The sequence below is a fragment of the Trichocoleus sp. DQ-A2 genome (assembly GCF_039961915.1).
Classification (GTDB): domain Bacteria; phylum Cyanobacteriota; class Cyanobacteriia; order Cyanobacteriales; family FACHB-T130; genus FACHB-T130.
Window position 1 is genome coordinate 57,672 of sequence record NZ_JAMPKD010000020.1, and the last position, 57,671, is coordinate 115,342.

Annotated in this window: 50 protein-coding genes and 1 pseudogene (2 of these 51 cut by a window edge); 20 read left to right on the forward strand and 31 right to left on the reverse strand. The window is 46.9% G+C overall.

Features of this window, described 5'->3' with window-relative positions; genetic code table 11:
- Window positions 1-741, forward strand: partial view of an efflux RND transporter permease subunit gene (locus NC997_RS19320; protein ID WP_190529169.1) — the end only. Its footprint begins 2,508 nt before the window's first position; the window shows 741 of its 3,249 coding nt (coding positions 2,509-3,249); its start codon lies beyond the left edge, outside the window; its stop codon occupies window positions 739-741.
- A 159-nt stretch (window positions 742-900) separates the two neighbouring features.
- On the opposite strand, the gene NC997_RS19325 is transcribed toward NC997_RS19320, so the two are convergent.
- The 4 genes from NC997_RS19325 to NC997_RS19340 form a co-directional block, all read right to left on the reverse strand.
- Entirely contained in the window at window positions 901-4,359 is a 3,459-nt protein-coding gene (locus NC997_RS19325; protein WP_190529172.1) for a GAF domain-containing protein, read from the reverse strand.
- Window positions 4,360-4,625: 266 nt separating this feature from the next.
- Window positions 4,626-5,084 carry an NADAR domain-containing protein gene (locus NC997_RS19330; protein WP_190529174.1) on the reverse strand — a complete coding sequence of 153 codons (459 nt, stop codon included), beginning with the start codon at window positions 5,082-5,084 and terminating at the stop codon, window positions 4,626-4,628.
- Window positions 5,085-5,517: 433 nt separating this feature from the next.
- Window positions 5,518-6,360: a tetratricopeptide repeat protein gene (locus tag NC997_RS19335; RefSeq protein WP_190411990.1), complete on the reverse strand. Its 843-nt coding sequence runs from the start codon at window positions 6,358-6,360 to the stop codon at window positions 5,518-5,520.
- Between the two features lie 229 nt (window positions 6,361-6,589).
- Window positions 6,590-7,723 carry a geranylgeranyl reductase family protein gene (locus NC997_RS19340; RefSeq protein ID WP_190411991.1) on the reverse strand — a complete coding sequence of 378 codons (1,134 nt, stop codon included), beginning with the start codon at window positions 7,721-7,723 and terminating at the stop codon, window positions 6,590-6,592.
- Window positions 7,724-8,151: 428 nt separating this feature from the next.
- Here NC997_RS19340 and NC997_RS19345 point away from each other — a divergent pair, with 428 nt between their 5' ends.
- On the forward strand, window positions 8,152-8,328 hold the full coding sequence (locus tag NC997_RS19345; RefSeq protein WP_190411992.1) for a family 2 glycosyl transferase: 177 nt from the start codon (window positions 8,152-8,154) through the stop codon (window positions 8,326-8,328).
- A gap of 85 nt (window positions 8,329-8,413) precedes the next feature.
- Here the strand turns inward: NC997_RS19345 and frr are convergent, their stop codons facing one another.
- The 4 genes from frr to speB all read right to left on the reverse strand — a co-directional run bounded on the left by frr (window position 8,414) and on the right by speB (window position 11,340).
- Window positions 8,414-8,962 (reverse strand): ribosome recycling factor, encoded by a 549-nt coding sequence (gene frr / locus NC997_RS19350; RefSeq protein ID WP_190411993.1) that lies wholly within the window; start codon window positions 8,960-8,962, stop codon window positions 8,414-8,416.
- Window positions 8,949-9,677 carry a UMP kinase gene (gene pyrH / locus NC997_RS19355; RefSeq protein WP_190411994.1) on the reverse strand — a complete coding sequence of 243 codons (729 nt, stop codon included), beginning with the start codon at window positions 9,675-9,677 and terminating at the stop codon, window positions 8,949-8,951. Before pyrH ends, frr begins: the two co-directional genes overlap by 14 nt.
- Before the next feature lie 118 nt (window positions 9,678-9,795).
- Window positions 9,796-10,353, reverse strand: coding sequence for a thioredoxin family protein (locus NC997_RS19360; protein WP_190411995.1), 558 nt, complete (start codon window positions 10,351-10,353; stop codon window positions 9,796-9,798).
- A gap of 72 nt (window positions 10,354-10,425) precedes the next feature.
- Complete coding sequence (speB, locus tag NC997_RS19365; protein ID WP_190529178.1) at window positions 10,426-11,340, reverse strand: agmatinase; 915 nt, start codon at window positions 11,338-11,340, stop codon at window positions 10,426-10,428.
- 346 nt (window positions 11,341-11,686) lie between these two features.
- On the opposite strand from speB, the gene NC997_RS19370 reads away from it, so the two are divergent.
- Window positions 11,687-12,631: an alpha/beta fold hydrolase gene (locus NC997_RS19370; protein ID WP_190529233.1), complete on the forward strand. Its 945-nt coding sequence runs from the start codon at window positions 11,687-11,689 to the stop codon at window positions 12,629-12,631.
- Window positions 12,632-12,814: 183 nt separating this feature from the next.
- Here the strand turns inward: NC997_RS19370 and NC997_RS19375 are convergent, their stop codons facing one another.
- The 4 genes from NC997_RS19375 to NC997_RS19390 form a co-directional block, all read right to left on the reverse strand.
- On the reverse strand, window positions 12,815-14,221 hold the full coding sequence (locus tag NC997_RS19375) for an LCP family protein (protein ID WP_190529180.1): 1,407 nt from the start codon (window positions 14,219-14,221) through the stop codon (window positions 12,815-12,817).
- Window positions 14,222-14,633: 412 nt separating this feature from the next.
- Window positions 14,634-15,032 carry a hypothetical protein gene (locus NC997_RS19380; protein ID WP_190414259.1) on the reverse strand — a complete coding sequence of 133 codons (399 nt, stop codon included), beginning with the start codon at window positions 15,030-15,032 and terminating at the stop codon, window positions 14,634-14,636.
- A complete protein-coding gene (locus NC997_RS19385; RefSeq protein WP_190529235.1) occupies window positions 15,029-16,309 on the reverse strand; it encodes a serpin family protein in 1,281 nt (426 codons plus the stop codon). The genes NC997_RS19380 and NC997_RS19385 overlap by 4 nt, the downstream gene beginning before the upstream one ends.
- 289 nt (window positions 16,310-16,598) lie before the next feature.
- Window positions 16,599-18,212 (reverse strand): S8 family serine peptidase, encoded by a 1,614-nt coding sequence (locus NC997_RS19390; RefSeq protein ID WP_190529237.1) that lies wholly within the window; start codon window positions 18,210-18,212, stop codon window positions 16,599-16,601.
- 202 nt (window positions 18,213-18,414) lie between these two features.
- On the opposite strand from NC997_RS19390, the gene rpe reads away from it, so the two are divergent.
- Window positions 18,415-19,122, forward strand: a complete 708-nt coding sequence (gene rpe / locus NC997_RS19395) for a ribulose-phosphate 3-epimerase (RefSeq protein WP_190529182.1) — start codon at window positions 18,415-18,417, stop codon at window positions 19,120-19,122.
- A 402-nt stretch (window positions 19,123-19,524) separates the two neighbouring features.
- Here rpe and NC997_RS19400 read toward each other — a convergent pair whose 3' ends face one another.
- The 3 genes from NC997_RS19400 to NC997_RS19410 all read right to left on the reverse strand — a co-directional run bounded on the left by NC997_RS19400 (window position 19,525) and on the right by NC997_RS19410 (window position 20,968).
- Complete coding sequence (locus tag NC997_RS19400; RefSeq protein ID WP_190414265.1) at window positions 19,525-20,049, reverse strand: hypothetical protein; 525 nt, start codon at window positions 20,047-20,049, stop codon at window positions 19,525-19,527.
- 147 nt (window positions 20,050-20,196) lie between these two features.
- Window positions 20,197-20,649 (reverse strand): hypothetical protein, encoded by a 453-nt coding sequence (locus tag NC997_RS19405; RefSeq protein ID WP_190414267.1) that lies wholly within the window; start codon window positions 20,647-20,649, stop codon window positions 20,197-20,199.
- Between the two features lie 130 nt (window positions 20,650-20,779).
- Complete coding sequence (locus tag NC997_RS19410; protein ID WP_190414269.1) at window positions 20,780-20,968, reverse strand: CsbD family protein; 189 nt, start codon at window positions 20,966-20,968, stop codon at window positions 20,780-20,782.
- 735 nt (window positions 20,969-21,703) lie between these two features.
- Between NC997_RS19410 and uvrB the strand changes: the two genes are divergently transcribed.
- The 9 genes and pseudogenes from uvrB to NC997_RS19455 all read left to right on the forward strand — a co-directional run bounded on the left by uvrB (window position 21,704) and on the right by NC997_RS19455 (window position 32,941).
- Entirely contained in the window at window positions 21,704-23,701 is a 1,998-nt protein-coding gene (gene uvrB / locus NC997_RS19415; RefSeq protein WP_190529183.1) for an excinuclease ABC subunit UvrB, read from the forward strand.
- Between the two features lie 226 nt (window positions 23,702-23,927).
- Window positions 23,928-24,089 (forward strand): annotated as a pseudogene (locus NC997_RS19420) (Uma2 family endonuclease); the annotation flags it as partial.
- Window positions 24,090-24,863: 774 nt separating this feature from the next.
- Complete coding sequence (hpsE, locus tag NC997_RS19425; protein ID WP_190414344.1) at window positions 24,864-25,832, forward strand: hormogonium polysaccharide biosynthesis glycosyltransferase HpsE; 969 nt, start codon at window positions 24,864-24,866, stop codon at window positions 25,830-25,832.
- Between the two features lie 252 nt (window positions 25,833-26,084).
- A complete protein-coding gene (locus NC997_RS19430) occupies window positions 26,085-27,230 on the forward strand; it encodes a DegT/DnrJ/EryC1/StrS family aminotransferase (RefSeq protein WP_190414273.1) in 1,146 nt (381 codons plus the stop codon).
- An 86-nt stretch (window positions 27,231-27,316) separates the two neighbouring features.
- Window positions 27,317-28,201 carry a cyanoexosortase B gene (crtB, locus tag NC997_RS19435; RefSeq protein WP_190414275.1) on the forward strand — a complete coding sequence of 295 codons (885 nt, stop codon included), beginning with the start codon at window positions 27,317-27,319 and terminating at the stop codon, window positions 28,199-28,201.
- The gene (locus NC997_RS19440; RefSeq protein WP_190529185.1) at window positions 28,198-28,932 is read left to right on the forward strand and encodes a cyanoexosortase B system-associated protein; all 735 of its coding nucleotides are present in this window, start codon (window positions 28,198-28,200) and stop codon (window positions 28,930-28,932) included. The genes crtB and NC997_RS19440 overlap by 4 nt, the downstream gene beginning before the upstream one ends.
- Before the next feature lie 25 nt (window positions 28,933-28,957).
- Complete coding sequence (locus tag NC997_RS19445; RefSeq protein ID WP_277877629.1) at window positions 28,958-29,089, forward strand: hypothetical protein; 132 nt, start codon at window positions 28,958-28,960, stop codon at window positions 29,087-29,089.
- Window positions 29,090-29,309: 220 nt separating this feature from the next.
- A complete protein-coding gene (locus NC997_RS19450; protein WP_199306262.1) occupies window positions 29,310-30,602 on the forward strand; it encodes a polysaccharide biosynthesis/export family protein in 1,293 nt (430 codons plus the stop codon).
- 167 nt (window positions 30,603-30,769) lie between these two features.
- Window positions 30,770-32,941, forward strand: a complete 2,172-nt coding sequence (locus NC997_RS19455) for a tyrosine-protein kinase domain-containing protein (RefSeq protein ID WP_190529187.1) — start codon at window positions 30,770-30,772, stop codon at window positions 32,939-32,941.
- Between the two features lie 222 nt (window positions 32,942-33,163).
- Here NC997_RS19455 and NC997_RS19460 read toward each other — a convergent pair whose 3' ends face one another.
- The 11 genes from NC997_RS19460 to leuB form a co-directional block, all read right to left on the reverse strand.
- The gene (locus NC997_RS19460) at window positions 33,164-33,889 is read right to left on the reverse strand and encodes a rhomboid family intramembrane serine protease (RefSeq protein WP_190414281.1); all 726 of its coding nucleotides are present in this window, start codon (window positions 33,887-33,889) and stop codon (window positions 33,164-33,166) included.
- A 189-nt stretch (window positions 33,890-34,078) separates the two neighbouring features.
- Window positions 34,079-34,411, reverse strand: coding sequence for a cytochrome c6 PetJ (gene petJ, locus NC997_RS19465; protein ID WP_190529189.1), 333 nt, complete (start codon window positions 34,409-34,411; stop codon window positions 34,079-34,081).
- 170 nt (window positions 34,412-34,581) lie between these two features.
- Window positions 34,582-35,001, reverse strand: a complete 420-nt coding sequence (gene petE, locus NC997_RS19470) for a plastocyanin (RefSeq protein WP_190529191.1) — start codon at window positions 34,999-35,001, stop codon at window positions 34,582-34,584.
- A 138-nt stretch (window positions 35,002-35,139) separates the two neighbouring features.
- Entirely contained in the window at window positions 35,140-35,631 is a 492-nt protein-coding gene (gene psbV2, locus NC997_RS19475; protein ID WP_190529193.1) for a photosystem II cytochrome PsbV2, read from the reverse strand.
- 84 nt (window positions 35,632-35,715) lie between these two features.
- Complete coding sequence (psbV, locus tag NC997_RS19480; RefSeq protein WP_190529195.1) at window positions 35,716-36,207, reverse strand: photosystem II cytochrome c-550; 492 nt, start codon at window positions 36,205-36,207, stop codon at window positions 35,716-35,718.
- Between the two features lie 179 nt (window positions 36,208-36,386).
- Window positions 36,387-36,581: a translation initiation factor IF-2 N-terminal domain-containing protein gene (locus NC997_RS19485; RefSeq protein ID WP_190414291.1), complete on the reverse strand. Its 195-nt coding sequence runs from the start codon at window positions 36,579-36,581 to the stop codon at window positions 36,387-36,389.
- Window positions 36,582-36,653: 72 nt separating this feature from the next.
- Window positions 36,654-37,592, reverse strand: coding sequence for an acetyl-CoA carboxylase, carboxyltransferase subunit beta (gene accD / locus NC997_RS19490; RefSeq protein WP_190414293.1), 939 nt, complete (start codon window positions 37,590-37,592; stop codon window positions 36,654-36,656).
- Between the two features lie 42 nt (window positions 37,593-37,634).
- Window positions 37,635-37,847 carry a hypothetical protein gene (locus NC997_RS19495; RefSeq protein ID WP_190414294.1) on the reverse strand — a complete coding sequence of 71 codons (213 nt, stop codon included), beginning with the start codon at window positions 37,845-37,847 and terminating at the stop codon, window positions 37,635-37,637.
- A gap of 54 nt (window positions 37,848-37,901) precedes the next feature.
- Window positions 37,902-38,723 carry an A24 family peptidase gene (locus tag NC997_RS19500; protein ID WP_190529197.1) on the reverse strand — a complete coding sequence of 274 codons (822 nt, stop codon included), beginning with the start codon at window positions 38,721-38,723 and terminating at the stop codon, window positions 37,902-37,904.
- A gap of 87 nt (window positions 38,724-38,810) precedes the next feature.
- Window positions 38,811-39,074: a hypothetical protein gene (locus NC997_RS19505; RefSeq protein WP_190414298.1), complete on the reverse strand. Its 264-nt coding sequence runs from the start codon at window positions 39,072-39,074 to the stop codon at window positions 38,811-38,813.
- A 126-nt stretch (window positions 39,075-39,200) separates the two neighbouring features.
- Window positions 39,201-40,295, reverse strand: a complete 1,095-nt coding sequence (gene leuB, locus NC997_RS19510) for a 3-isopropylmalate dehydrogenase (RefSeq protein ID WP_190529199.1) — start codon at window positions 40,293-40,295, stop codon at window positions 39,201-39,203.
- Between the two features lie 910 nt (window positions 40,296-41,205).
- Between leuB and NC997_RS19515 the strand changes: the two genes are divergently transcribed.
- The 3 genes from NC997_RS19515 to NC997_RS19525 all read left to right on the forward strand — a co-directional run bounded on the left by NC997_RS19515 (window position 41,206) and on the right by NC997_RS19525 (window position 45,723).
- The gene (locus NC997_RS19515; protein WP_190414301.1) at window positions 41,206-42,156 is read left to right on the forward strand and encodes an ABC transporter ATP-binding protein; all 951 of its coding nucleotides are present in this window, start codon (window positions 41,206-41,208) and stop codon (window positions 42,154-42,156) included.
- A gap of 106 nt (window positions 42,157-42,262) precedes the next feature.
- On the forward strand, window positions 42,263-43,993 hold the full coding sequence (locus NC997_RS19520; RefSeq protein ID WP_190529201.1) for an ABC transporter permease: 1,731 nt from the start codon (window positions 42,263-42,265) through the stop codon (window positions 43,991-43,993).
- Between the two features lie 110 nt (window positions 43,994-44,103).
- Complete coding sequence (locus NC997_RS19525) at window positions 44,104-45,723, forward strand: hypothetical protein (protein WP_190529203.1); 1,620 nt, start codon at window positions 44,104-44,106, stop codon at window positions 45,721-45,723.
- A 64-nt stretch (window positions 45,724-45,787) separates the two neighbouring features.
- On the opposite strand, the gene NC997_RS19530 is transcribed toward NC997_RS19525, so the two are convergent.
- The 3 genes from NC997_RS19530 to NC997_RS19540 form a co-directional block, all read right to left on the reverse strand.
- Entirely contained in the window at window positions 45,788-46,717 is a 930-nt protein-coding gene (locus NC997_RS19530) for a CoA-binding protein (protein ID WP_190427265.1), read from the reverse strand.
- 213 nt (window positions 46,718-46,930) lie between these two features.
- Window positions 46,931-48,229: an ATP-grasp domain-containing protein gene (locus NC997_RS19535; RefSeq protein WP_190529205.1), complete on the reverse strand. Its 1,299-nt coding sequence runs from the start codon at window positions 48,227-48,229 to the stop codon at window positions 46,931-46,933.
- A gap of 134 nt (window positions 48,230-48,363) precedes the next feature.
- Window positions 48,364-49,281: an SDR family oxidoreductase gene (locus NC997_RS19540; RefSeq protein ID WP_190427258.1), complete on the reverse strand. Its 918-nt coding sequence runs from the start codon at window positions 49,279-49,281 to the stop codon at window positions 48,364-48,366.
- Window positions 49,282-49,524: 243 nt separating this feature from the next.
- On the opposite strand from NC997_RS19540, the gene NC997_RS19545 reads away from it, so the two are divergent.
- Window positions 49,525-51,477 (forward strand): hypothetical protein, encoded by a 1,953-nt coding sequence (locus NC997_RS19545; protein WP_190529206.1) that lies wholly within the window; start codon window positions 49,525-49,527, stop codon window positions 51,475-51,477.
- Between the two features lie 295 nt (window positions 51,478-51,772).
- On the opposite strand, the gene fetB is transcribed toward NC997_RS19545, so the two are convergent.
- The gene (gene fetB, locus NC997_RS19550; RefSeq protein WP_190414315.1) at window positions 51,773-52,552 is read right to left on the reverse strand and encodes an iron export ABC transporter permease subunit FetB; all 780 of its coding nucleotides are present in this window, start codon (window positions 52,550-52,552) and stop codon (window positions 51,773-51,775) included.
- A gap of 339 nt (window positions 52,553-52,891) precedes the next feature.
- On the opposite strand from fetB, the gene NC997_RS19555 reads away from it, so the two are divergent.
- Window positions 52,892-54,016, forward strand: coding sequence for an aminotransferase class I/II-fold pyridoxal phosphate-dependent enzyme (locus NC997_RS19555; protein WP_190529208.1), 1,125 nt, complete (start codon window positions 52,892-52,894; stop codon window positions 54,014-54,016).
- 190 nt (window positions 54,017-54,206) lie between these two features.
- On the opposite strand, the gene NC997_RS19560 is transcribed toward NC997_RS19555, so the two are convergent.
- Window positions 54,207-54,956 (reverse strand): DUF561 domain-containing protein, encoded by a 750-nt coding sequence (locus tag NC997_RS19560; RefSeq protein ID WP_190529210.1) that lies wholly within the window; start codon window positions 54,954-54,956, stop codon window positions 54,207-54,209.
- Window positions 54,957-55,191: 235 nt separating this feature from the next.
- Between NC997_RS19560 and NC997_RS19565 the strand changes: the two genes are divergently transcribed.
- Both NC997_RS19565 and NC997_RS19570 read left to right on the forward strand, forming a co-directional pair.
- On the forward strand, window positions 55,192-56,307 hold the full coding sequence (locus NC997_RS19565) for a serine/threonine-protein kinase (RefSeq protein ID WP_190529213.1): 1,116 nt from the start codon (window positions 55,192-55,194) through the stop codon (window positions 56,305-56,307).
- A gap of 924 nt (window positions 56,308-57,231) precedes the next feature.
- On the forward strand, window positions 57,232-57,671 hold the 5' portion of the coding sequence (locus NC997_RS19570; protein WP_190529215.1) for an SH3 domain-containing protein. 421 nt of this gene lie beyond the right edge of the window; 440 of the gene's 861 nt are visible here — the first part of the coding sequence; its start codon is at window positions 57,232-57,234; its stop codon lies off the right edge, out of view.

The window sequence follows — 57,671 nt, forward strand, 5'->3', positions numbered from 1 at the left end:
CAGCGGATTAACCAACGACAGGTTTTTATCATTGCTGGGAGTCTCAGCGAAGGAGCTAACCTCAGCGATGCCTTTGCAGAGGTAGATCGGGTGTTAGAAAATTTGCAGTTACCTGAAGGCGTGACTGTACTTCCTAGTTCCGCAGCCGAAACCAATCAGCAGTTGCAAAATTCTCTGAAAACTTTGGGGGCGCTATCAGCCTTCTTAGTGTTCGTGGTCATGGCGGTGCAGTACAACTCGTTAATTGACCCCCTAGCCATTATTCTGACTTTGCCATTAGCTTTAGCTGGGGGAATTATCGGGCTTTACGTCACTAAAACCGCCATCGGTGCTACTGTTCTAGTCGGTGCCGTTCTGCTGGTGGGCATTGTGGTGAATATCGCTATCATCATGATCGAGCTAGCGAACCAGATTCGGGAACGAGAAGGATGCGATCGCCAAACTGCCATCATTAAAGCCGCTCCCCAACGTCTGCGACCGATTATGATGACTACCATCACGACGGTTTTGGGCTTACTGCCGCTAGCCCTGGGCATCGGGGAAGGCTCGGAATTCCTACAACCTTTGGGCATCGTCGTCTTTTTTGGGATGTCTATCGCCACCATCCTCGCCCTGTTTATTATTCCCTGTTTGTATGTGCTGCTGCACGAAGTACCCGGAAGCCAGCAGGTACTGAAATGGCAGCGATCGCTATCGAGAAAATTTGCCCGTAAAACTTTTTCGAGCGATCGGAAGTTCTAATTTGTGCTGTCTTTAGCACTCAGAGTTTAGCCCCACCCCTGTCCCTCCCGGTCAACGGGAAGGAGTTCAATATTCCCTCTCCGTCAACGGAGAGGGGTTAGCGGTGAGGTTCCGAGTGTGTAGAGAGTTCGTTTTTTGGCCCAGCATCAATTGCTTCTTTCAATTTTGTGGGCGAACGGGAATTTCAATCCAGAACTCAGTGCCCTTGTCTGGTTGAGAAAAACACTTAAAGACGCCGCCGTGTTTTTCTACCACAATTTGATAGCTGATCGACAGTCCCAAACCCGTGCCTTTACCAACCGGCTTTGTCGTGAAAAAAGGATCGAAGATTTGCGCCTGCACCGCCTCTGGCATACCAGAGCCATTATCAATAATTTGAATCACCACGTTAGCAGGATGAGGGATGAAAGGATGAATAGGTGAATCGGTTTCATGCTTTATCCTTCCTTCTTGCTCCTGTATTTTTTCACCTTTTATTCTTTCTGCTTCCTCCTTCAAAAAGGTGCGGATAGTAATCTGAGCGGGTGAAGTTTTAACGTCTGATGATGTTAGGGCAGTATCTGTGTCACTTGCGTGGTGCAAATAACCAGCAGCTTCTCCCCTTTCCATCGGGTGGTTCGATCGCTCCCAGTTGTTTTGCTGCTCCAGCGCGTCAATCGCATTGCTAAGGACATTCATAAACACTTGATTGAGCTGACCGGCATAACACTCAACTAAGGGCAGATCGCCATAAGCCTTTACAACTTCAATCGTAGGAGTATTACCCTTCCCTTTGAGTCGATGTTGCAAAATTAACAGCGTGCTGTCTAAACCCTCATGGATATCCACCCGTTTCATCTCGGCTTGGTCAAGGCGAGAGAAATTCCGGAGAGACAGCACCAGTTGACGGATTCTGTCGGCTCCCACCTTCATTGACGACAGCATTTTCGGCAGATCATCAGCAATGAATTCCAAATCGATTGCTTCTGCGTGTTTGGCAACCTCCCGATCGGGATGGGGGTAACGCTCCTGGTATAGATGCAACAGATCGATCAAATCTTTTACGTACTCGCCAACGTGAATGAGATTGCCGTAAATAAAATTAACCGGATTGTTGACTTCGTGAGCCACACCTGCAACTAGCTGTCCCAAACTCGACATTTTTTCTGTCTGAATCAGCTGGGTTTGGGTTTGTTGTAATTCTTGGAGGGCACAAGCGAGTTGTTCTGCTTGATGCTGGGTTTGAGCGAGTAATTCTGCTTGCTGTATTGCAACTCCCAGCTGAACAGCAGTCTGGGTGACGAACTCAATTTCTGAGACATCCCAATGTCGCGTTTGCGAGCATTGATGGATACATAACAATCCCCAAAGGATATCCCCTTTTAGCAGCGGCACCACGAGTTGAGCTTGGACTTGAAATTGCTCCAGCAGCTCGATATGGCAATCAGTTAAGCCTGCGTTGTAGATGTCATCAACTACTTGAATCCGACCCTGTTGATAAAGTACAGCATAGTTTTGGGAAAAGTGGCGGTCGTAAACTTTGGTTCCTAAAATCGGCTTTAAAGCTGGTAATACGTCCTCTGAGACAAATTCATCATCCAGCGAGCCAGAGGCGGAATATAAGCGAAATACTGCCACTCGGTCAGCCCCTAGCAGTTGTCGGACTTCAGTGGTCGTTGCTTTGAAGATTGTATTTAGATCGAGGGATTCTCGAATCTTAGTAATGACTCCAAACAATGCTTGTTGTTGTTCGGCAGCTTGTTCTAACTGTTGTGCTTGAGCGGTAGCAGTAGCAGCGGCACTACGGCTTTGTTCGTAGAGTTCGGCTTGCTGAATTGCGATCGCGGCTTCATTTGCCAGCTGTTGCAGCAAATCAATTTCAGCAGTCTTCCATTCCCTAGGAGCTTGGCACTCATGGGCAATTAATAGCCCCCATAGCTGTTCCCCCATGTTAATCGGGACAACTAAGTTGGCTTGAACCTGAATTTTCAGTAAAAACTCTATATGACAGGGATGCAAATCTGACTCAGCTACGTTATGAACTGCTCGAATCCTTCCTTGCTGGTAAGCAGAGGCGTACTCCTGAGGAAAGCATTCATCTTCGTATATCTCTCCCAGAATTGAGTTCCAGCTGCCTGTCACTGCTTCTACAACCACCTCCCCTTGCCAACTTCTGGTGAACTGGTAAATTACCACTCGGTCTGTGCTTAGCAGTTTCCTGACTTCCTGCACAATGCTTTGTAGGATCTTCTCTAAATCCAGAGTGCTGCGAATTTGGTCTGTGACTTGCTTGAGGACTTTGGCAAACTCTAAGGACTGTTCTAGCTGGACAGTTCGCTCTTGAATTTGATGCTCCAGGTTGCTATTGAGAGACTGCACCTGTGTGTACAGGAGATACTGCTCAATCGCCATTGAGAAGTGATGACCCAAGGCTTGAGCGAGTTCAATTTCTCCCGGCGTCCACGCTTGTGCTTGACCTCGTTTCAGTTCCCTCCATGCCTCAAAGGAATTACGAGGTTGCAGTTGTCTCCGATCCGGGTCGAAATTTCCAGCCCACAAAGTTTCCGTATCAATTTCATTACGAAAAATGCACAAGTATCCCAGAAACTGCTGACGATACTGGAGGGGGACAATCAGGATGCCCCGAATTCGAGTCGTGCGGAACGCTGGCGCGATGACTCGCAGATGAGGTTCTTTATAGAGATCCGTCACTGCCTTGATGGGATTGCAGGCAGTGTCTTGTAATTTTAAATATTCCTGCCAAACGGGATGCTCTTCAAGCGGACGATCTTTCCCGATGGCTCCTAGCATCGGTTGATCGCCGCAGGCAAATAGGATTGCTTGACTTGGATTTTCTGCCGCTATGTAAATTCTGCCCCCACAACCTTTAAAGGCTGCAACCGTTTCCGTAAGGGCTTCAGAAAGCTGAATTGTTGGTAGTGCATGGAGCAGGGTGGCGACTCGGTTAATCCGCGCTTCCCGCGTTGCTTGGGCGCAGGCGAGTTCGAGTAAGGTAGATTGAGCGATCGCAATTGAAACTTGATCTGCCACTAACTGGACGATTTGCAGTTCTTGTTCCGAAACCGAACGCGATTCAGCGTGATGAGAGACTAATAAACCCCATAGTTCCGGCTGGGTCTCCTGCGTGCGGGCATCATGATATAGAATCGGCACCACGAGGGAAGATGTGACTCCCATTGCCGTGAGATATTCAATATGGCAGGAATCTACTGGGCGATAGCGAACATCTTCCGCCTTCAAAGCAGTACCTGTCTGGGCGCAATCCAAGGAACTCAGACCAATCAACCCTGCGGAAACATCGACAATTGAGCGCTGGCGAGCTTTCAGAAACATCTCGCGGGCGTGGGGAGGAATGTCATCAGCCGGAAAATTTAGCCCTATCAAAGATGGCAGGCGATTGTTATCAATTGCCTCGGCAATCACTTCTCCACTGCCATCGGCATGAAACCGATAAATCATCACGCGGTCGGTTTCAAGCAATGAGCGAATTTCAGCGACTGTCGATGTCAAAATTTCTGGCAATTCTAGCGATCGCCGAATCCGATTGGTAATTCCGTGTAATAAGCTTGCTTGGTCTATTTCGTGCTGCATTGTTTGCGTATTATCACTTAAGCTCATTCCCTCTATCCACCACTTTTATAAATTCAGGCATGAATGTTTTTGTATATTTCTATTCTGTAACTGAAAAGTCATACTGGGTATTCGTAAAACTATTGATCTTATAAAAGTTTTAAAATTATTGTTAACTTTAATATTTTTAAGGAAAAATAACTCAAAAATATTGACAGTTTATGTAAGACATGCTATGAAAAGCTAAAAATATTTTCCCTAAAAAAATCGCTAATTCAGATTAGCTAAATATATAAATTCACAAAGGAGTAACGCTACTTTTTTCCTAACCGTTGCCGAATTTCTTGACGGACACTCATCAGGATTTTTCCCAAATGATTTTGTCCAGTTTTTTCTACACCGCAACCCCAGTAATAATCAGTGGGAGAATCCTCCACGATTGGGCGATCGCCGGTCGAAAGCAAAATGGATTGAATCTCTAGGTGAGTTAGAAACTTGATTAGCACGGCTTCGCGCATAATTTGGGTTTTCACTTGTTCCCAGTCCGGACGGATGCGGCGGGTGCGATCGCGTCCCAGTATTGCGGCTTCCATTGGCGTCTTCGCGCTAGCGATCGCTGGGATTAACGCTTCATCCTCGGTGCCAACAAATTTTTGCGCTTGATAATAATGCTCCACCGTCATCCAATCTTGACCCAGCAGATAAATGTTATGAGGAGAAAAGTTGGAAAAACATCCGTAGGGATCTTCAAATTTATAAAAGTAAATCGTCATGTCGAAACTATAAAAGTGCTTGTCCCAGTTCTACCATGCTTGTTGCTGCAAGGGATGCAGTCGAGTAGGCGACTTTCAGCCGCTCGAGTATTCAGCATTATCAAAGTTGAGGATGGTAAGCACCTGTTGCCAACATCCCAACCCAGCTTTGGGTCTGTCTCCCCAATATGGTTCGGTGAAAATTATTGTTTGTTGGGTGGAGAAACGAAATCCAACAAATGCGAACTTTGGTATTTTTCGCCCTAACCAAACCGTATTCAGTGTTTCCCTGGGGCTAGTTGCCTGGTTACAGAACTTTCAGAAAACCTTATCGCTCAACCATTATAGGGGCACAGCATTGCCGTGCCCCTACTTTTTAAATCAACAATTGTGCCCCTACTCCTGGGAGTAAAAACCCTATCCTCTTTTCAGGGAACGGGAGTGTTAAAACTGGTTACTGTTTCCCTAAAGCCTTTAATCCCTGATCGATCTGGTCAGCTTGCTGAGTTTGACCTTGCTCTTTAAACAAGTCTCTGGCTTTTTTCATCGCTTCGATTGACTCAGACTTCTTACCTTGTTGATTTAGAGCTACCCCTAGACCAAAGTAAGCAGGTGCTGCTTTCGGAGCAATTTCGGTGGTCTTTTTGAGAGCTGCTACTCCCTCATTTAACTTTCCTTGTTTGACCAAGGCAACCCCTAAGAAATAGTGTGCATCTGCACTTTTCGGGTCAATTTCAATTGCCTTCTTGAAAGCCTCAGTCGCTTCGGGTAATTTACTGTCACCTTGGGCACCTAAAGCAACTCCCAAATCATTGTAAGATCTGGCGTTTTTCGGGTCAATTTCAATTGACTTTTTGAAGTTGGCAGCCGCTTCAGGTAATTTGCCTTGATTGACCTGAATAAATCCTAAGTCATTATAGGATTTGGCATTTTTCGGATCAATTTCAATTGCCTTTTTAAAAGTAGCAGATGCTTCTTCCAGTTTCTTTTCTTGAACCTGAACAAATCCTAATTTATGATATAGCTCTATATTTTTAGGACTATTTGCAATTGCCTTTTGAAAAGCATCACTGGCTTCAGGAAATTTCTTTTGGTTGACCAGAATAGTTCCTAACTTATTGTAACTTTCTGCATCCTTGGGATTAATCTCAACGGCTTTGTTGTAGTCAGCGATCGCTTCGTTTAATTTGCCTTGTTGAGCTAGAGTATTTCCTGAGTCAACATACTTTTTAGCGTCAGCCTCTGATTTTTGACAACCTAGCGTCAGGAAGCTTAAGCATCCCGCTGCTAAAATCATCAGCCCGAACCTGGATAACTTTGCAGTCCTAGAAGACATAACCTAGCAAGTTTCTGGATGAAAGCCCCAATATAACACATGAGGAAATTGCACCACTGACGATTTAAAAGGGGGTTGCACTCTCAAAAATTTAATTTTGTAGAGTGAGGAATACCTACCAAATCTTATCTGGGTGGGCTTTTGCCCACCCAAAAGAAATCAGCCCAAGCTAACTAAATGCTCAATCGTTTTACCCACCCATTCCCGGTATCATGCTCTTACTGAGGCGTTTGATAGCACTCTCTGCGACTTCAGAGTAACGACTTTCTCCGCACAGAATCTTGCCCATGCGCTCAGTGGCACCAGGGCGCTTAACACCGACTCGATAAGCAATCTTAGGAACTCTGTAGAACACTCCTGCTAAGCGTTGTGCCCACTGCATATCCGATCCCCATTCTTCGGCGATCGTGCTGGTATATCTTTCCAGAGCATTGCCATCCCCGGAGAGTGATTTGTCAATCGCTTCCGCTGCCTTCAAGCCGCTAAACATTGAGGGACGAATTCCCTCAGCAGTAAACGGATCGACGACACAGGCGGCTTCTCCGGCTAAAACTGCATTTTGCGTATGCAGCCTTTGATTGCCATCCCATAGAGAAAGGGGATGACCATATTGCTTGCTCTGATTGACCTCTACGCCGAAAGATTTGGCGTACTCAGCCAAAATTTTCTTAAAGTCTTGGGGTTCACCGCCGATGAACGTGCCAACGCCGATAGAATATCCGTCTGCTTTAGGAAAGTTCCAAATATAGCCATTTTTGACCATCCCAAATTCAAAATGAATCTTTTGTTGGTTGGTATTTTGGGCAGGTATTTCTGCTTCTAAGGCTCCAGCCAGACGCCGTTTGCGCTCTTTAAAGTCTAACCACTTAGCCATTGGCCCTTTGGCTCCGTCTGCGGCAATCAGATAGCGACCTTCAACGGGTCCATTGGCGGTGTTGACTTGCCAGCGATCGCTCTTAAACTCAATCCCCGTTACTTCAGTGTTGTCTCGCAGTTCTGCGCCTTGTTGCTGCGCCTGCTGCATCAGGAAGTTGTCGAAAACGTCTCGCCTTACCATCCAAATCGGTTGTCCTGTTTCCAGCCCTACTTCCACCGGATCGCCCATTTTCCAGGTGTAGCGGAGTGATTTGAGTTTTAAGGAAATCGCTGGAGAAAAATCAAAATCAAACCACTCTTGTATCGCTGGTGATACTCCACCCCCACACGGTTTGTAACGCGGCATTGCGTCTTTTTCTAAGACTAAAACCGAACGTCCTCCCTTAGCTAGATGATAAGCTGCGGTTCCACCTGCTGGGCCAGCACCGACAATAATGCAGTCAAACATCGTGTTAATTTTTGCTTCTGAACACACTTGCAATTTAAGCTTGTTAAGCGAAGAATTTACATCCTCACGCTTGACACTCACTGGTAATTAAGCTTAATTGCTTTCCCTACCAGCTAGCTATTTGCGTAATTATGCTTATCTCGGTAAAACGTATACAATTTCAGGCTTTCAGGATTTTTAAGATAAATATTATTCGCCTTGATTTAGATTTTCTCTTGACTTCTAGAAGACAAACCGTGTTTTCCAGTACGTAGTCGTTCAGCTTTTTCTTCCAGACAACTAGAGAGCGCGATCGCGATATTTATTCAATTCATCAATTTTACTGAGTGCAAAGTTTATATAAAGCTTATAGGATAGGTTCATGAAAGTTTTATAAAGTCGCTGACCGACTATTTGGTGTTTCTACTATTTTCATAAGGGGAAAAGCGATGTTCTGGGAATTACGCATCCAATACGCCAACGGCAACGAGAAAGTTTTACGCACCTGCAAAAATCGAGAAACAGCCCTGCGGTACATCGATGCGATCTACTCCCAGGGCTATCCTATGCACGTTGCTTTCCTGGTTCGCCCTGCTTTAGATGGACAAGCGCTTCAACCTGCCTAGTATCCGTTTCTAGCCTTTTGTCCTGAGTCCTTAGCTCTAGCGCGATCGCTTTTGACGAGCGACCCATGACGAGTGACTAATGACTTTAAACGGTCGTGATATCTTTTTCTTTCTCGGCTAACAGCTCATCAACCTTGGCAACGTACTTGTCAGTTAGCTTTTGAATTTTTTCCTGCAAGTCTCGCGCTTCATCCTCAGAGATTTCACTATTTTTTTCTTGCTTGCGAATTGAGTCTACGGCGTCGCGGCGGATATTGCGAACAGAAACTCTTCCTTCTTCAGCATACTTGGCAGCGATTTTTGCCAGTTCTTTACGACGCTCGGTCGTTAGGGGTGGAATATTCAATCGAATGACTGAGCCATCATTGCTCGGAGTTAAACCGACATCTGATAAAGAAATCGCTTTTTCGATCAGATTCATGCTGCCGCGGTCAAACGGCTGAATGGTAATCGTACTAGAATCTGGTGTATTAATACTTGCCAGAGATTTTAGAGGGGTTGGGGAACCATAGTATTCCACCGACACCCGGTCGAGGAGAGAGGCGTTTGCCCGTCCCGTCCGAATCGTATTAAAAGACCGTTGAGTTGCCTCAATTGTCTTTTGCATATGATTTTCAACATCAGCTAATTTCACAAGATCCTCCTACAATTGTTCCCACCGCTTCTCCCGTAACGGCGCGGTGGATATTGCCCCGCACCGAGAGGTCGAACACAACGATGGGGATGTTGTTGTCTTTGCACAGGGCGATCGCGGTACTATCCATCACCCGCAGATCGTGAGTGAGGACGTGTCCGTAGGTCAGGCTCTGATAACGACGCGCCCCTGGGTTGAGATGGGGATCTGAATCATAGATCCCGTCTACTTTGGTTGCTTTAAAAATTACATTCGCATCAATTTCCGCCGCTCGCAAGGCAGCGGTCGTATCAGTGGTGAAGAAGGGGTTTCCCGATCCAGCCCCAAAAATTACGACCCGTCCTTTTTCTAAGTGGCGAATGGCGCGACGCCGGATGTAAGGCTCCGCTACTTCCTGCATGGCGATCGCTGTTTGGACTCGTGTCGGTACTCCGATTTGCTCCAAGGAGTCTTGCAAGGTCATCGCATTCATCACCGTTGCAATCATCCCGATGTAGTCGGCTGTCGCCCGATCCATCCCAGCCGAAGCTGCCTTGACACCGCGAAAGATATTGCCGCCACCGACGACAATTGCCATCTGAATGCCACTTGCCACGACATCTGCGACTTCCTGCGCGATTTCCTGAACCACCATTGGATCGATTCCATAGCCCAGGTTGCCCATTAAAGCTTCACCGCTCAGCTTTAGTAAAACCCGCCGATAAGTTATCCCCATGCCCAGACTATTGTCTCACTCAAAATACCTCCACCATAAGATAACAGTAGAGGAGTAAGTTTTGTGATATTATCCGCAAATTCAGTTACTAAAGTGTGGAGAGCCTTGAGACTACGTGTTAAGGACGCCAGTTTATCGGGGTGCCTACCGCCTCAGTTGAGGCGGTTGTAATCGCCGTTTTTCCTTGCAGTAAAGAAGCGATCGCATCCCGTAAATAATGCACCTTCACCGCTGCTGGATCTTGGGAATTATCATCAATCCGTCCCCTGTAGCGGAGTATCCCAGAATTATCTAATAAGAAAACCTCTGGCGTTGTCTGTCCCCCAAAGCAACGAGCGACATCCTGTGTGGTATCTCTCAGATAAGGAAAATTTAGACCGTGAGTTGCTACCAAATTTTGCATATTCTCGAAGCTGTCTTCAGGCGACTGAACCGCATCATTGGCGTTGATGCCAATCAGGGTAAATCCCTGGCTTTGGAACTCGCTTTGAATCTGGATTAGCCGACCCATATAGGACTGCACGTATGGGCAATGATTGCACATAAAAACAACGCCCACAGCTCGATACTTTTCTAAATACCGAGCCAGGTGGTGGACTTGATTATCGATTCCCGGTAATTCAAAATCTGGAGCATAACTACCAATAGGAGTGCCGGTCTTTTCCATTACACTCATTTACTTATCCCTGGGTAATTACAACAAAGTACGAGGGGGCTACAGTCGTAAAGAACAAAGCAATTACGGTTTCTATTTGCCTTGGAGGAACGCCTGATAACCGATTAGTTTGTAGACTAATTTTGCAGCAGTAAATTCTGATACTACGGAATCTACAATCGGTGCCAATTCCATGACATCACAACCAATCACTTCGTGATTTTGAAACACTTGCCGCAAAAAAGAGAGTAGGGAGTACCAATTTAATCCACCGGGTTCTGGGGTGCCGACACCAGGTATCAGGGTGGGGTCAATCCCGTCGAGGTCAATGGTGAGGAAAACGCGTCTGGTGGGGATACTTGCGATCGCCCTTTCCATCCAATCCGGTTGCGTTGCAATTTCTCTCGCCCGGAACACCGTCAAATTTTTCTCTTTGATCAAGTCAGCTTCTTCTTTGCAAATGGCGCGGATGCCGATTTGCACAGTTGGCAATCCCATTTCCACAATCCGCCGCATCACGCAAGCATGGTTGTGAATCGAGCCTTCGTACTCATAGCGCAAATCGCCGTGAGCATCTATTTGCACGACCGTAAAGGGTTCATCGGGGTAAGCTTTTTGGTATGCCTCTACAAGACCAGTTGTAATACTGTGTTCGCCACCCAGACCAATCACAAACTTGCCGTCAGCTATCATCTGAGATACCGTTTCGCGGGTAACTTGCAGCATTTCCTCAGATGAAACTGAACGACCGTTGCGGGTGTCTGCAATTGATTCAGCCGTATAAATTCCAATGTCTTTGCCAGTTTCCCAATCTAGCTCCTCATCATAATATTCCACCTGCCCAGAGGCTTCTAGAATCGCATCTGGCCCATTTTCGCAGCCATTTCGATACGTTGTCGTCGCCTCATAAGGAATCGGCAAAATCACCACTCGCGCGGCATCGTAGGTAGAAGCTAAATCAGGACCAAGGAATGGCAGAACAGAAGTAGGAGTTTGCACCGTAGTCATCACCAACTAAATTTCATGAGGGAGTCACCAATCTAGATACTGACATACTCCCCGCTTTGAGTGCTACGCACAGATGAAAAACTAAGGTTTTGAAATTGAAAATTGGAATTCTCCGTGTCACTTTCCGCTTCTTGTGAGAGTCTTCACCTGTGTACCAGGCTTATCTACACTTGGCATCAGAGTTTTTACGGAATTTTCGATTCAGTTGCTCAAAATTATTGGAATTAGTGTTTTCCAGAGTTGAAGAATTGTAAAATTAGGAAAGCATAAGTCTACCCGTGGCGTTGAGAGCGCATTCAAGGTGCGACGGGATAGAAATCAAAGAGATGCGATCGCTATCTATCCCATGACTCCATCTTCCTCCACCACTCCAACTGCACCTACGGCTGCCCATATCGTCACGAAAACTTGGACTTGGCAAGGTTTTCCCATCTGCTACCAGACTCAGGGAACTCAAGGGCCAGCGGTTGTGCTGGTACATGGATTTGGGGCATCTTGGGGGCACTGGCGCAAAAACATCCCGGTGTTGGCTCAAAATTGCCGCGTCTATGCCATTGACTTAATTGGCTTTGGTGGTTCCGCGAAACCCACGCCAGGGGGCAAGATTTCCTACACCTTTGAAACTTGGGGACAGCAACTCGCTGATTTTTGCCGCGAGGTGGTAGGAAGCCCCGTTTTTTTAGTCGGAAATTCCATTGGCTGTATTGTGGCAATGCAAGCAGCAGTCGCTCACCCAGATATTGTCTTGGGAACTGCCCTCATTAACTGCTCTCTGCGGCTGCTGCACGACCGCAAACGCGCCCAGTTGCCCTGGTATCGCAGCTTTGGGGCACCTATCGTTCAACGACTGCTGGCAGTTAAGTGGATTGGCAAATTCTTCTTTAGCCAACTTGCCAAGCCGAAGGTGGTAAGGAAGGTTCTCCTGCAAGCCTACAAGCATCCGGAAGCGGTGACAGACGAACTGGTGGATATGCTCATGGCACCCGCGTTTGATGAGGGGGCTGTGGACGTTTTTGTAGCCTTTACACGCTATTCTCAAGGGCCGCTGCCGGAAGACCTGCTGCCCCTTTTGCCCTGCCCGACCATCATTCTCTGGGGAACGGAAGATCCTTGGGAACCGATAGAACTGGGGCGAGAGTTTGCCAATTACCCCAAAATTGAGAAGTTTATTCCCATCGAAGGTGTCGGGCATTGTCCCCAGGATGAAGCGCCTGAATTAGTTAACCCAATTTTGCAGGATTGGATATTGCAGATGTACTCGGACAATCAAGTTGTAGCTGAAAATCCTTAGATTGGTGGAATTGGGGATCTATAGCAATTCTCTATTGAATGCAGTACGGTTTAACCCCTTCTGTGCCCCTCCCCGTAAACCTCTCTAGGTTCAATATTTCTCCTCTCCGTAAACGGAGAGGGGTTGGGGGTGAGGTTCCGAGTGTGTATATTGCACTCAACTGAGAACTGCTAAATGCTTCATTTAAAATGAGTCCCGGTTAGCACTCCGCTTAAGCCAGTCTTGACCCAGCTGAATCGTCACATCCGAAACTAGATTGCCCGTACTTTCAACACGCACTTCCCCGAATCCCAGCGAACGGTAGATGGCTTTGGCACTATTTCCATCTCCCTGTTGAGCCACTACGTGCGTTACCCGCAACGGTTCGGGCCACGGGTCGTCAACGTAGACGTTTCGGTAGCCAGCATTCCTTAGCGTGTTGATTAAAGATTGGACAGCCTTCATATCACCTGTACTATCTTGAATCGCTACCCGGATATAGGCTGGGTCAGTTGCTTCACCACCGTCCAATCCCTGGTCAAAATGCTGCGCCATCATCGTCTGGATGCGGCGGCGATTTGGCACCCAGTAACTTACCTCATGATGCCCACTACCACTAAAGTCACCCGGTACCATTAACATTTGCACTTGGGAACGGTCGGTCTTGACACCATAGCCAACCAGGGCTAACAACTCCTCAACCGTCAAGTTGGTGTCAATATGCGACTGAATAACCGAAAGAATCTTCGGCATTCTCGCTAAAGTGGTTGGATTCAGTGCTTGCTCCATCAGTGCCCGCATTACCATTTGCTGCCGCTGAATCCGACCGATGTCGCCATACTTGTCATAGCGGAAGCGCAGCAATTGCAGCACTTGATTACCATTGAGATGTTGTTTTCCTGCTTTCAGGTTGATGTACAGGTGCTGGCTATCATCTCGATATTTCATATCCCTGGGGACATAGACGGTAACGCCACCCAAGGCGTCCACCAGCTTTTCTACCCCCTGAACGTTTATTCGGATGTAGCGATCGATTCCCACACCGCTGAGGAGTTCGCTGGTTGCCTTAGCACTGAGGGCTGGTCCCCCCTCAAGATTCGCTGCATTAATCTTGGTAACGCCGACGCCCTCCACAAAGGTGCGGGTATCCCGTGGGATTGATAAAGCCGCGATTTTTTGCGCCTCCGGGTCAAACCGCAGCAAGAGCATGGTATCTGATAGACCCTCGAAGGAGTTTACCAGGGCGTGGTATCCCAGATTTTTCGTTTCAGGAGGAGGGTTATCCAGGTCGGAGGAGATGACCTTGATTCCCATGACTAAGATATTTACCGGGCGGGTCAGTTCTGGCAATCGCATACTGGTGCGGGAAATGCGATCGCCATCAAACACCGCAGCTTCTTCCGGACTTAGCTGGCTTTGCAGCAAAGGCGTACTGGAAAAAGACACGGCTAACAAAGCTCCCGCAGTTGCTGACAGCATTGCCACCCCAGTCAAGCCCAACCCAAGCCAAAGCCAGTTCACCTGGTTTCGTTTTTGAACAGGCCTTTTCTTGATGGGTTGATTGGATGTTTGCCCCCACGGGCGTTTTTCAGGAATTTTTCGGGCTGACACTGGCTTCCTCACACACGCAAAAAAGATAACACGAATTTGTGTTCAAGGTAGGGGCGCGGAATCTGGCAATCTGTAGCTGGGACGTTTATTTCTAACAAAATCCGTCCTTAAGAAGGATTGCACTAGAACACTCATAGCAGTTTTTCTACCGATTTACTGCAAAATCAGGCAAACACTGGCAAGAGTTTAACCTCATTTCGATAGAGATGCGTAGGCTATAGGGGGAACCAGCTATCAAGTGTATAGGCCGAATCTTCATTCAACCTTCCCCATTCCTTACTTTTGTTCAAGGAAAGCATCCGGATACAAATGGGTTGCACTGGTAACTCCGGTTGCTTTCTTTGAAAAAATACTGTGCGCCTACAACCTCTCTTGCCTCGTCCCAAGCTGAGGTGAACCAATACACGCTCGTTTAGGACAAGTGTTTGCGAACGACTCCCTCCGCAAGCCCGCTAACACCCGGAATACGTACAGACTTCCGTTGCCACAGACGCACCATCAACCATAAGCTGACCAAAAAATAACCCGATGTCAATAGACCATTGATAAATAACAAACGCAGGGTTAAAGTTTCTGAAGCTTGGGCAACTCCAGCCCCCAATAAACCGTATGCCAATAGCCAACCGAGAGCCAGCGTCACCGACAGCCTACTCACGGTTTGTTGTTGCCGGTCGCTATCACGTCGGTATAACGTCCAGAGGGCTGGGAAAAAGCCAACTACAGGAATCAAATAGATAAACAGTTGGTAAAGTGGGGTTTCCAACCTGTCCCTCTTGATGTCTTGATTTTCAAACGGGTCAATGTCTTTCATTTTGGTTCCACAATAGACCCCATAAATAGAACGGTTCCAGTTTGATTATCTCGAATACAAGCGAAAAACGGGCGGTTAACAATCATCTCGAAGGGTTCCTCTGGCATCGGTGCAGATGTTGTCATTACTCCGACGGCAGTGACTGCGGCTGCTTCGGTTCCGGCTTCGTTCACTTCGACAAAGGTTTTGTGCTTGACTTGATTGAGCTGGAGTGGGATAGAACTCATCTGAGTAAAATTAGCATTTGAGTCGAAAGCTACTTCCATACCCAGCGCTTTGAGAGCGTCGTTGAGTTCTATGTCGTAGTCCATTTTGAAACGAGGCATCTGGATAAAGCCCGGTTTCGTTTTGAATTGGGTCATCCATTCCTCCCAGTTTTCAGTATTTAGCTGCTGGTAAAAATTTGTAAGTTTAAAATTTTCTTTTGGCAGAAAAACATATAAGCTAAGTTTTCCTTTTCCGTAGGGTAGACTAATGGCTTGAAACTGGTCGTTTTCGTAGTATTTATATTTATCCCTTTGAGACATCATTGGGTGTTGTTTCTGAGTTCCATCGGAAAGGTAGAACGGTTCAGTTGTTGTTTGCTTCTGGTCAAATTTCTTTGTCCAAGTCCCTTTGAAGTAAAGAGCGTTGATCAAAAATAACACTTGATCGGGTGGAATTTCGTTGACGATTGAATTGATTTTACCGCGAGTATTTTGTTTTACCCAGTTATTAATGTCAGATATAGCGCTGGTTTTTCTAAAGTCTAGTTCTGCAATTTGCGCCTGATAAAATTGGCGATTTTTTTGAAGAAAATTTGGGTTAAAAGAGACGCCTTTCTTTGCCCAAAGAGAGTTGGCAATGGTGAGCTGCACTTGGGGGTCTGGATTTTCTAAGAGCGCTTTCAAGGCGTCATTGGATTGATTGACTTCTTGTAGGCTTAATCCTTGCAATTCCAAGGTTTTTGCCATTGCTTGTTGAGTATCGCCGCTAGCACCGTTGTAGGTCATCGAGAGTGCAATCGCTACACTAGAAGGCGACACAAAAATATTCTTGCCGCTGTCCTCTTTTAAAATTTCCTTGAAGAGTTTGAACCCAAATTTTGTATTCGCCGCAACCAGTCTCGAATCCACGGTTTTCTTCTGGCGCTGACTGATGGTAGGAGAGGTTCCAGGCTGCCTGGGTTCGCCCATTGCAGCCTGCGGATTTTTGACCATCGACCATCCCAGTAAACCGAATAGGATGATACTGACTGATGCGATCGCTACCATTAAACTGAACATTGGTCGCTTCATATAGCTGTTTATATTGCCGTAACATTTCTTTTCTAGAATGACGGCTAACAGCCAGGGACGTTCCACTGGTTACGGTTTTGGCAACTGATACCAATTTACTATTTTGATGTCACATTTGCGATCGCCCCAACCCCCCTTCAAAAGGGGGGCAATAGACGTATTTGTGGCAGACATAAAGTGAAATGGTATGAACTGGATCGAAGAAGGTTTAAGGAGCGTGTCTATAGAAGGCGCGATATTTTGTTAAACGCACCCCTATATTCTTCAATCTCAAATCGCGATTTTATGTTTAATTTTTCCCTTTGAGTAGCTCTTTCGCCGGTACCGTCCACCAAGCTAAGGCATAGGCTTGAGTATTTTCATTGAATTTCTGACGATATTGGACGCGAATTTTGTAGCGACCCGTGGCAGGAATTTCCTGAAAAATGTGTTCTACACTATCAACATCGCTTTCCGAAGACCAGATACTCTTGCTGATATCATTATCTTCGGCTCGCATCAGGTAGATATCGAGATTGTTTAAGCCGCGATCGCTAAAACTTTCCCCGACATCAAACTGCTTGTTGTTATTTTGATCTTGTAACTCCACGCGCCTATCCCAGGCGAGCGTGATCGAGGCAAAACTCCCTTGCTGCAATGGTTGGTTCAAGACATAATCCTGAAATGCAGACTCCTTCACTGTGCGGTAATCCCAACCGACCAACGGCACCGGCTTTTCAGAATTCCACTGACCGGGACTAAATTGCTGGTAAGCCCGAAAAGTATTCATCTGTCCGGTACCCATTTGGAAGTCTAATGGGATTTTTCGGTCTTTGTAAGCATCGGAGGCTAACCAGTCGCGGTTATCTTTAGTCAAAATTGTGCGACTCATCGCTTGGCGCAGTCCATCACCAGTGTCTTTGATTTTTTCTGCGGAGTTCAGCAGCACAGCTTTCATAACTTCATGACGACGGGCGTCTGGAGTCCAGTTGGGCTGTTGTGTTCGCAGCTGGCGATCGCTATATTCTTGTAATAACGCGACAGACGCGGTGACATGGGGAGCCGCAAAACTCGTTCCAGTGACACGAGTTTCCTTACCCTTAATGTCTAATACCTCGATCTGGCTACCGGGTGCTACTAAACTAATCGAGCGACGGGGGCCAACATTAATTTCCCGGTCAAGCAGACGCTTCGCAATCCCGATAGGCGCAGCGCTCAAGTTGGCAAAATCTACTTTCGTAAAAATTCCCTCGCGGCGCGTTGTGTAAGCAACATTGACGCCATTATAGTTATCGGTGGGAATCGGAATCCCGCCAGTCCCTTGATTCCCCGCTACTACATAAAGCGAGTCGTGGACGCGAGCAGACCAGTCAATACACTGGGTTAGTAGAGCGTTGCCATCCAGAATCGGGTTCGGTCGAGAATCTCGCTCCAGAGACTCTCCAAAACTAAAGTTAATTGCCCGAACATCGCCCCCATTTTGCATTGCCACATACTGCGTGGATAAGCACTCTTCCGGTTGACCTGTTTTTTGCGGTGCGCCAACCGCTGAAGCATAAAGTCGTGCCTGCGGTGCCACGCCTGGTAAACCTTTATCCGAGCTAATCATCACGCTTGCTACCATTGCTGCGTGCCCATCAACATTACTATCTGCTTTGGCTGGGGCATCTCGATAAAAGACTCGGATCAAGGAGAAAGCTCGATTCCGGGAAACCGCTTTATCCAAACCAAATTGTCCCGGTCTTCCAATCTCCACTTGACCGATAGCAATCTTACGACCCAATAAGTTATAAGGAGCAGCGTGTAGCCTTTGGGCATCAATGCCTGCTTCTCCTAGTGATGAGGTTTCGTTAGCCAGAGAGGAAGGAGCGGTTAACGCGGTAATTCCCAGCCCCCAAACAAGCCATGTTAGTTTTTTAAAAATCTGCTGGTGAGCCACGCAAGCTTCTCCACTGAAGTTTTGAAGGTTGAAGGTTGAAGGTTGAAAATCTTAGTTTCAAGGTTGAAGGTTAGAGATTGAAGGTTAAATTCACACTTCATCGTTCATACTTCATACTTTTTTAAGGCTTGCCACGTCTTTTGTTAAACTGAATACCAGACGAGGACGCAAGAGAGTATAAATAACCATGACCCAAACGCCATCCCAGAAGCCGATTGTTATCGCTCCATCAATCCTATCAGCTGACTTCAGTCGATTGGGAGAGGAAATTCAGGCGGTAGATGCCGCCGGTGCAGATTGGATTCACGTTGATGTGATGGATGGTCGCTTTGTTCCGAATATTACAATTGGTCCGCTGATTGTAGAAGCGATTCGCCCAGTTACCCAAAAGCCGTTGGATGTCCACTTGATGATTGTGGAACCAGAAAAGTATGTGGCAGATTTTGCGAAGGCGGGGGCAGATCATATCTACGTTCATGCAGAACACAACGCTTCACCGCATCTGCACCGGACTTTAGGACAAATCAAGGAACTGGGTAAAAAGGCGGGTGTCGTTCTCAATCCTTCTACTCCTTTGGATTTGATTGAGTATGTGCTGGAGATTTGCGATCTGGTATTAATTATGAGCGTTAACCCCGGTTTCGGCGGTCAAAGTTTTATCCCAGAGATGGTGCCGAAAATCCGGAAGTTGCGTCAAATGTGCGATGAACGTGGTTTAGATCCCTGGATTGAAGTGGATGGCGGACTCAAAGTAGATAATACCTGGCAGGTTTTGGAAGCAGGAGCGAATGCAATTGTTGCTGGTTCTGCTGTGTTTAAGGCGAAGGATTATGCACAGGCAATTGAAGGGATTCGCAATAGTAAGCGTCCTTCACCAGAATTAGCTGCGGTGTAAGAAGCATTTAATAATATGCCTGTAGAAATGGGATAATTCTTATCTCTACGAGATGAACAAAGCCTGCGATCGCAGGCTTTTTTTGTTGTTAGATAAGAAGGCGATCGCTACTACCCCTTATCTAGGCCTAACACTCCGACTTGGCACTGTATCCACACCCTCACCAAGAATTCAAACTACAAACATTTCTTGGCTTTCAGCCCAGATGGGAAGATTCTGGCGAGTGCGGACTTTGATATTGGTTTGTTCGTGAATGGTCGTCAATGGTGAGGATAGGAAAATTTCAGAGAAAGCTATTCAATGAGCTGAGCTAATTTAAAGGCTATTAAACCGAAAAAGGCGATCCAATCAAATTGGGTCGCCTTTTTTTAACAAGCTAATGCTATTTCAATTTTGCTGGCTTTAGTGCCTGCGTCCACCTAGCCACTTAGCTGCCATAATGCCAAATACAGCGGCAACCACTGGATTGCTCAGAAACTTCATAATAGCTGGTTTGTCAGCTAATACATCTTGGAAGATGTCAGGATGAGTGTGATAGGTAAAGGTAGCCAGTTTGCTAACATCATCTGCACTCATGCGGCTGGGGTGATGGGTGGAGAGACTTAATTGTTGCTCTAACTGGCGGTCATTAAGACCTCTTTCCTTTAACCGCTTGAAGAACTCCCGCGCCACATCATCCCGTTCGCTGGGTTGAATCTGCGCGATCGCTTTTTGGAGTTCTGGCTCCATCTGGCTGACGGGAATACTGTCTGGATGTAGAGACTTCCCAAACAGTTGACGGCGTTCGTCTCTAGAGGAACGTTGAGCAAAGTCATCAAAATTTTGATAATCACTGCTAGGATCGCTTGGAGCGTCCTGCATCATTTCGGAGTCACCACCAGCCAAATCATTCATGATTTGACGCTTATATTGTTCGCTGCTGGTCATTTTCTTATCTCCTGATTCAAAAGCTAAAAGAAAAAATCGTAAATTCTGGGTAGAGAGGGGATTCACCCCATCTCTACAAATGCACCTTCTAAAGTAGTTAAAGCTAGATGAATTGCCCCAGCTTTCACCGATTTCCCCTTAGTTAAACTAAGCACCTTGATACTGAATTTGTTTTGACTGCTCATCATATTTGGCTGTCAAAATCAGTTTTTTATCTGGCGCATACATCAAAATGGTTAAATCTTGGTTGGGAAAATTCTTGTGGAATCCTTGAGCTAAAGAGCTTGCTAAACTTTTAACTTCGTTAGGACGGACTTGGGGCGTAATCACAACTCCTAATTTGTTGTTATCACGGACGTAGGCATCCTTGACTAATCCTTTCGCTGTCTGGACTACCCAGTTACCAAATTCTTGACCGGCGGCAGTGCTACCGCGTTCCAACTGTTGATATGCGACAATGCTGTTAGCACCGCTACTCGCACCCGGTAGAGCTTTCGGTTGAGTTGCTTGGCTGGCTCCACTACAAGCTGTAGCTGTAGAGAGGAACAGAACCAAGACTAAAGCCGTAAAAATTTTCCGAAATTGCTGAAGAAAATTCACCTCAGTCTCCTATTAAACTTGTCTTTACAAGACAGAATCAGGGTGTTACCTGTCTGTGGTATTGGCTGCATTAAATAAGGGAGAAGGTCTAGATGAATCTTTTCAGTAACTAGACCTCCAAAGTCAAGTATTAGGCGTTATCAACCAAATCTTTTGCCTTATCTTTCACATCTTCTTTGGTGTGACTTACTTGGGCTTCAGCTTGCTTGGCTTTTCCTTCAGCTTTATCTTCTGGATCGCCAGTTATATTGCCGAGCGCTTCTTGGGCTTTGCCTTCGATATTTTTGCCGGTTGCTTTAGCTCTATCTTCAACGCTCATTTTTTTCTCCTAATCTTTCAAACAGTTTTTAATTTAGAAGATGCGTTAAATTTGCGTTATTGCCGCAGTCTTCTTTTGCTTCTATGTATTCAATGTATCTAGTTTTGTTTACACAGCCTTCTGCCCCCAGACAGAAAAAATGGGGATCGCTATTATTACTCTTTACCTATGCTCAAAGAATGAGTATTTCCTACGGCTAAAGGTAGATGATAATTTAAAAAAATTCTTAATTTTTACAATAGGAAATCTTGTCTCGGCTAAAAACGTGGGATCATTATCCCATTCATAAGTTCCCTTCAACAGCTTTCTCGAACCTTTGCAATGGAAGCACCCCTGCACCGCTAGAAACAAGCGGCTTTTCAAAGTTGTAGAGGGAGTGCTAATCAAGTAAAGGGGGAGAAGTAATTTAGTCCAAAGTGCGACTAAAGTGAGGTTGCAAAAAACTTGCATGACACAATTTCATTTGCAAGCAATGTTGAAGCCAATAAACGAATCAGCGATCGCTTTACCGCTCGAATACAAAAGATAAGAATTGTCAATATTTGTTAAAACAATTATGCTGTTGGCGATAAACGTGCATAACAGTGACAAGTTAGGATTTATTTCTGGCGATCGCTAGATGAGCAAGGCATAGAAGAGGGCAAATGGCTAGGATGAGAGAGAAGAGAGATGTGGTAATCTGCCGACCAAGCTCCAGGCACGAAAAACAATTTTCTTAAAGCTTCTTAAAACTGTATGACGCAATTTTGTCTGCAAGCTCCCTTTCAACCGACGGGCGATCAGCCGAATGCGATCGCGCAACTCACGAAAGGCGTAAAAAAAGGCGATCGCTTTCAAACCCTACTGGGAGCGACGGGAACGGGCAAGACATTCTCAGTAGCAGCCGTTATTGAGAATGTCGGCAGACCCACGCTGGTATTGGCGCACAACAAAACGCTCGCTGCTCAATTGTGTAACGAATTGCGGGAGTTCTTTCCCCCAAATGCGGTGGAGTATTTCGTCAGTTACTACGACTACTATCAGCCAGAAGCGTATATTCCCGTCACCGACACATATATCGAGAAAAGTGCTGCAATTAACGACGAAATTGATATGTTGCGACACTCCGCCACGCGATCGCTTTTTGAGCGGCGCGATGTCATTGTCGTGGCTTCCATTAGCTGTATTTATGGTTTGGGAATTCCCTCGGAATATCTCAAAGCCGCGATTCCCCTAAAGATGGGGCGAGAAGTAAATCAACGCGAGTTGCTGCGAGATTTAGCTTCCGTGCAGTATAGCCGCAACGATGTAGAAATGGGGCGAGGAAAGTTCCGAGTTCGGGGCGATGTGCTGGAAATTGGCCCTGCTTACGAAGATCGGATTATTCGCGTAGAATTTTTTGGAGATGAAATTGACGCCATTCGCTACGTTGACCCCGTAACTGGCGAAATTCTTCAGAGTATGGACGCCGTAAATGTGTACCCAGCGCGTCACTTTGTCACCCCAGAAGATCGGCTAGAAGCCGCTTGTAATGACATTGAACAGGAACTTAAAGATCGGCTAGAAGAATTAGAAAAAGCCGGGAAATTACTAGAGGCGCAACGACTCGATCAGCGCACTCGCTACGATTTGGAAATGTTGCGGGAAGTCGGATATTGCAACGGCGTTGAGAACTACTCCCGACATTTAGCAGGACGGCGTGCGGGAGAACCGCCAGAGTCCTTGATTGATTATTTTCCCAAAGATTGGCTGTTGGTGGTGGATGAATCTCACGTCAGCGTCCCCCAAATCCGGGGAATGTACAATGGCGACCAAGCACGAAAAAAAGTGCTGATTGAACATGGTTTTCGCCTCCCCAGTGCGGCTGATAACCGTCCTCTGAAGTCAGAAGAGTTCTGGGAGAAGGTAAATCAGTGTATTTTTGTTTCTGCAACTCCCGGTAACTGGGAGATAGAACAGTCAGAGGATCGAATTGTACAACAGGTAATCCGTCCGACTGGCGTACTCGATCCAGAAATTTTTGTGCGTCCCACGGAAGGACAAATTGACGACTTGTTAGGTGAGATTAAAGACAGGATTGACAAGCGAGAACGGGTGCTAGTTACTACCTTAACTAAGCGCATGGCGGAGGATTTGACAGAATATTTACAAGAACGAGGAATTCGAGTCCGCTATCTGCACTCAGAAATTAACTCGATTGAGCGAATTGAAATCTTGCAAGAGTTGCGCGAGGGTAATTTCGATGTGCTAATTGGGGTTAACTTGCTCCGAGAAGGGTTGGATTTGCCGGAAGTTTCTCTGGTGGCAATTTTGGATGCAGATAAAGAAGGTTTCTTACGCGCAGAGCGATCGCTTATTCAAACGATTGGTCGTGCGGCTCGTCACGTCCGGGGTCAAGCGATCCTCTATGCTGATAATCTCACCGATAGCATGATCAAAGCGATTGACGAAACCGATCGGCGGCGGGGGATTCAGATGGCATATAACAAGATGCACAACATTACACCCCAACCGATTATCAAAAAAGTCAATAACTCAATTTTGGCTTACCTAGATGTTTCGCGGCGGCTGAATTCTCAACAGTTGGAAGAAATTTACGAACAGGCGGACGATTTGCCTTTAGAGAATATTCCAGAGTTGATTACCCAACTGGAAGCGCAGATGAAGGAAGCAGCAAAGAATTTGCAGTTTGAAGAAGCGGCAAAATACCGCGATCGCATCAAGCATCTGCGAGATAAATTACTCGGTCATTAAAAACGCTCAAGCGCCTCTCCTTTCTTACTTTGCGTCCTTCGCGTCTAAGCACTTCGCGCAGGCTTCGCCAACGCGGTTCAAAAATTCAACAGCGATCGCACTTTGACTGGAAAAACAGGGTGAAGAGCGATCGCATCCATACACCAATCAGCCATCTGAAAGCCAAGTGCAATCTTCATAATTGAGTTCACCGACTCAGGCATCACCCGTGCAGCCTATGAACGCCATCACCAACGGCGTTGGCTTAGGATGGCTGATTGATCCAAAGACGAAGCAGGTAGAAATTTACCGTGTAGGGCAAGATGTAGAGGTGTTGGAGTTTCCTTTAACTCTATCTGGCGAGGATGTGCTACCTGGATTTGAGTTGGATTTGGATGAGGTATGGTGAAAGCTGATTTTTGGTAAGCGATCGCATCCAACCCGAATGGGATTCACTGCTAGAACATTGCTACACAGATGGCAATTCTCGGTACGAGCGGCACCACCTCATTAGTTCCGCATATTCCGGAAGGGCGCTAGATAAGGCATACCAAGGATTTCTGGAAAATTTAGCAAGCGCAATTTTTTGTCATCCCAGCTAATTCCCTCATCCAGAAATCATGCTCTCAAGGAAAATAAACCTTACCCTAAATTTCTACCTTTTGATTGTGGTGAATGGTACTGGCGATATCCGTACAATGTTGGCGATCGCTGTCTGAAACTTCACTGCCGCCAATGCAGTTAAACTTTATAAGAGGCGACTCTTACTTTGTCGTGCCCATCTCATAACCCCAACGTTCAGGGTGCCACGAGAAAACCTAGCGTCCCCTGCGGCTCGTGGAGCGTCAATCTGGCTTTGAATCGTCAAATGTCGATTTTTCTCCGGCATCTACCCACAGCCGAGTCATCTCCCCGCGTCATCAGCGGCTGACGACGATCTTCCAGATTAGGCAGTGCTGAAACCAGAAAAATTAAATTTGCATCTGCATCTTCGATCTTGTTTGCAAAGGGCAGAGCTTCTCGATAATGTTGGCAATTCGCGCAGTCCTAATTATGTTCGTGGGGTTGCGATTTCAACCAGTACTTCTGGGCATACTAAGAGTATAGAAGAGCATCATTAAGCTTAGGAATGTAACATATGCTTAATTACGATCGCGTATCTGAAAAAACTGCTCTGAAACCGATGTCTGTTGATTTTACTGTAGCCATTCCGACTTATAACGGGGAAGACCGTTTACCTGATGTCTTAGAGCGACTGCGATCGCAAATTCATACCGAGCAAATTGTCTGGGAAGTTTTAGTTGTTGATAATAACAGCTCAGACAATACCGCCAAAGTTGTTCGAGAATACCAAGCAAACTGGCCTTTCGCCTATCCTTTAAGATATTGTTTTGAACCCCAACAAGGACTTGCCTTTTCCCGTCAACGTGCAGTCCAAGAAGCCAGAGGTAAGTTGATTGGATTTCTTGATGACGATAATTTACCAACATCTACGTGGGTTGCAGCAGCATACACATTTGGGCAAAATCATCCGAAAGTTGGCGGTTATGGGAGCCGCATTTATGGTGACTTGCAAGGGACTCCTCCCAAAAATTTTGAAGAAATCGCTTGTCTGCTCGCTATTGCAGACAGGGGAACAAATGCTCTATGCTACGAACCCCACAAAAAGGTTCTACCACCTGGAGCTGGATTAGTTGTGCGTCGCCAAGTCTGGCTGGAAAGCGTGCCAAAAAATTTTATTCTTCACGGGCGAATTGGCGACAATATGCTGGCAGGAGAAGATTTAGAAGCGCTATTACATATTCAACAAGCTGGATGGGAAATTTGGTACAACCCTGAAATGTGTATTTACCATCGAATTCCCCACTGGCGCTTAGAGAAAGACTATTTAATCAAATTATGTCGCGGCATTGGTTTGAGCCGCCATCGGACTCGGATGCTAAGTTTCAAACCTTGGCAGCGACCCGCCGTTTTTTTTATGTATATGGTTAACGATTTACGTAAAATATTATTTCATCTCATCAAGTATAGATTTTCCTTGAAAGATGATATTGTAGCTGCTTGCCAAATGGAGCTTTTTACTAATAGCCTGATTAGCCCTTTTTATATTTGGAAAACCCGACTACGTACTTATAACATAAAAATTGATTAAATTCTGTGTAGAGAATTTGCCGTTTATATTGTAAATATTCTCAATATAAAAGCTTTACTTTCTCTTCATACAGGGAGTATTCGTCTCGCTTAAACTGGTCTTTAGCTGGATCAACAGTGAAAAATTTATGGAAGCGATCGCTCTAAAAGCCTAAGCTTTTCTTCCAATCAGTGCTGTTGATACCTCAAAAGGCATTCTCGTTGGCGATTCAAAAACCCTAGGAACTATCGGTAACTTTAATTCTCATACCGTATGAACAATATTACGACAGCAATTCCCTTTGTGGATCTTCAACTCCAACACCAGCCTCTTCAAACACAGATAGAGGAGGCAGTGCGGGGTACGATTCAACGGGGAGATTTTATATTAGGTCAGGCTGTAGCTGACTTTGAGGCGGCGTTTGCCAGTGCCTGTGGTGTAGCTTATGGCATTGGAGTCGCTTCGGGAACAGATGCGCTAGCGCTCGGATTAGAAGCCTGTGGTATTGGTGCCGGGGATGAGGTCATTTTACCCACCAATACCTTCATCGCCACTCTGATCGGCGTTGTCCACGCTGGTGCCACACCGATTTTAGTCGATTGCGATCCTCAAACTGCGCTAATTGACTTTACAGCCGCCGAAAAAGCAGTCACAGCCAAAACCAAAGCGATCGTTCCAGTGCATCTGTATGGGCAAATGGTTTCGCCCCGTCAACTTTTGGACTTTGCCAGCACCCACAACCTGATTGTATTTGAAGACGCGGCTCAGGCTCACCTAGCACAGCGAGAAGGTTATCGTGCCGGTTCTATTGGTAAAGCAGCAGCTTTTAGCTTCTATCCCAGTAAAAATTTGGGTGCCATAGGAGATGGAGGCATGGTCATCACCAATGATGAAGCAGTAGCGAAGAAAATGCGATCGCTCCGCAATTACGGGTGTTCCCGTAAGTATTACCACACCGAACCCGGTACCAATAGCCGACTTGATACCCTGCAAGCCGCTGTCCTCAACATCAAACTCCCTCATCTTGCCGACTGGAACCACTCACGTAACCAAGCAGCCCAGCAGTACGACGCCTTATTGAAGCCGCTGGCAAACTCTGGAATTTTCCCCATCCAAAACCAAAGTGGCAACGGTCACATTTATCACCTTTATGTTGTTCGTGTCACTGAAGCTTGTCCCCTCGACCGGCAGACGATTCAAGACAAACTAGCGGCTGTTGGTATTCAAACCGGCATCCACTACCCCATTCCCTGTCATCTTCAACCCGCCTTCGAGAATCTCGGCTATCAAGCCGGAGACTTCCCCCAAGCCGAAGCTCTAGCACTGGAAATTTTATCCTTACCGATGTATCCAGGCTTAAGCGATACCCAAGTCCATCAGGTCATTGATACTTTGCAAACCTTGTGTGTGAGAACCTGATGAATTTTCAATGTAAAAAACGCTAAGAATAATGATTCTAACTTTGCGCTTAGCATTAAAAAAGCTTAGAAAATTAAGGTCAAACTATGCATTTTGAGCGAAAGATTCCGATTGCCATTGAGCGTTACTTGCTAGAAGGAACCATTGTTGCTTTGCTGGTGATTCTGTACGCTCCACTGTTATGGCACTGGTACGATGGCTGGTTGAACAAAAATATCAGTATTGAACATGAATATTACAGCCACGGTTTAATTGGGTTGCCTTTTGCCGCCTATATAACCTGGTCAAATCGACAACAATGGCGTCAGTTACCAGATACAAGTCATCCACTAGGCGCAGCCTTGCTAGCCTTGGGCGGGGTATTTTATCTCAGCGGCATTACTGACCTGATAAATTTATCCTTTCCTGCTGTATTAGCTGGACTTTGTCTGTGGCTGAAAGGAGTTCCTGGCTTCAAACTTCAAGGCTTTCCCTTGTTACTCGTATTTTTGGCAACGCCGACCCAAATTCCTTACTTACTAGCTCCCTATACCTTGCCCCTCCAGCGATTCATTGCTGCAACAGCTGGTTTCATCCTGACTCAGTTCGGGATGAATGTTACTGTCAACCAGATTTACTTATTCGTAGGCGGACGAATTGTAGAAGTTGCGCCTTTCTGCGCTGGACTTAAGATGTTATTCACCAGTCTTTATGTAACCTTGATGTTGCTTTACTGGACGGGTGCTTGGGCATCTCGTACGAAGACGATTTTGTTAGTCGTCGGTGCAGTAGTCATTAGCGTTACTGGTAATATCGTCCGCAATACGCTGCTAACTTTCTTTCATGGTACTGGCCAAGAAAAAACTTTTGATTGGCTGCACGAAGGCTGGGGCGGTGATGTTTATTCTGCCTGTATGTTGGGGTTAATTGTGCTTCTACTCAATGCGATCGATCGATATATTTCAGATGAGCCTCAGAAGGATGAAGCATGAAACTGCCCAAGAAATTGCAGCGCTTTCAATTTTCTAAAGTCGTCTTACTGAGTTTTCTTGTCGGACTGATGGCAATTGGCGCAGTTCCTAGTTACTTGACAGGACGCTGGTCTTGGGCAAATCCCCCACGAGTGACCAACCTCAAACAACTCAAAAATATACGGCAGGCTGGTCTAGCGCTTCCCGGCTGGCAGACTCAACAACAGGATACCGTCACGATTGGCGGTCATAAATGGTCGATTCAGGAACTCCAGCAGGATGAAAAAACCCAGGTAACTTTGCTGCTTTTGCCTCAAGAAGATCGCAAGGCTCAACCAGAGGTTGAGTGGATGGATATTAATGGGTTTAAAGAGTGGCAGACCGATCAAGAGCAGCGGTTGCAGTTTAAGGTTGAAACTCAAGCACAAACGGGAACCCAAAACACTACAGAATCTGGAACTTCTGCTACACGTCCGACATCTTCCGATGTTAAAGCTCGTTTCTTTCGCGGTTGGACTCGGCAGCAGACCTTCGCCGTGCTTCAGTGGTACGCTTGGCCTGGAGGAGGCAATCCGTCTCCTAGTGGTTGGTTCTGGGCGGATCAAATGGCTCAATTGCACCGTCGCCGCTTGCCTTGGGTTGCTGTTAGCATCTTGATACCGATGGAGCCTTTGGCTGAGGTTGACACAGCTCTACCACTGGCTAAATCGCTCGGTCAAACGGTTCAAGCTGCTTTGATGAAAGAGTTATGAGTTGAGAGTGGGAGGAGAAATTTGCTTGACTCGCTTGGATTTGAAGAATGAATTTACTGATAACTACACTCTGTGCAATCTGTGCAACTTTTTGAGAATTGTCACCCTTGATGCAACCCGGTGGAGTTTAGAAGCCAAACGGCTTTCTAACGGGTAGAAGTTTATCGCATCTTGATCCAAGGATGTTGGAAGGGAACCTAAAGCTCCATAAGGGTTTTAGGATTTGCAATCGTGCCAGTCTAAAACATCACGGGATGAATTTCTGGGGAGGAACTTCAAGACGCGATCGCTTTGTTGAGAATGCAAAGAAAGTTGCACAGTGAGTTATAACTGATAAATTTGATGATCGGTTCCCTAAGGTCTTAGTGAATATATTTATGTCTCGCACTTCTGGAGGCTGGTTTCACCGCTTCACCGCCTTCTTTCTCTTCACTCTCCACACGAGTGTCTACACGTTGCCGAGTAGTGTCCTACTCTGGATGCTGCACTCAGGGAGTTTTGCTGGTAGAGGGATGAGTCAAACTTTACCCACATTACCCAACTCGGTCGCGCCTCCCCTCCCGCCTCCGCCTCCTTCCCCTAATACCAACGAAAACGTACAATCGCCAGTGGTGATTCCAGCAGCTCCTATCGATCCCACCAGTCCGCCGCCACCGCTGGGTTATCCATCGCCTCAGCCGTTTGAGGGACAGCCGACCCAGTTTAATAATCGCTACCTACTGGGAACGGGAGATACCATTTCGGCGTTGGTTGAGCGTTTTCCAGACTTGAGTTTTCAAAGCGTCATTGACGCGGAAGGAAACATTGTGGCACCCCTATTAGGGAAAATATCTGTACTGGGTCTGACTCTGGAAGAAGCTCAGGAAAAAATTCGCTTGGGATTAAACCGCTTTGTCATCGATCCCGCTGTCACTGTAACGCTGGCAGGTCAACGTGCAGCCCAAGTTACTATCAGTGGCGAAGTCGTTAGACCTGGTTTCTACACCCTGGCTCCTGGCGCTCAACTTTCTGCGGCATTGCTAATCGCTGGCGGTAGCACTAATCTCGGAGATCTGCGATCGGTTTTGGTGCGTCGCGCCCGGATCGATGGCTCGACAATTGAGCAACGGGTTGATTTGTTTACGCCGCTGCTAAATGGACAGTCACTCCCCAATTTACGCTTACAAGATGGCGATGCAGTAGTCATCCCGAAGCTAGAAGTTGCTACGGAGCAAAACTACGATCGCTCGTTAGTTTCTCGTTCTACTGTGTCTCAGCAGCAGATCAATATCCGAGTTTTGAGCTACGCTGGTGGGGGAATTGGTAGTATTAGCTTGCCCAACGGTAGTACATTTGTTGATGCTTTAAGCGCGATTGGTCCCAGTCCAGATACTTCTAACCTGCGAAATATTGCCCTGATTCGATTCGATCCCGAACGCGGCAAAGCAGTGACTCAGAAAATAGACGGGAAAGCAGCGCTACTGGGAAACATTGCTCAAAATGTCCCCCTAAGGAATAACGATGTCATTGTGGTAGGTCGTAACTTGGTTGGTAAGATCACTTATGCCTTAAGTACTTTTACTCAACCCTTTCGGGATATTTTGGGATTTCTGCTATTTTTTGATCAGCTAAGAGAAAGTGCTACCGATCTGTTTGGTCCAACGACTGATAGTAACAATAACTCCGACTAAAGAAGCTGGTAATAAATGCCAGCTCAAACCAAAAATATCTGAGAAAATAGATGATAGAAAATACCAAGCCAAAGCAGCAAAATAAGAAAAACATTTAGCGTAAACTTTTGATTTCTACTTGTTTCTACTCCTGATTTCCTCATTAGCCCCTAGGCCCGAAAACGACCATGACTCCTCCCATTGTTAAGCGTTATCTGATCGCCCTGGATCAACATAAATGGATTGGATTAGCTGGTTTTACTATCATTGTCGGTGCATCAGCCGTCATGGGTATACAACCAGCACCAGCTCCTGTTTTCAAGGCCACAGGGGTACTGGCTTATAACGGGCCGATTGCACCATTTTCAACGACGACGCAAGCGATTCAAAAGCAGGGTCAAGAGCTGAATGAGGATACGCTGCTAGCAGAGAATGTGGTTAAAGCAGCAGCAACGCGGGTGAAAGCAGACACAACACAAATTGCTAAAAATGCGAAAGTAAAGCTGCCGGAGGAGGACGAACCGAAGGTTATTCAAGTTTCTTACAGCGATAGCGACCCGAAGCGAGCGAGTGCCACCTTGGAAGCGCTAATGCAGGGAATGGTGGAACAGAGTCGTTTGATTAACAGCTCCCGGCTACGAGCGATTATTGACTCTATCAGTGCCCGGTTATCTCCTGCTGAGATGCAACTTAAAGAGGCGCAACAGAGACTAGAGCAGTATATTCGCCAGGAGGGACCCGCACTGGTTGCCGCTCAGGATGGGAGGACACTGGGTGCAATTTCTGGCAGCCAAGAGCAGCAACGTCAGATTCAGATGACTTTGGAGGGAATTGACACTCAAATTCGTAGTCTACAAAACAAGTTGGGTTTGACGGCGGCTGAAGCTTACACGTCTTCTGCCTTGAGTGCTGACCCAATTATTAACAGCTTGCGATCGCAAATTCATCAAACTGAAACCCAGCTGCAAATTCTCAGCCGGGATTTGCGGCAAGAGCATCCTCAAATCATTCAGCTGAAAAAACAGCTAACAGCCTACAACGAACTGCTATCGTCGCGAGCATCGGAGGTAATGGGTGGAGGCGGTGTAGCAGCGCCCTTGCCCCCCAGCCAAATTCGCAGAGACAGCAGCCTCGACCCCACGCGGCAAGGTATGGCAAACACGCTGGTAGCTTTACAAACCCAGCGCGAAACCCTGCAACAGCAACTACAGGCTAGTCGCAAAACCGAGCAGCAACTCCGTGCTGAATATGTAAAAATCCCCAATAAACAGCTGGATCAAGCCCGACTACAACAGCAGGTTCAGCTCAAACAAGGTCTGTACGATAAGATGCAGGCGGCATTAGTAGATGCCAAAGCAGCAGAAGCCGAGACGGTCAGCAGTCTTACCATTGCTCAACCGCCACAAGTTGCCGCTAGCGAGCAGAAGAGTCAAAGCTTACCGTTAACGGTAGCTGTGGGAGCTTTGGTCGGAGTATTAGTGGGTGGCGGATTGATTTTCCTGTTAGCGATGCTGGATGGCACGTTCTACACGGTCGAGGAAGTGCGGGCAGCACTACGACAACGGGATGTTCTGGTGCTGGGTGAAGTGCCTTTCGTTGTCCTCCAAGATCCGCAATTGGGCGAGACGCCGGTTCTGCTCCAGCAGGATTCTGTTTATCACGAGTATTACGAGCGCTTCCGCAGCACTCTGCGGCGAGCCAGCGATCAACCTTTGAAAGTAGTGTTATTGACCAGCACGATTAGCCAAGAGGGTAAGACAGTCAATGCTTATAACCTTGGAATTGCATCAGCTTGTGCTGGCAAGCGCACTCTAGTGATAGAAACTGATTTGCGATCGCCTTCTGAGTCCAAATTCCTGAAAGTCTCTCCCGATCCAGGTGCTAGTCTCGAACCCCTACGGTACTACACTCAGTTAAGTGAGTGTATCCGTTTAGTTCCAGATATTGAGAACCTATACGTGGTGCCTAGTCCCGGCCCGGTACGTAATCCTGCTGCGATTCTGGAATCCAGCGAACTCAGGCGGCTGATCGAAGATGCGCGAGGTCGTTTTGACTTGGTGATTCTCGATACCCCCGCCTTAAGCCGGTGCAACGATGCCCTCCTATTGGAACCCTACGCCGATGGTATCGTTCTGGTGACTCGACCCGGTTTCACCCAGGAGAGTATTTTGGTAGAGGCAGTCGATCAATTGACCGAGGCAGAACTACCACTCGTGGGAGCGCTCATCAATGCGGTAGACACGCCAGTACAGGTTCCCAGCGCGAATAACGAGGATATTGAAGCCGACATAGAAGAAGAAGAATTAGAACCTTCTCCTTCTCGGTCCGAAAAAGTGCCAAATGAGTACATTAAGCGTTAATCATCGCAAATCCAGTTCGGATATCCATCCTCAATGGAAACCGCTAATGACAAATGGCTAACCGCTCATTGTAGAAAAGTAATGAGCAGTTAGCCATTCGTAAAAAAAACTAGCTGTAAAGCGTCTAAAAAAAACCTGTTTAGATTCTTGTTTGTAGCACAGGAGAAGAAGTGACTGCTTTTCCTGATTTTCAAAATATGCAGCTCCGCCAAGAACCGCTTGCTAAAAAGTTTGTTGTTCTGGATGATTATCCGAATTAGAAGAAAACAAGCCCAACAGCGGTGCTAAGATTGCCCCGAAAACAAAACCACCAGCGTGTGCCCAATAGGCAACTCCACCTTGCTCCATACCAATATTCGCAGGCGCATTCAGACTCGCAACACCATAAAAAGCCTGCTGAACAAACCAAAAACCGAGGAAGAAAACAGCAGGAACGCGAATCGTGGTGAAGAAAATCCCCAGAGGAATTAATGTTAGCACTTGTATATTAGGGAATCTGAGAATGTAGGCACCTAAGACACCCGCGATCGCGCCACTGGCCCCCAAGGAAGGAATGCCAGAGTTCATTGAAAAATACCACTGAGTTAAAGCTGCTAGAATCCCGCAAGTCAGGTAAAAAATTAAGTACCTAACGTGACCCAGCTTGTCTTCAACGTTATTGCCAAAAATCCAGAGGAACAGCATATTACCGGCAAGGTGTAAAAACCCGCCGTGCAAGAATTGCGATGTCACCAGTGTCAGCCACTCCGGTACCGGCTGATTCACGGGTATGCCACTAAAGCTAGCAGATAACTCTCTAGGAACCACAGCGGCAAGGCGAAAAAAACCTTCCAGCTGTTGTGGAGCCAAAGTCAACTCATATATAAAAGCCAAAATATTCGCAGCAATCAGTCCATAAGTGACATACGGAGTGAGGCGTGTAGGATTATCATCACGTAAAGGAACCACAGGCGTCTTTCCTAACTATCCAAGCAAAAGCTGGAAACAACATAACTTAATTTCTTCCTAGCTGTCTTTTCACCTCTGGATAGAGATCCCGTATGAGACGCTCTCGGTGAGAAGGTAGAGGCAATAAATAAACCCCTCTAGGGACATTAGAGGGGTTTAATCATGGTGCATGAAGAAATTATTGTCAGACTACCAGCCCTGTGCAGCCTTTTCCATGACATAGGCAGCAACATCCTCAATTTGTTGTTTATTCAGACGTCCTTTGAAGGCTGGCATAGCATTTTTACCATTCATTACCTGGTTGACAATGGCATCCATCGAATACATCCCATACTTGTCTAGGGCATCCTTCTTTAAAGTTTTATTAGCCATAATCACGTTACCGCCGCCCACATGGCAAGCAGCGCAGTTAGCGCTGAAAATTTTAGCACCACTGACTGTATCAGCTGCATTGGCTGGGCGAGTCAAGGCAACTGTCAACAGAGCAATCGTCAACAGTAAAACCGATAACAGTTTCCTCAACTTGATTCTCCTCTTCTTAACAGGTCTTCTTAACAGGTACAGTCATAAAAAAAAGCCTTGCAGAACTATTCTAAGCTTCTTCAAGGCTTTTTCTATCACCAAAGAGGAGAAGAAATCTTAAACCTCAAGGGTGATTATGATTGAATTGCCAGCCTAAAGGAACGGTTCTATTAACCCTCGACTGTAATTTTACCAACCATCCCAGCGCCCCGGTGAGGTTGACAATAGAACGTATAGGTGCCTGCTGGTGTGTCAGCGGGGAAAGTCGTTTCGTAGGATTCTCCTGGAGAGTTTAGCAACTTGGTGTGAGACAGATCCTTAGCCAGCGCTTTATCTCCGTTTGGCACTCCCTTATCATCAAAAACAGCATTATGGGGAGCTAGTTTATTATTGACAAATTTTACTGTGTCACCCGGCTTGATTGTGAGTTTAGCCGGTTCAAACTTCAACATCCCGGCATCTGTGCCCATTTTAATCGTATAGGTTTCTGCTGATGCAGGAGAAGCTGACAACACAAAGCTAGAGACTACTAGCAGAATTGTGCAAATTAGTAAACCTAAGCTTCGTGGAATTGCCATTCTCAATCTCATCGTTTCCTCCCAAAATTGTCAATTAATTTTGTTTAGTAGTATTTTAGCTTTAACGCTTACATTCTGTAGAAAATTAAAACATTTCTGCTTTCTATCAATCGGAGGCATTGGCAGATGCATCCTGAATCGGCACGAAGATCAGAAATCATTTGTACCCCATCCCGGTGCTACCTGCGCGGCTCTTAGAACAAAGGCTGCTATCGTTTCTACCTCCTGTCGCGGCATCCAACTTTCCGGTACTTGACGACACCAAAAGCTTTCTTCGCTCCCGTCGTAGGTCATCGGCTGTCGAAGGAAAGCCACGATGCTGTTGATGGTGTCGCGGGGTGGAGTGGCACCAGTCAAGTCCTTCAGGGACAAAGATACGGCTGGATTTGGCAGGGTAGCGCCGCCGACATGACAATTTAGACAGTGTTGTTCAAATAACTGCTTTCCTGCCGAGAAATCTTCCACAGAGAACTGGCGAGTCTGACCTTGCCCATCTAAGTCTAGGGAAATGGGTTCGGTAACTCGCAGGTACTGCCGAACGTAAGAGGTTGCGGCTTGCGCCGGTAGACTGACCATCCAGACACCCCAGCAAATGCCTAAAATCAAAAATAAACGGCGAAGTGAGAAGAGTTGACGCAGCATTGACCATGTTATAGATTGACAAAATACAAAAATTATGAGTTATGAATTTATTCAAAATTCATAACTCATAACTCATAATTTTACTTAGCGCACGGCTTTACCGCCTCCCCACTGTTCGCCGAGGATTTTCGGCTGTAGAAGGATATGACCGCCGATCTTAAACAGGTCATCATCTGTGAGATTTCTCATCACCGTATAAATATCGGAACTCTCTGTGCTGGGGTGTACTTCAGAGATTGCCGTTTCCCCATCGTAGGTCGTGGGATGATGCATATAATCCACCAGAGCGGCAATGTTGTCGCGCGGTGGGGTTGCCCCAGCCAAATCGTCCGGACCTAGACCGACGTTGAAATCAGTCTTGGTAACGCCCCCAGCATGGCACGAAGCGCAGGCATAGTTAAATAGGCGTTTGCCTTCGGCGACTTGTTTTAGGTTTAATGTCACCTGCTGTCCTCGATCGTTTAATTTTACGGTGCGAACTTCGTCAGTTAGTTCGACTGCCATTACCTGAGTGACAAGCAATCCGAAGGTGAAAATTACAGTGGCTAAAGCCAGACTTATGTATCGCTTAAGCATGGTTCTCCTTAAGAAATTTGGTGCGAGTTTTTGATCCACAACACAGCTGGACTCAATCTTAGTAAGCCGACCCCTAAGTTGCAGGCTTCTCAACCAATCATCTGGACAAAAAGAAGCAAGCCGATTGCCAAAAAGGAAAATCGACTGTTGGGACTCAGGATAGTTGGTCGGGATTAATTTTACCCTCCGTCCGTGCCCGATCCCTGCTTTTGAGACAGAATCTTAGAAATGATGGCCTTGGCATCCTCCAGAGCCAGACGGCTCTGTTGGGTTTTATAGGCGATTCCCAATTGTTCGCACAGCTTGAAAACCTCCTCTACTGGGAGGTTATAGTCTGCTGCGATTTCGGCAATGGACAGGTCTGCAAAACCCATGATGATTGAGAGAGATTGAACCGCTCTAATATCAATATCATCCCACTCTTGCGGTCGCTTTCCCTTCCCTGTCTAGTTGCTTGGGATCAATCTAGAAACTGGACGCTCGGAGTCGATCGTTTCTGACAGGGGAACGGGGGGCGGTGCAGGGGGGAGAAATTGGTGTAGCCGAATGAGTTGGGCTAGAGTTTTCTTTAACTGAGTGCGGGGCACAATAGCATCTACAAAACCGTGCTGGAGCAAATACTCAGAAGTTTGAAAATCATCGGGGAGCTTTTCTCGCAAGGTTTGTTCGATCACGCGACGCCCTGCAAAGCCAATTGTGGCTTTTGGCTCTGCGAGAATGATGTCTCCCAACATGGCAAAAGAAGCCGTGACGCCTCCCGTTGTAGGGTGAGTAAGAACCGGAATATACAGCAGTCTGGCTTCTTGATGACGCTCCAAGGCTCCGGAGATTTTCGCCATTTGCATCAGACTTAGCATTCCCTCCTGCATCCTGGCACCGCCGGAGGCACAGACAACCACGACCGGCTTTCTTTCCCAGGTAGCTCGTTCAATCAGGCGGGTAATTTTTTCTCCAACGACAGAACCCATGCTACCGCCCATGAAGCGGAAGTCCATGACACCGAGGGCGACAGGCAAGTTTTCCAATTGCCCCATTCCTGTCTGCACGGCGTCCACCAAGCCAGTTTTGTCTTGAGTTTCTCGCAAGCGATCGCAATATTGTTTGCGATCGCGGAACTTCAACGGATCGGTGGGAAACACCTGTTCATCCAACGGCATCCAGGTATTGGCATCGATCAGCTGGCGGATGCGTTCATCGCTGAACACCCGGTTGTGATGGTTGCACTCCAGGCAAACCATATTGTTTGAGCGGAGGTCTTTGGTATAAGCAAGGACACTACATGCCTCGCACTTTGTCCACAGCCCATCCGCAATCTCACGCTCTTGCCGCTGTTCACTAATTGGCTCTGATTTTCGTCGATTTGCAAACCAATCAAATAGAGACATGAAAACGGTTAATTCCTCTTATTAAAATGATTTTCCTACGCTTTAAGCTTGCTCTTCCTGAATCGGACTCAATAATAGCAGAGCGGCCCACCGATCCTGCGATCGCACCTGTAAGGCAGTAGGACTCCCCGCACCAAAATAAGGTGCCACACCGAGGTCGAGAATCCGACTAGGAATTTGATGAGCCGCTAGCATTTGCTGCATTAATTCAGCTTCCCAGCGAGCGCAATTTGTTTTTAGGGTAATCCAAGACACTGGAATATCTTACAATACGGCAGTATTGCGGTAAATCAGGGCAGGGGGAATGCGTTAATTGAGGGGGAAAAAGAGTTGCAGGTAAGCAGACCAAATCGCCTCACCCCAAAAAGCTGCCAAAAGCGCTCCCAGTGCTAGGAAGGGACCAAACGGCATGGGGCGGTGCCGGTCAAGCCAGCCAAGCGCGATCGCTCCCCCACCGGCAAAGGCTCCCACTACACAAGCCAAAAACCCAGCCAGTAGCAAATTCTTCCAGCCCAACCAGGCTCCCATCATTGCCGCCAGTTTAGCATCTCCTCCACCCATTGCCGCTCGTCCCAAAGCGATCGCTCCCGCAAAAGCAATGATGTCAAACAACCAAATTCCGACTACACCACCCACAATGCCTGACATCAAATGATTTGCACTTTCTGCCCAACTTGCTGCTGGCAGAAAACCGGCGATCGCCTGAAACACTAAACCCAAAATTAAGCCGGTTTGAGTAAGTGGATTGGGCAATGTCATTGTGTCTAAATCGATCAGCGATAGTGTTAACAACCAGCTAAAAAAAGCCCAATATCCTAGCGTTTGCACCGAAATGCCAAACGTCAAGAAAACTAGCAAAAACAACATCCCTGTTGCCGCTTCTACCAGTGGATAGCGCCCGGAAATCTTGCTTCTACAGTGGCGACAGCGCCCCTGTAACCGCAGCCAACCGACAATTGGGACATTTTCACCTTTACCCAGTCGATGCAGACATTGCGGGCAACGAGAAGGGGGCCAAAGAATCGATAAACCTGCTGGCAATCGATAAACTACCACATTGAGAAAACTGCCAATTGAGGCACCCAATGCGAAGACAATCGCAGCAGCAGGCAACGCCATCAAATCATCCATAGCAATTAGTTATCAGTCACGGGTCATGAGTCATGGGTCATGAGTCATGGGTCATGGGTCATGACTAAGGACAATTTAGACTAATCACTAATATATTTCCGACTCAATTTGACTAAAAGGCACAAAACATTCTTGCGGCAACAGAATCGGTTTGCCTGCAAAAATCAGCTTGCCCCGATAGGTATACCGATCGATTGCCACCCCTAGAGGGCGCTGCATACGGTCTGGATGGACTTCCGAGTAAGTCCGATAGATTTGTCGAGCTGCTCTGACGATGCTGGGGTCTAGCAACACGGGGATATCTATCCTTTCCGTCCGATTTTCTAACCGTTGCTGTGAAGCGTAAACCACTCATCTACCCCTGTTATTTGAGCTAGTCTATAATCTACCCGTGCAATTCCTGCAAACTGCAATAGGTATACCAATTTTTGTTGCAGTTGAGGATGAAATTTTCTTAAGACTGTTCTAGGGCTTGGATTAATGCATTGCCCATAGGGCTTGGGTTAATGCATTGCCCATTGCACTGCACCCTAAAAGATTCATCCCCTCAGACATGATGTCACCCGTGCGATCGCCCTCATCCAGAACTTGCATCACCGCTTGCTCGATTCTGTCGGCAGCAGCAGGCTGGTCTAAGGCGTAGCGCAGCATCATCGCTGCACTCAGAACCTGCGCCAGCGGATTTGCTTTATCCTGCCCAGCGATATCGGGGGCAGAACCGTGGACGGGTTCAAAGACACCAGGACCAGATGCACCTAAACTGGCAGAAGGTAACATTCCAATACTGCCGGTAAGCATAGCGGCAGCATCAGACAGGATATCACCAAATAGATTACCTGTCACAATTGTGTCGAATTGTTTAGGCCAGCGAAGAAGTTGCATAGCAGCGGCGTCTACATAGAGGTGAGACAATTCCACATCTGGATATTCTTTCGAGAGCGCAGTTATGCGATCGCGCCACAACTGCGATACTTCCAGCACATTTGATTTATCCACCGAACATAGCTTTCCACTACGTTTTTGCGCTGTCTCAAAGGCTACTCGCCCAATCCGGTCAATCTCTGATTCCGTATAAGCCATTGTATTGACGCCGCGCTTCTCGCCTGTTTCCGTAGCAAAAACTCCTCTCGGTTCCCCAAAGTAGATACCACCAGTCAATTCGCGCACCACCATGATATCAACGCCCTCGACCACTTCCCGTTTCAAGGACGAAGCATCCACTAACTGGGGTAATATTTTGGCGGGACGCAAATTGGCGAATAAGCCAAGACCAGCCCTGAGTCCTAGTAAACCCGTTTCCGGGCGTTGATGGCGAGGGAGGTTATCCCACTTATAACCGCCAATAGCAGCGAGTAAAACAGCATCGCTATTGCGGCATGTTTCCAACGTTTGGGCGGGTAGCGGTTCTCCCGTAGCGTCAATCGCCGCACCCCCCACAAGGGCTTCTTGAAATTCAAACTGAATCTCAAATTGTTTCCCGACAAGTTTCAACACGTCTACCGCTACTGCCATAATTTCAGGGCCAATGCCATCGCCGGGAAGTAGGGTAATACGGTAGTTCTGCTGTGTCATAGGTTGTTCAAAACTCTTGCGAGTTATTAATCATACAGGGGAAATGTACCTGAAAAACGTTCAGATTCAGTTACAATCTGCCCAGCTAGAGCTAAAGCCCAGCTAGACCTAAATAGGTGCGGGAATACCAGCAATTCCTCTGATTGCTAACTTTCTGCCAAAAAAGAAGGCGGTGAGGGCAGCTAGGAGCGGGATGTCTGAGAAGTTGGTTATAACACCATTCATAATGTAATGGGCAAAGCATTCAGTCAATGCTGCTAACAAGGAGAAATTGCCGCTCGAATCCTTCGTCTCTATAAAATGTCAATACTATTTTTCAGCATTTTATCAGCTCGATATCGGATGATTTATGTGCCATTGTCGAAGTTGATTTAGGAGTCGTGTCTTTTACTAACTGGCTTTTGAAGCTCTTTGGAATTTATTAAATAGTTGTAAGTAAGAAAGTTCAAGATGAAAAAATAAAATATCTAAGGCTGATTCGCAAGCAAATTTATTAAAGATTTTTTCAATAAATGATGTAATGTATTGGAATTGTGAATGTCCAAAAAAACCAGTAAGCTTTATTAAAGAAAATTAATTAAAATGCTTGCAGAAAATTATTAAAGATTACAGGCGTGCTTTTTGAGGATTGGAAGAACAGAGCATCCGAATATTAACGAACGGCATTGACACAGAGCCAAAAGTGCGATCGCTCTTGTAAGAGCCTTCTAGGCTTAAAGGTGCTAGCTGAACCAAATAGTAAAATGTTTTATCCGGCTGAAATTATTATAAATTGGGACAAATTAAGGAATTACAAGGCTAATCGGTTCTGAAATCTTGTTTAAATTTCAGAAACGCTCGTGGCAAATGCTGTAGGTAAAGGCTACGCTAGCACTCAAGCAAGCCATCTTACAGTCAACCCTCAGCAGCTATGGCAAAAGAACTGGCAATTCAAACTTGTGGACTCACCAAGCAATTCGATCGACATATTGCAGTTAATGATATTGATTTACAGGTAAAAGCTGGTGAAGTCTATGGACTAATTGGACCGAATGGAGCCGGTAAAACAACGTTGCTGCGGATGTTGGCGGCGGCTGAAGAGCCAACAACAGGTGAAATTTATATTAATGGCGATCGCCTGCAACGCGATCACAGCAACCCTACCCTGAAGCGGCGACTCGGCTATCTACCTGATGACTTCCCCCTGTACGACGATTTGACAGTCTGGGACTACCTAGACTATTTTGGGCGTCTCTACCGCTTGCGAGAACCACACCGCAGCCAGCGCCTGCGGGAAGTTTTAGAACTGGTGCAGCTAACGGGTAAGCGCAATAGCATGATTGCCACTCTCTCGCGGGGGATGAAACAGCGCCTGAGTCTGGCGCGGACAATTATTCACGAACCGATTTTGCTGCTATTGGATGAACCCGTTTCGGGATTAGATCCCCTTGCCAGGATGCAGTTTCGGGAAATCATCAAGGTATTGCAGGAAGCCGGGATGACGATTGTCATTTCGTCACACGTCCTTAGTGACTTAGAGGAACTTTGCACCTCAGTAGGCATCATGGAACTCGGCTTTCTCGTAGAAAGTTCGCCACTCAAGGAACTTCGCCGCCGCCTCAGCCGCCAGCAAATTTTCTTGTCTACGTTGGGTAAGCTAGAGTCACTTGTATCAAAGCTGAGAAACCATCCTTTAGTCGAAGAATTGGAGGTGATGGCGGGACAAGAGCGAGTGCGCCTTTACTTTTCTGGGGGTCAGGAAGATTGTGCTAAGTTGTTGCGATCGCTTGTTGAATCTGACATCCCTCTGACCGAATTTCATTGCACTCAGGAAGACTTGGAAACCATTTTCCTGAAGCTGGGACACCAGCAAGCATCATAAGACAAGATTGAGGACTGAGGACTGAGGACTGAAGGCTTTGGACTGAGTTATTAACAATGCTTACTCTTCACTCAGCACTGAATTTAATTCTGGAGATTTTTTAGTGATGAAAATTAATTGGAGCGACCGGCTGGGAGATTGGAATCCCCAGCTGTTACGAGAAATTAAAGGGCGTCTTAAACCCCGAAATGTATTAATTGCAGTAGCGATCGCGCTGATGGGTCAAATGCTACTGCTGATGAGTTTCGCAACTCAACTGCCAGTTGATACGGGTATGGGCGATATCTACAGTAGATATTGCCTAGACAATCGTCCTGGTTATGGGCAGAGGTGCCTTGTAGATGCCCTGGGCAATTTTGCCATTAACTGGCAGTTGTGGTGGCTAGATGTGTTCGTGTGGCTGAGTGTTATTGGCTTCATGACCGTCTTGGTGGCTGGCACCTATATGCTAATTAGCGACCTATCGCGGGAAGAAAATCGCGGCACGCTGAATTTCATTCGCCTCAGCCCCCAGTCAACAACCAGTATTTTCAGCGGTAAGCTGCTGGGAGTGCCGATTTTACTTTATCTCCTAGCCGGTCTGGCGATTCCTTTGCATTTGTTGGCGGGTCTGTCGGCTGAAATTCCTTTAGTTCTCATTCTGGGGTTTTATGGTGTCGTGGTTGCCAGCGCCGCTTGCATCTACAGCGCCGCCTTACTTTATGGATTGGTCGCCGGTGGACTCGGTGGATTTCAATCTTGGATTGGCAGCGGCATCGTGCTGATGTTCTTGAGCCTTATGACTGGCTTGAGCCTTAACAGCAGCACAATCATCCATAATTCCCCCCTAGATTGGCTGCATCTATTTTCTCCTTCAATTGTGCTGGCATACCTCATTGATGCCAGTTCTCAAGGAAGTGCCTATTCAACGTCAATGGGAATGGCGCAACTGGAAGCCTGGAAATGGTTTTACTTACCTCTAGGTACCAGCATCTGGAATGTCATCGGCTTTAGCGTGCTGAACTATGCGGTGGGAACTTTATGGTTTTGGCAAGGGATGAAGCGTTGCTTTCACAATCCCAGTACGACTCTCCTCAGCAAACGGCAGAGTTATATAATGACGGCTTGCTTTGAAGTGGCTGTTCTGGGATTTGCCCTAACCTTACCAAAATGGCGCGCAGATAATCCAGAATCTATACCAGGCGGACTGTTTGATAATTTTGGTGGTTTGCTGTTGTTAAATTTGCCGCTGTTCTTGTGTCTGATGGCGGCGTTGTCGCCTCACCGCCAAGTTTTGCAGGATTGGGCGCGTTACCGACGGGAGAAAACATCTTCTCGCGTGAAAAACTTGGTGCAGGATTTGGTTTGGGGGGAAAAAAGCCCCTCAGTGGTAGCAGTGGCACTGAATTTACTGATTGCTTCAACTATCATGGTGCCTTGGATACTCCTTTGGCCTGCAAGTGCGTATAAAGCATCAGCGCTGGCGACCCTCCTGCTGAGTGTCAATTTAATCTTGATTTACGCAGGCGTCGCTCAGCTAATGCTGTTCATGAAGACACCGAAGCGATCGCTCTGGGCAGCGAGTACAGTGGCTGGATTGATTATATTGCCGCCGATTGTGTTCGGCTTACTATCAATCTCTCCGGCTAAAATCCCTGGCGTATGGCTGTTTTCCGTCTTCGCCTGGGGTGCTGTAAAAGATGCTGCTGCGACTAGCCTGGGTCTGGCAGTGCTGGGTCAGTGGCTAATGTTCAGCTTGTTGAGTATTCAGACAGCGCGACAGTTACGACAGGCGGGTGAGTCCGCGTCGAAATCGTTGATGTCCAATCGTTCCTCTTTACCCGCTAACGGCTTGTAGAGATAGCGATCGCTCGAATCGAATTCTCGGACACAAACGAATCTAGAAAAACCCGTTTTCTGCCTCGAAAACGGGTTTCTTCTCAAAATTTGCGATCAAGGAAAACAGAGATGAACCTACTTTGGATGGAGCGATTGGGCGATTGGAACCCTCAGTTTCTGCGCGAACTCAAAGGACAACTGAAAACTCGCAAGTTAGCGATCGCTATTAGTGTCTCTTTGATTAGTCAGTTTTTACTGGTCTTGTATTTTTACGAACAACTAAATTTGGATGGAACCTACAGCAGCTTTTGTGTAAGAACCAGTAACTACAACTGCCGTTTGGATGCTGCCGGTGAGATTGTCATTGACTGGCAGCAGTGGTGGCAAACCCTATTCAGCATTTTGAATTGGACTTTGCCTCTTATCTTATTACTCGCTGGGGTCTATATGATTCTCAGCGACCTTGGTAAAGAAGAGCGTCGAGGCACCCTGAATTTCATTCGATTGAGTCCCCAATCCAGTCAAAGCATTTTGACGGGGAAAATCCTGGGAGTGCCTATTTTACTTTATCTGGGTGTGGCCCTAGCACTACCATTGCATTGCTGGTCTGCGATTAGTGCCGGTGTACCTTTTTACTTTCTGGTGAGTTTTTATTTGCTCTCAGGTGTTAGTTACTATTTCTTCTATAGCGCTGCCTTACTTTATGGATTTTTGAGCGAATTTCAAGCTTCGTCAGCCAGTTTTTTAACCTTTGTATTTGCTTTGCCTTGGCTAAATGTAATTAATTGGTCTGTGTCCCTGGTTACACAGGCCAATTATGATTGGAGCGATTCAGTACTATACTATTGGCAATGGTTTTATATACCGCTCGGTAGTAACTTTTTGTTAGCTGAGACCTTTGCAATTCTAACTTTTAGTTTGTGGACTTACTGGATTTGGCAAGCCTTAAATCGGCGTTTTGCTAATGCCAACGCCACGCTTATCAGCAAAAAACAAAGTTACTGGATGGTCGCTTATTTTGAATTCCTGCTTCTAGGTTTTTGTCTACAAAAGAACCACTTAAATCCGGCACAATTTGCTGAATCTGGATTTCTGTGGGGATTGTTGGTCTTTATGGAAACCGTAAATCTGCTATGGTTCTTGGGTTTAATTGCTGCTTTATCCCCTCACCGTCAGGCATTACAGGATTGGGCGCGTTACCGCCGCGAAAAGGTTTCTAACCGTAAAAGTTTTTGGAAAAGCGACTTAATGCAGGATTTGCTGTGGGGTGAAAAAAGCCCATCACTGGTGGCAGTAGCAGTAAATTTGGGCATTAAAACCGTAATTTGGGGTGCTTGGATTCTGTTTTGGCCTCAAAACAGTGGCAAGATTTCAGCTATTTTAGGTTTGATCTTGAGCCTAAACTGGATCTTGATATTGGCGGGTATCGCTCAGATGCTGCTATTTATGAAAACAGCAAAGCGATCGCTCTGGGCTGGCATAACTGTAATAGCCTTGATTGCATTTCCCCCAATCTTTTTCAGCGTGCTGTCGATGCCATTTTATCAAAGCTCTGGTGTGTGGCTGCTTACCGCCTTTCCGTGGATAGGGGTAAAAGAAGCCTCCACAATTCCCATTTTTCTGACAATCTTGGGACAGTGGAGCGTTACGACATTGTTAAGCTTACAATTGACGCGGCAGATGCGATTAGCAGGCGCATCTTCCTCCAAAGCAATCTTTGCCAATCGTCCATCAGCACCCGCCCGCTAGAACACTTCAGAGAGGGAGAAATATCGCGACTACTTCTCCCTCTCTTCCCGCTCTAACTCAATCCTCAACCCGACTTTTTGAGCGCCTTTTTCACCAAATCTGGAATTTGAGAAGGGCGCTCTGCTATTGGAATTTTCGCTTGCTTGAAAGCGGCAATTTTTCGGTTTTCAGGTGTCTGTTCGGCGGCAAGTTCAGCCTGTGGAGAAGCGAGCATCGCTTCCTGACGCCAAAAACCAAGTGCATTCCCTGGGCCTAAAAGTTTTTCTTGGGGAAGCAAGCGACCGACAAAATATACAATTACTGGCTTATCAAGTGTAGCAACGATGTATTCTGCTGCCGCCTGTTCATCACTAGAACTGGTATGGCTGATATGGCTGACTAAAACAATGACCTTCGTGTTTTTATCTGCTGCCAAAATTTCCAGCCATTGTACGACAGAAGATCCGACAAATGGCTCGCTGCCAATACTGACAGCAATCGACTGACCATAACCGGCTCGTGTCATTTCCCCGGCTACTTCGTAGGTGAGATTGCCGCTGCGGCTGAGCAGTCCCACTGATCCAGGGCTATAAAATTCAGGTTCATGAGTGCCTAGTAAAACCTTGCCTGGAACAATAATCCCAGCACTGCTGGGACCGACGATGAGAGTTTGAGTCGCCTCTGCCTTTCTGAGCAGCCGAACCATATCCAGGGGAGGTATCCCACCCGTAATCAGAATAATTTGTCGGATACCTGCTGCGATCGCTTCTAGCGCAGCATCAAGCGCCGCGTAAGGTCGTACAAAGATAATGCTAATGTCAACCGCTCCGACCGACTGTATCGCCTGCTCTACCAGGTCGAACACCGGAATGCCATCCAGCGTTTGCCCTCCCTGACCGGCACTGACCCCAGCTACTACCTTCGTGCCGTAAGCTGTCATTCGGGCAGTGTAGGTTGACGCAAGTGGTTCTGCGATGCCTTGTATCAGGATTTTACTGTCTGGCGTTAACTTCATGATCCTTTACCAAAGTCTATTTTCCATGCAACGTTCGTGCGCGAACAGCACATGAGGTCTAATAACAAATGTCGGTATCTAACATCTCCTATACATCTATATCAGGTTGAGATGAGCGAGTCAGGTTGACAGGAGCAAGCCAACGTCCTGAATGTAACTTTAATGCCAAGCAAAGCAGCATGAAAGCTCGACCGCTAAAACAACCTTGCCTCACTATTTGGTGCTGGGAGTCCCGGATCTACTTTTAGCTGCTGCTTTGGCTAGGGAAATCGCTTGCTCAACAGCGTCATCCAGATTATCGCTCCAGTGTACGGGCATCGTGGCTAGAGGCTCTTGGCTTTTGTCGAGTTCGCCACCTGCTAAGCGCACAACAAATTGGGGAAGCAGGGTGAGAAATTCTGGTCTGCGATCGCCGATCCGGGTGCGAGAGTCCTTGGGGCTGGGTGTACTAACCCGTCGAGTCATTCGCTGCGGATGCTCTGTCATTTCATTAACTTTTCGTTGCAGATATGAATCAATCACTGCAACGACTTCCTGACTCGCTGCGGTATTGCCCAAAATATTAACCAGCAATACTTTAATATTTTTATTTTGAGTGAGACGCTCCAGCGCTTGTTCGAGCTGTTCTCTCCAAGATGCGGGTGTCAAATTTCCACTCGCCTCCTCACCCACAATTAGGCAAAGTCTCGGCTTACCGCCAGCGCTGTAAACCAAATCTACCATTGCCATCGCCAAGCTGGTGCCGTTACAGAGAATCCCAATATTACCATCTCGATTCAGCCAGTTCTGAATGGGTAGAAACTTACCGGGATCGATGTCTGTAGGCGTTTCCTTCGCGATATCGGACTGAGGCATTTTTGCCGCTAGAGAAGCCAAAGCGGGATGACGTCTAAGAGCAGCATCATTGACTGTAATTTTGCCATCTAAAGCCATCAATTCGCCTGTAGGACTTACACCTAGGGGATTGATTTCTACTCCATCTAAATCGTTTTGGACAAACAGATGGTACATCTTTTCGATAACGGTGCTAACTGACTGGATCAAGGAACCTTGGAGTCCCATTTTCAGAGTCAGATGGCGGGCATAAAAAGAGGAAAATTCTTGGTCAACAACTACTTGCTGAAGAAGCTCCATCACCGCTTCCAAGTTCATGCCTCCTTGTGAGGAACCTAGCAGCACCGGGCGACGAAGGTCGTAGTCTAGGGTGACGGCTAGATAAAATTCACGAGTAGCATCGTATTTTGCTTCTGCTAGAAGCACTTGGGGATATTCACCCAGAATCGGCAAATTAAAAATCGTCCGTGCTGCCGCGATCGCATCGATGGTATTTTCTGCAAATCGAATTCCACCCGCTCTACCCCGTCCACCAGCACGCACTTGCGATTTTAGGACAACCGGGTAAGGAATTTGCAAACCTTTGAGGTCTCTGGAATTATCAATTCGTTGAGAAGGCAAAACGGGGATGCCCATCTCCCGAAATAATTCTTTAGCTTGATATTCTAGTAAATCCATGAATGGCAATTAAGGATGAGGGATGGGGAATGGGGAATGGTAATTGAGAAAAAAGGGATTCGTTATTCGGCAGTCGCAGCAAACCAAAGACGAATGGCTAACGATAATGACGAGTGACAATTACCCAATCCCGATTACCCCTGTTTCTGACGACTTTGCCAGTCTTTGGCGACTTTATCAATTCCATAGAAACGCTGCCAAAAGGCATCAACCGCCCTGGTAGGCAACACTTTGTTCATTAAAAACAGTAGAATATCTCCCCCAGTAGCAGCCACGTAGCGGGGACGAGGATGACGGTCGGTGAGCGATCGCACAACCACTTTAGCAACCCGTTCGGAAGTCCAAGCTCGACTACTGGTTCGTTCCTCTAGCCCTTCTAGCCGCTCAAAAGCAGCCCGGTAAGGTGTATCTTGTGGAGTTGATATCGCTTGCTCAACCCGTTGCGCTGCTACCGCGAAAAACTCCGTACTGACTGGCCCTGGTTCAATCACGCTGACTTTGATATTGAATGGAGCCAGTTCCATCCGAAGTGCATCGCTAATTCCTTCCAAAGCAAATTTAGAGGAACTATATAACCCTCCAAAGGGAAACGCCAGGCGTCCGCCTAGAGAACTAATATTAACGATCCGTCCACCCCCTTGGTCCCGCATTCCTGGAATTAAAGCTTGAATTAAGGCAAGCGGGCCGAGTAAATTGACCTGAAACTGCCGCTGCACCGCCTCAAATGGAATCAACTCTACTGGTCCCATCTGTCCATATCCGGCATTATTGACCAAGGCATCCACGCGCCCAAAATGGTCGATCGTTTTAGTTGCCAAAGCTTTAGCCTGCTCAACTTGAGAGATATCGGTGGGAACAACCAGCACATCAGCACCCGCTTTGCGGCAGAAAGTTGCGACTTCCTCCAATTTTTCCTGGTTTCGAGCTGCTAAGACGAGCCGGATTCCCAACGACTGAGTCGCTAAAACTTGCGCCAGAGCAGCGCCAATCCCAGTAGAAGCTCCTGTAATTAGGATGACTTGTTCAGATAGCGGTGGAGTATCGATCTTCATAACTTGAGTTCAGTAGGCTAACACCTTAGCCGCGTGCCCGTACAGTTGTTAATGGTAAGCCCTAGCATTGCAAGCAATAGCCAATTCGCTGTAGCCAAGACAAATTTTTAGATTTTTGATTATATTTTTTAATTATTGCAAGCACTACTGATGCGATTCCTCTGCTTGAAAGTAGAAAATTGAGCAAGCTTTTTAGCTGTCCTGCCTCAAAATGGAAGAAAGTGAAACGGAGGGTGTTGCTGGATGGAAACAGTAGCCCGCGAAAGCGAATTAGAGGTACTGGGGCGAATTCTACAAAATCGCCTTTACTCGGCATTACCGGAGAAGGTTCCCTTTCAAGTTCGGTGTGCCTTACCGCAGGAAGCGTTAATTATTTTGACGCAACACCCAGCGGATTTTCTGCCTGACCCGCAACGAACCTTTAGAACGTTAGAGCAAACTCTCAAAAGTCTGCAACCGGAATTTGCCCGTCAAGTCCAGGTGTATCTAAGAGTAGTCGGGCAAAAGCAACCCTATGCTTTCCATGCCTTCAGTGTCGATCCGCCTGTTGTGTCCCCGTCACCTGTGTCAACGTCAACTGTGTCAACGTCAACGACTGCTCTCGCTGATGAGACAGCTGTTATCGAGGAGACAATCCCAAATTCGACAGAAGTCAAAAATCCGCCCAAAAAATTGAGGCGCAAGGAGACAATTCCGGAAAATCTCCCCAGCGAGACACCAGCAGCGGCAGATGACAGCATTGGAGTGGATACCGATTCGGCAGAAATCGGCTCAGCACCGACAATTGATGAATCTTCCTCCCTTCCCGCCGATGAACTCAGTTTAGAGCCGGATGAGTCGCCGCCGGATGATTCGCCGGAGGAGGTTAAAAGCGAGGCACCACCGACTTCACTGGTTGGTAAACTACAGCGATTGCCATTGCCGGTACTGTTGGCAAGCGCGGGAGTAAGTTTATTGACGTTTCTGCTCACTCTCTACGCCTTGACACGTCCCTGCGTCATCGGAACTTGTACGCCGCTACTCACGGCACAAGCGTTGAGCCAGGAGGCATCTGCAACCCTTCAAAGACCAAAATCTGGGCAAGAAATATTAGAAGCAAGAGAGAAACAACAAGAGGCAATCCGCCTTTTGAAGCTGATTCCATTCTGGTCTGGTTCTTATTCCGAAGCTCAGAAGCAATTGAACGACAATTCGCAGCAAGCCGAATTGCTCGATCAGCTGGTAATGGCTTTGAGTAAAGGTTCCGCGGCGGCTAGACAGAGCCAAAATCCTCCCCATTCAGCGACAGAATGGTTAGAAATTCAGAAGCTATGGCGAGAAGCGATCGCGCTTTTGGAACCCGTGCCCAAAAATAGCACGGTCTATCAACTGGCTCAGCAGAAAATTAAGGACTATCGAATAAATTTAGCCGCGATTAACGGGCGAGTGAATGCCGAACGACAGGCGCTTAAAAACCTCGACGCTGCAAAAGAAGGGCTTCAGGTAGCAGAAGCCCGTGAAGGAGTGGCGAATTCGATCGCCACTTGGCGACTGGCTGAAATGAACTGGGAGATGGCAATCAATCGGCTCAAGGCGATTCCTGTCGGCACGACTTCCCGTCCGGAGGCGCAGCAACTGCTGGCGACGAATCTGCCCAAATTGTCAGCAGCACGCGATCGCAAAAACAAAGAACAAATTGCCGCTAACGCCTACAATTTTGCTCAAACCCTCGCACGTAATGCCAAAAATTACGAACAGCGCAACCAATGGACATTAGCGGTGCTGAACTGGCGCAATGCAATTGTTAACATTCAAAAAATTCCCAGAGGCACTTTTTTCTACAATCAAGGCGATTCCCTAATGAGTTCTTATAAAGCCGAACTCAGGCAAGCAGAAATCCAACTAGGGTATGCCAGCCTGCTCCAAAAAGCGAGTACCGATCTTATTAAAACCTGCGCTGGGACGCCGAAAGTCTGCGAATACACTGTCACCAGTCAGCTTATCAGAGTTCAGCTGACACCCGCTTATATGCAGATGGTGACGCAAACCGTAAACGCCGCACAATTGAGAGGAGATTCTAATGCTCAAGCTGGGATAGCCGCTCATTTGCGAACGCTAGGAGACGCACTGGAAGCGATTAGCGATAACGCCCGTATTCCTCTTGAACTCTATACTCCAGATGGTTCGTTGATTAACAAGTATCCTAAAGTTAGCTAGGAATAAAAGTCTCACATTAGGGTCGGTTATGTTTTCTATCTCAACCCACCAAATCCTGAGGTTGCGTTAGCTTTTGCTGTTGCTACTTATACCATTTCACTTTTGTGCTGCTACACTTACTGCTTCGTCTTCCTTCCCAGTTGAGCGGATCAAATGTGTAGCATCATCAAGGGAAATTAGGATTACATCTTGCATTTGTCAAATTAATAAACAACAGATGCAAAGTCGTAATAAAACTGGGCAAGATTTGAGTTAAACTACCTAGGATTTTTTTAAGAAAACTCGTTTTTTATTTTTAATGATTCTTGAGTTGGGCTTCGCTAGTAAAAAACTGGCGGCAAAGCCCTTGAGTGACTAATAAAGTTGTCACTAAGTTGGTAAAAGCAAGCATAAACATAATTAAAATTTGGTAGGATGCAGCATTCAGCGGGTCAACACCACTCAATAATTGACCTGTAATAATTCCCGGTAGTGTCACGACTCCAACAACCATCATTTGGTTCAGAGTGGGAATCAAACCGGCGCGGATGGAATCTTTGCGGTATTGTGCAACCGCCTGTTGTGGCGTTGCACCTAAGCTCAGGTGGGTTTCAATTTCGGCGCGACTAGCGTTGACGGTGCTGCTCAAACGTTCGCCCGCGATCGCTGCTCCATTCATCGCATTTCCGAGTACAATTCCCGCTAAGGGAATCAGGTACTGGGGTTCATACCAAATGGGCGGCTGAAGGATCAACAAAGTGGTGTAACTCAATGTCAGGGCGCTACTCACCAAAATCGACCCCCACACCACGGGCAATACTTGGGGAATTTTTTTGCCGATGCGATTGCGAGCAACAATTGCGGCAATGCTCAGCATCACCATCAAAAGTGCCAAAACTGCCCAAGGATTTTTCCAGGCGAAGACAAAGGCTAATACATATCCAACGCCCAACAGCTGGATAATAGTGCGACCAGTCGCGATCGCCAATTGCCCTTCTAATCCGAGTTGTTGAATCCTGGATAAACCAATGGCAACTGCCATCATGCCCAACGCCAAGACAAGGTCTGTAAAGTTCAGTGCGATTAAAGAATCCACAGTTCAAAATGAGGTCTTGCTTTCTCCCTAATTCTGCCAGGGTTGAGGAAGTTTTGATTGCGGAGGGCGGAGGACTGAGGACTGAGGACTGAGGACTGAGGACTGAGGACTGAGGACTGAGGAGTTAGGAGTTAGGAGTTAGGACTGAGTGAAAATAGGAATGCTCCCCTTGTCCTCTGTGGGTCTGCTTCGTTTTCCTGTTATCGTCCCTCTATCTGCCAAATTCTGCGAAACAATTTTGTAAGTTCGGCATTCTGAATCAAAAAGGATGGTGAGGCGTGGATTCCCTTTCTGAGCAAAATTTGGTTCTATGTAGATAAAAATTTGTGGTGTCAACGAGTGAATAATATTCCCCCCCTAGACCTGTCGCGGCAGTACAAAATTATCAGTGAAGAAGTGAATGCAGCCGTTCTAGGCATCTTGGCTTCTGGTCGTTATATTGGTGGTCCTTCGGTTGCAGGCTTCGAGCAACAGTTTGCAGCTTACACAGGCGTTTCAGAGTGTGTAGCGTGTAACTCTGGTACAGATGCCCTCTATCTAGCTCTCAGGGCTTTACAGATTGGGCCGGGGGATGAGGTAATTACGACGCCTTTCACCTTTATTGCCACTGCTGAAGTAATTAGCGTGGTGGGGGCGACGCCGGTTTTTGTCGATATTGATGCCCATACGTTTAATTTCAATATCGATCAGCTGCAAAAGGCGATTACCGCTAAAACTCGCGCCATTATCCCAGTTCACCTGTTTGGGCAGCCGGTGGATATGACGACAGTGATGGACGTAGCACAGGCTCATAATCTAGCGGTGATTGAAGACTGTGCCCAAGCCACAGGCGCTGAGTGGGCAGGATCTAAAGTAGGCAGCATCGGGCATATTGGCTGCTTTAGTTTCTTTCCTACTAAGAATCTGGGTGCTTGTGGGGATGGCGGTGCGGTGACGACGAACGATCCAGCGATCGCTTCTGCTATACGGATGCTGCGGGAGCATGGAATGCGCGATCGCTACCATCATGAAGCAACTGGCATTAATAGCCGCTTGGATGCTCTACAAGCCGCCATTCTGCAAATTAAACTGCGTTATCTGGATACGTGGAATGACCTGCGTCGCTCGGTTGCACAGCAGTACCACCAATTGTTAGAGCCGGTGCCTGGGGTGGTGAAGCCGCAAGAAACGCCAGGAGGTCGCTGTGTTTGGAATCAATACACGATTCGCCTCACCCAATCCAGTAACGGCAGCTATCGGGATGAGGTTCGCAATCAGCTACAGCAGCAAGGCGTTAGTTCGATGGTTTACTATCCCCTGCCTTTACACCTACAGCCGGTCTACAAGAATTTAGGCTATAAATCTGGGGACTTCCCTGTGGTGGAGCAAGTCTGTCACGAGGTTTTGGCCTTGCCCATGTTTCCAGAACTTTCTCTGGCGGAACAGGAGCAAGTGGTTTACAGCTTGAAAGATTGCTTGGGATAAGTTTTGAGTTTTGAATTTTGAGTTTTGAGGGTTGATTGATTAACCTCGATTTCTGGCGTAGGGGCATGGCGCTGCCATGTCCCTACAGAACGTGCATCAGTGTAAGTTTTTTAATCCACGTTCCTTAGCCAAGATTTATTCAAAATTCAAAACTCATCACTCATCACTCATCACTCCGACCGCTTAGGGATTACGCATGAATGCGTTCGCGGCTGACAGTGGATAGTGCTTCCACCAAGCTACGAACAGCCGCTACCATCGCGACTTCACTGTTGAGTTGGTTGATGGCAGAACCGACGCCGACACCCGCAGCACCGGCAGCGATCGCCATCGGTGCGGTAACGCTAGAAATTCCGGAAGCACACAGGACTGGGACGGAAACAGCGCGGGAAATTTCGTAAGCTGCTGCTAAGGTAGGAGCCGCTTTTTCAATCAGTCCCAGCGTACCGGCGTGAGTCGGGGTTGAGGAAGTGCCTCCTTCGGTTTGGATAATATCGGCACCGGCTTTTACCAATGCTTCTGCGAGTTGAACTTGCCGATCTAGCTCCAGAATATGGGGCACGGTGACAGACAAGGTAATATTTGGCAGCAGCGATCGCGTTGCTTGCGTCAGCGCCAACACTTCCTCTGCTTCAAACCGCCGTCCCTGCGCGTAAAAACTATCAAAGTTGCCGATCTCAATCAAATCCGCTCCAGCTTCCACTGCGATCGCAAACAGTTCTGGTTCTACTGCTGATACGCAAATTGGCAGGCTTGTCAACTGACGAGCCAACCGCACCAAATTGGGTTCTGCGGCAATATCGACGAAAGTAGCACCGCCTAAGTCGGCTGCCTTAACGGTGGCAGCAACTCGCTCCGGATGGAAGTTATTCAATCCGGTAATAATTTTTAAAGCACGACCTTGGTCAAAGACACGCTGTAGTGTAGTATTCATGGTCATAAGCCCGATTTGGCTCGCAAATTTTGCATCTTAATTGTACAGACCGAATCATCCGGTCTCTACATTCAGAACGATCTACCTGGGAATATTACTGCGGAAGGTTGTGCATCCCCGCTGATTGCCATACCATCAGGAAATAAAAATTACGCTCTGCTTTTTATCACAACTGGGATCTAGACTAGGAGCATAGCGCAGATCCTGCCCCCCTCCTGCCCTCCTCCTGCCAGTGACGGTCATGAATTTTCCACCCACAAATCTGTCAACTTTTCACTCAGATGTTTTACAGCAAACTGAACTAGGGCAGCTGTGTGGTACCGAGCAGTTGTTCCGCGATCGCTATGAGATCCTGCGAATGTTGGGAAGAGGTGGCTTTGGTATCACCTTTTTAGCCAGAGATGCCAACTTGCCAGGCGATCCTTTGTGCGTGATTAAGCAGCTGTGTCCCAAGTTTAGCGATCCGATTGGACTGCAAACAGCGCGGAAACGCTTCGAGCAAGAAGCAAGAACCCTCAGTAAGTTGGGCAGCCATTCCCAAATTCCCATGCTGCTAGATTACTTTGTAAACGAGGGAGAATTCTATTTAGTTCAAGAATATGTACGAGGGTATACCCTCGCACGCTTGGTGCGGCGCGGAGGTCCCTTATCGGAAGAGGGCGTTAAATATTTCCTTCGTCAAATCCTGCCATTGTTGCAGTACATCCACGGCAATAATGTAATTCACCGCGATATTAAGCCCCAGAACATCATCCGTTGCCAGGACGATGGGAGGCTGGTGCTGATTGACTTTGGAGCTGTCAAAGAGGAGATGGTTCCTTTAAGCGATACAGGAGGTCAGAAGCAAACCACCCAGTTTATCGGCACGGTTGGATTTGCACCGCCGGAACAATTTTCACTGCGTCCTGTTTATGCCAGCGATATTTATTCGTTAGGCGTAACGTGTCTTTACTTGTTGAGTGGGAAAGCGCCGCTAGAATTTGATAGCGATCGCTCTACGGGTGAGATTCAGTGGCAGGACACGATATCAGTCAGTAAAGACTTTGGCAAAATTCTCAACAGAATGCTGAAAATCTCTTTACGCGAACGTTATCAATCTGCAACAGCGATTATGCAGGCATTTGGCTGGGAATCGCCTCAAGACAATTTAGCGCAGTTTATGACAACTCAGCGTCCTTCAGGGAAAGATTCAGATAAGAAAAAATCAGAAGCAAATTCACCAAATTATGTTTCTCCTACCGCCAGAACAGCGATCGCGCTTCGAGATTGGAAAGCTAGGTGGCAGGCAAAGCAACGAGATCCTAAGAAAAGACACCGTCATAGCATCATTAGCAGTTCTGGTAACTCAGGACTTTAGGAATTGGTAGTGGGAAAATTATAGTTGGTTATTACACCATTGCTCAACAAAGGCTTCCGCTTTTGGGCAGAAGTTTCCTATTGGGTGCAGCAGTTTATTTCCTGAGAGTGAAAGCCCAGACAAGATGCCAATATTCCTTTCAGATATCTTCTAAAAAATTCTTTTCCTAAAGGAAAAAGGGAACGGTTGCTTATATAGCAATCCCATTTAAGTGGCGGACCAGCGGTTCATATCCTCGAATTCTTAGAGAATTCGAGGATATCACCTTCATGAATCGTTTAGGCTCACTGCATTATCTCGGTCTATTATTAATTGATAAAATATAAAAAGTCGTTTTAGATTTCTCAAACTTACAGATGGAAACATTTAGATCGCTCAAGCGTCTAGTTTAGTAAAAAGTTTGAGAGCGAGCTGATATCAATTCACCTGTTTAAGCGCTACACTTCAGTTTCTTATTATCTATCTTCCTTCTAGCGTAGCAGCACTCCCACCTCAGGGGGTGAGGTATCTGATGTGTATCACCAAAGACTAAAGTAAAATCTTATGAAAATAATTTGTTTTAGATCATAATCATTAACCATAGAAAAGCCAATGAGGTTGTGACAGTTATTTGAAAGGGCATTCAATCGAAGAAGCTTTGGTCACGAAAATAACTTAGAAATTATGTGGCAACTTAACAAACTGGCATCGCATTGATGAAGCTTGCTACTTAGAAAGCTCAGAATCAGTTTTATAAGTTATTTAGTCGTCAAAAAATGATTGGTGAGGGTGTTTCTATGAGTAAAAAAATGGGAATAAATACCCAACCGCTTTAGCAAGTTAATCCTGAAAACAGTAAAAACAAACAAGCAGGATTTGCACTGACTCCGCCAAAGATAAGGCATTGAAAACGTAGGAACTTAGAATACCGAACAAGAGGGTAGAATGAAACCTTATCAAATTTTAATAACATGCGCGATCGCTATAGGAGCGATCGCAGGTTCCACTTTAGCAACGATTAGCTACCGCAACAGCCAACCACCACAACCCACAACTGAAGTTCCAGCTCCTCCGGCGACAACGGAGACACTAGAACCGACAATACCCCCGTCTGTGGCGGTATCGCCCCCACCGTATACGCCGCCGACTTCAAAACCAACTGGGACTCAAACAACTCCGCCAGACAAAAGTTCGTTTTCTCAGTTTCGCGTGCGTCTTTTAGATGCCATTAGTCGGCGGGATGCTAATTTTATTCGCACGCTTGTCACCTCAGAAACTGAATGGAACTATGGCGGTACGCTCAATTTGGACAGCTACAACATTGATGACAAAAATTCTAAATTTTGGGCATACATGGATAAGGCACTTAGTTTAGGTTGTGCTAC

Bases quoted from the DNA above. Each gene is read 5' to 3' on its own strand.
- NC997_RS19325 (WP_190529172.1), bottom strand. From the start codon at position 4,359: ATGAGCTTAAGTGATAATACGCAAACAATGCAGCACGAAATAGACCAA.
- NC997_RS19330 (WP_190529174.1), bottom strand. From the start codon at position 5,084: ATGACGATTTACTTTTATAAATTTGAAGATCCCTACGGATGTTTTTCC.
- NC997_RS19335 (WP_190411990.1), bottom strand. From the start codon at position 6,360: ATGATTTTAGCAGCGGGATGCTTAAGCTTCCTGACGCTAGGTTGTCAA.
- NC997_RS19340 (WP_190411991.1), bottom strand. From the start codon at position 7,723: ATGTTTGACTGCATTATTGTCGGTGCTGGCCCAGCAGGTGGAACCGCA.
- NC997_RS19345 (WP_190411992.1), top strand. From the start codon at position 8,152: ATGTTCTGGGAATTACGCATCCAATACGCCAACGGCAACGAGAAAGTT.
- pyrH (WP_190411994.1), bottom strand. From the start codon at position 9,677: ATGGGGATAACTTATCGGCGGGTTTTACTAAAGCTGAGCGGTGAAGCT.
- NC997_RS19360 (WP_190411995.1), bottom strand. From the start codon at position 10,353: ATGAGTGTAATGGAAAAGACCGGCACTCCTATTGGTAGTTATGCTCCA.
- speB (WP_190529178.1), bottom strand. From the start codon at position 11,340: ATGACTACGGTGCAAACTCCTACTTCTGTTCTGCCATTCCTTGGTCCT.
- NC997_RS19370 (WP_190529233.1), top strand. From the start codon at position 11,687: ATGACTCCATCTTCCTCCACCACTCCAACTGCACCTACGGCTGCCCAT.
- NC997_RS19380 (WP_190414259.1), bottom strand. From the start codon at position 15,032: ATGAAAGACATTGACCCGTTTGAAAATCAAGACATCAAGAGGGACAGG.
- NC997_RS19385 (WP_190529235.1), bottom strand. From the start codon at position 16,309: ATGAAGCGACCAATGTTCAGTTTAATGGTAGCGATCGCATCAGTCAGT.
- rpe (WP_190529182.1), top strand. From the start codon at position 18,415: ATGACCCAAACGCCATCCCAGAAGCCGATTGTTATCGCTCCATCAATC.
- NC997_RS19400 (WP_190414265.1), bottom strand. From the start codon at position 20,049: ATGACCAGCAGCGAACAATATAAGCGTCAAATCATGAATGATTTGGCT.
- NC997_RS19410 (WP_190414269.1), bottom strand. From the start codon at position 20,968: ATGAGCGTTGAAGATAGAGCTAAAGCAACCGGCAAAAATATCGAAGGC.
- uvrB (WP_190529183.1), top strand. From the start codon at position 21,704: ATGACGCAATTTTGTCTGCAAGCTCCCTTTCAACCGACGGGCGATCAG.
- hpsE (WP_190414344.1), top strand. From the start codon at position 24,864: ATGTCTGTTGATTTTACTGTAGCCATTCCGACTTATAACGGGGAAGAC.
- NC997_RS19430 (WP_190414273.1), top strand. From the start codon at position 26,085: ATGAACAATATTACGACAGCAATTCCCTTTGTGGATCTTCAACTCCAA.
- crtB (WP_190414275.1), top strand. From the start codon at position 27,317: ATGCATTTTGAGCGAAAGATTCCGATTGCCATTGAGCGTTACTTGCTA.
- NC997_RS19440 (WP_190529185.1), top strand. From the start codon at position 28,198: ATGAAACTGCCCAAGAAATTGCAGCGCTTTCAATTTTCTAAAGTCGTC.
- NC997_RS19450 (WP_199306262.1), top strand. From the start codon at position 29,310: ATGTCTCGCACTTCTGGAGGCTGGTTTCACCGCTTCACCGCCTTCTTT.
- NC997_RS19455 (WP_190529187.1), top strand. From the start codon at position 30,770: ATGACTCCTCCCATTGTTAAGCGTTATCTGATCGCCCTGGATCAACAT.
- petE (WP_190529191.1), bottom strand. From the start codon at position 35,001: ATGAGATTGAGAATGGCAATTCCACGAAGCTTAGGTTTACTAATTTGC.
- psbV2 (WP_190529193.1), bottom strand. From the start codon at position 35,631: ATGCTGCGTCAACTCTTCTCACTTCGCCGTTTATTTTTGATTTTAGGC.
- psbV (WP_190529195.1), bottom strand. From the start codon at position 36,207: ATGCTTAAGCGATACATAAGTCTGGCTTTAGCCACTGTAATTTTCACC.
- NC997_RS19485 (WP_190414291.1), bottom strand. From the start codon at position 36,581: ATGGGTTTTGCAGACCTGTCCATTGCCGAAATCGCAGCAGACTATAAC.
- accD (WP_190414293.1), bottom strand. From the start codon at position 37,592: ATGTCTCTATTTGATTGGTTTGCAAATCGACGAAAATCAGAGCCAATT.
- NC997_RS19500 (WP_190529197.1), bottom strand. From the start codon at position 38,723: ATGGATGATTTGATGGCGTTGCCTGCTGCTGCGATTGTCTTCGCATTG.
- leuB (WP_190529199.1), bottom strand. From the start codon at position 40,295: ATGACACAGCAGAACTACCGTATTACCCTACTTCCCGGCGATGGCATT.
- NC997_RS19515 (WP_190414301.1), top strand. From the start codon at position 41,206: ATGGCAAAAGAACTGGCAATTCAAACTTGTGGACTCACCAAGCAATTC.
- NC997_RS19520 (WP_190529201.1), top strand. From the start codon at position 42,263: ATGAAAATTAATTGGAGCGACCGGCTGGGAGATTGGAATCCCCAGCTG.
- NC997_RS19525 (WP_190529203.1), top strand. From the start codon at position 44,104: ATGAACCTACTTTGGATGGAGCGATTGGGCGATTGGAACCCTCAGTTT.
- NC997_RS19530 (WP_190427265.1), bottom strand. From the start codon at position 46,717: ATGAAGTTAACGCCAGACAGTAAAATCCTGATACAAGGCATCGCAGAA.
- NC997_RS19535 (WP_190529205.1), bottom strand. From the start codon at position 48,229: ATGGATTTACTAGAATATCAAGCTAAAGAATTATTTCGGGAGATGGGC.
- NC997_RS19540 (WP_190427258.1), bottom strand. From the start codon at position 49,281: ATGAAGATCGATACTCCACCGCTATCTGAACAAGTCATCCTAATTACA.
- NC997_RS19545 (WP_190529206.1), top strand. From the start codon at position 49,525: ATGGAAACAGTAGCCCGCGAAAGCGAATTAGAGGTACTGGGGCGAATT.
- NC997_RS19560 (WP_190529210.1), bottom strand. From the start codon at position 54,956: ATGACCATGAATACTACACTACAGCGTGTCTTTGACCAAGGTCGTGCT.
- NC997_RS19565 (WP_190529213.1), top strand. From the start codon at position 55,192: ATGAATTTTCCACCCACAAATCTGTCAACTTTTCACTCAGATGTTTTA.